Source organism: Novosphingobium sp., from assembly GCF_039595395.1.
Classification (GTDB): domain Bacteria; phylum Pseudomonadota; class Alphaproteobacteria; order Sphingomonadales; family Sphingomonadaceae; genus Novosphingobium.
In genome coordinates, this window is sequence record NZ_JBCNLP010000005.1 from 1 (window position 1) to 56,084 (window position 56,084).

The window sequence follows — 56,084 nt, forward strand, 5'->3', positions numbered from 1 at the left end:
AAAGCTGACCTTCAAGGTCAATGAACCGCTCCTCAATAGCAGTCGATTGTTCACCTCCTCCATACCGCACGGCTCCCGATGCTATGCCTCCATGGCCGGCGCCGTTCTGGCAGCGCGGGCGAACTCGAGCGCCCAATTGCCGATGAAGCGAGCCCACCTCAATTGTGGGATCCGACGCAGCGAAGGCGAGCGCGATGCGCAATTTCTCCACAATATCATTTTCATTGGGATCGAGTGGAATTGCAGACCCCAGCCTGCAACACTCGCGCCATCGCTTTCTGCCGGCGCGAGAGAGCAAGCGGACGGGAGAAGATGCGTTTTGCGCTGCCTCTAGAATGATGGATCGCAATATGTCTATTCACCCAGGTCGAGACTGTTGGCAGGCAAAGGGACTTCCATATCCTTGAGCATCTCCCTCATCGCCGCAGCTTCATCCGCCCCGTTCAGCACCTCGAACGCCTGCTGTGCCCGCTGCCAAAGCGGCATGGCGGCGGCCAGTCGCGCCCGGCCCGCAGCGGTCAGGCGGATGATCCGGGCCCGGCGGTCCTGCTCGCTCGGAATGATGTCCATCAGCCCATCGCGCTCCAGCAGCTTGATGTTTTGCCCCGCCGTGCTGCGATCGAGATCAAGCATCGCGGCCAGAGCGTTGACCGACAGCGGCTTGCCCGATGCCAGCGCCGCCAGCATTGAAAATTGCGTCGCCCGCAGCCCCACCGGCGCGAGGCAGGAGTCGTAATAGAGCGAGATGCGCCGCGCCGCCTTGCGCAGGCTGATGCAATGGCACTGGCCCACCGCCGGGAGCATCGCCTCATCTGGCACATCGGGGGAAGGATCAGGCATGAGGCTCCGGTTCAAAGATAGGTCATCCAATGGTGGCGCCTTGTGCGCTTGATCCGCGCATAGGCCTTGCACGCCGGATAGAGCAGCAGCAAGCCGCACACCCAGATCGCATAGACGCCGCCAAAGCCGATACCATAATCCGTCGAGGCCGACAGGGGCGTATGGCCGATGGTGATGGCATCCACGAACATCCAGCCCACCGGATAACCTCTGGCCCAGACCACCAGCACCGACAGGGCATGGTAAAGCGGCAGATGCAGCAGATAGAAGAACAGCGGCACTCGGCCCAGCAGGACAAGTCTGTCGGCGAGCACCAAAGGCAAGCGCTCTGCAAGCCCCAGCAACAGCAAGGCCGGCCCTAGCGTCATCAGGGTGTAAAGCAGCGAGGGCGGATATTTGGTGCAGTTGAGGAAGGACATCAGGGTGAACAGGCCATCACGCTGAAGATGCCACGGCTTGGGATCGCCATAGATCTGAGCCGCGCGCAAGGCGATGAACGCCGCGATCATCGTGAGGCCAAGATTGCGCAGGATCGGCCCACGCCGCTCAGCCGGAAGCTGGAACAGCCCGCCCATACCATAGCCAGTTGCCATGATGCCAAACCATGGCAACACCGGATAGATCGAGGCGATCACATGGCCCGGCCATGGCTTGAAGATTTGGAAATCGTCCAGCACAGCCCATGCCGGGGCCGTTGCACCGAAGATCTCCGCATGGGCGTTCAACCCGTCATGCAGCAGCACGATGGCCAGCCCTATGGCCAGCACAATCCGGGGCGCGGCAACACGCGCCGCCAGCGCCAGCAGGATCATCGAACCACCGATCGCCCAGATCACCTGCAACCGGACAAAGCCATAGTGAAGGTTGAAAGCCCAGCCCAGCGGCGTGACGAAAGCCACTTCCAGCAGCATCAGCCACAGCCCGCGTGAGATCAGCGTGCCTGTTCCCCGCCCTTCCCCGGCACTGGCGAGAAAGACGCTGACCCCGGCCAAGAACACGAAGGTGGGCGCACAGAGATGGGTGATCCAGCGCGTGAAGAAATAGGCTGGTGTGGTCTGGCTCATATCGGTGGGATCGAAGGGGGCATTCGACACGAATTCGCGAATGTGGTCCAGCGCCATGACAACCATGGCCAGCCCCCTGACGATGTCGATTGATGTCAGGCGGAGGTTCGTCGCCCGGCTGGCCGTCTGCTGATGCATTTGCTGTCCCCCTGCCGGTTCACCGCGAACCGCTCCTGGCCTATTTATGGGGATATCCCCATAAATCGATACGCGTTTTGGGACAGGCGATGGACGCGCACGATGCCAGGATCGGCCGGACATGCAGCTACGATGCGCCGAACCGTCACTCCTGCTCCACCCTTTCTGCCAATCAGGCCGCGATATCTGCCAATGATCCATCCGCATCTTGTCCGAGATCGGATCGAGGCATAGGTCTGCTTTCAGATAAAGGCATATGCTTCTATATTGAAAAAAGGATCAGAACGATGAGCCAGGCAGACTATCTTGTAAGCGGCGCGAGCGGCCGGACCGGTGGCGCTGCCATCGACGAATTGCTGAACATGGGTAAGACAGTCCGCGCCTTTATGCGCAGCGATGGCGAGGCAGCCGCCGCCCTTCGCGCGCGGCGCGTGGAGATCGCCCTGGGCGATTTCACCGATATCGATGCCATCCGCGCGGCGATGGAAGGGATCAAGGGCGCCTATTTCCTCCACCCCATCGCGCCGGGCATTCTGGGCGCCGCCGCCTATTTCGCCCAGGCGGCCAAGGAAGCCGGCGTGCGCTCGATCGTGAACATGTCGCAAATTTCCGCCCGCCGCAGAATCCACCAGCCATGCCGCGCAGGACCATTGGGTTTCCGAGCAGGTGTTCGACTGGTCGGGCGTACCCACCACCCACATCCGCCCGACCTTCTTTGCCGACTGGTTGTTCTACCCGCATTTCGCCAAGGAAATCGGGATCACCAAGATGATCCAGTTCCCCTTCGGCAACGGTCGCCATGCCCCCATCAGCTCGGAAGATCAGGGCCGCGTCATCGCCCATCTTCTGGCCAAGCCCAAGGGGCATGAAGGCAAGGTCTACACGCTGCACGGTCCGGTCGAGATGAACCATACAGAGATCGCCGCCGCCATGAGCGAGGTGCTGGGCACCACCATCACCTATGCGCCGCTCTCGATCCCGGCGTTCAAGGAGAAGATGGAAAACCTCTATGGCTTTCCGCCCTTCCTGGTGCAGCACCTCGAGGAAGTCGCCCAGCACTATCAGGATGGGGTTTTCGCAGGCACCAACGATATGGTCGAACGGATCACCGGAACCCCTGCCCAGTCGGTGCAGGAATTGACGATCAAAAACCTTGCAGCCTTTGCCTGAGGGACGGTGATTGGAGAAAGGATACTGTCATGTCGCAGAGGGTTGAAGCGCCAAAGGTCGATCACTGCAACTGCTTTGCCCTGCGCAAGGCCTCGCGCCAGATCTCCCGGTTCTACGACGCCCAGCTTCAACCCACCGGCCTGCGCATCACCCAGTTCCTGACGCTGGCCATCCTGAACGAGATTGGCGCCACCCCTATCATGGATCTTGCGGATCGCCTCGATATCGAGAAGACCGCGATGGGGAAAATGGTGAACACGCTGGAACGCGATGGGCTGGTTGGCATGCACCGCTCTCCCACGGATGGCCGAAGCCGGATTGTCACCCTGACCGATGCGGGCCGCGCCCTGTTCAATCAGGCCGTGCCGCTCTGGCATCAGGCCCAGAATGCCTTTGCCGCAGTCAACGATATCGGGGCGATTGCGGCGCTGCGGCCCGGCTTTGTGCTGAAAACCGCGCCGAAAACCACAGCGCCGCAACCGGCATAATCCGGCAATGACCTCAGCGCTTCGGGCCAAAGGCCTGAGCGCGGCGCCCCGTCGCGCGCATCGACGCCAACACCTGCACCATTCTTCATTGGAGACAGATCATGCATTATCGTGTTCTTGGCCAGACAGGCCTGCGTGTGTCCAGCCTGGCCCTGGGAACGGCGAATTTCGGCAAACGCTGGGACTATGGCGCCAGCGAGGACGAGGTTACCCCGATCTATCGCGCCTATCGTGAAGCGGGCGGCAACATCGTCGACACGGCCAACAACTATCAGGCCGGCGAATCCGAAGAGATCGTCGGAAGGCTGATCGCGGGCGAGCGGGACGATGTCGTCCTCTCGACCAAATTCACGCTGGGCTCATCACCCCAAGTCGGCCTGCTGGGCACTGGGAACAGCAGGCGCGCGCTTGTCCAGTCGGTGGAAGCAAGCCTTGCACGACTGGCGACCGACCATATCGATCTGCTCTGGGTTCATTATCCTGATGAGGTCACTCCGGTGGACGAGATCATGCGCGGTCTTGAGGATGTGATCCGCTCGGGCAAGGTCCTCTACACCGGCTTCTCGAATTTCCCGGCGTGGCGTGTGGCAGGGGCGGTGACACTGGCACAGGAACGTGGCTGGGTCGCGCCTTCTGCTGTCCAGTTCGAATATAATCTGATCGAGCGGACGGCGGACCGAGAAATTCTGCCCATGGCCAATGCTTATGGCCTCACCTCCTTTGGCTGGTCTCCTTTGGGCGGCGGCACACTGACCGGCAAATATCGTCGTGGCGAAGAGGGCCGCCTTCAGGCACTGGGAATCGTGGTGCAGAAAGAAGATGATGATCGGGCGGTCGCCACCGTGGATGAAGTCATCGCCGTGGCCCAGGACATCGGTACCAATCCGGGGCAGGTGGCATTGGCCTGGACACTTCATCGCGGGATCCTGCCGCTTGTGGGCCCGCGTACGGTCCGGCATCTGGCCGATAATCTGGGCGCCCTCGACGTGACCCTGTCGCCTGGGCAGATCGAACGCCTGGACCGCGCCAGTGCGATCCAGCTCGGCTTTCCGCACGACATGAACGCGAGCGCCTGGACACAGGACAATGTCGCCGGTGGCCAGAGCGCCCGGATCCTCCCCCCTTCCATCCCTCCCCCCTGACCGCATCGCCGGAGCCTGACATGACCCAAAACACGCAACGCCATCCTTTCCTTGATGATCTCAATGAGGACGTGACCCTTGTCTCCTCGGTACTGCGAGGGGAGCTGACGGGGCGCGATCAAGTCCTGAAGGTCGTCAAGGCAGCGGGAGGCCTTTATCGTAGCCAGACCCCCACCTTCCTCGGCCATGCCGATGATCGCATGTTCTTCCAGTATGAAGCCGATCTGGGTAATGGCCTAACCGCCAGCGGCATGGTGTCGATCATCCGCGATGACAATGGCGGCGTCTCCCGGCTTCACATTGCCTTCAGCCCGTTGGGCGCCGTTCTGAGCATCGCGGAAGGGCTCAAGGCGACTGTATCCGACGATCTGGACGCCGACCTGTTTCTTTAAACCTGCCCCCTCGGGCCATGCTTCTTTTCGGAGCATGGCCCAAGCGTTGTCTCAACTCTCGAAAGGCGCGCCCAGCAGCAAATCGCAGACATTGGGAATATCCAGGCCAGGAACCAGTCGGCGGCCGATATCCGCCAGCCCCGTGCCGATCGCCGTATGGGGTTTGGTCCTGGCAATCTCCGCCAGAGCGCTTGTGAAGGCTTCCTTGAAGCCCAGACGCGGATAAAGGCTGAGCGTATCATCGATCAGTTGAACCGGGATCTCCTCCATCCGCAGTCCCATGACATCGACATGGGCACCGAAATGCACCAAGGCCACCTCCGGCTCGCGCCGATCCGCAATATCGGCGGCGGAATGCAGCGCAATGGCATCCCAGACCAGCGCTGTCCTGTCCTCCGGATAGTCATGGGCGTGAAGGAAGCGCGCGGCGGCATCCGCGCCATCCACCTCAAAACGCTTGTCGGCGCCATGTTGATGAGACAGGCCCAGATCGTGAAGCAGCGAGGCGATATAAACCACCTCGCGGTCGAACCTCATCTCCCGCTTTCGGGCGAGGAATTCCGCGAACCAATAGGTACGGTGGACGTGATTGAGCAGGACCGGGGCATGGGCCTGTGCGGCGAGGGCAGCAGCCTTGCGGGCAAGGTCAGAATCCGGCGCGATGATACCACCAATCGTGACTGCAGATAAGCTCATGACGCGTTCCTCGGGCAATTGGATTTGCAAGATTCCGCCCAGATGGTTCGACCATGCTCTGGCAACAATGACAATCAGCCCTCGTTTTCAGACAGCCGATAGAGGGAGATCATGCTCCCTGATCACGCCCTCGCCCAAAGCGGCTGCGATAGTCTTGCGGCGATATGCCATGGGCCCGCACAAAGGCCCTCCGCAACCTTTCGTCATCGCCAAAGCCGGTGAGTCCAGCGATCCGCTGGACAGCTTCACCAGTGGCTTCCAGCAGACGCCGCGCCGCATCAACGCGCAGCTTTTCCACAGCGCGAGCCGGACTTTCACCAGTTTCCTCAAGATAAACACGGGCAAAATTGCGCGGGCTCATAACGGCAACCTTGGCCAGGGCTGGAACGGAGAGATCCTTGTCCAGATTGGCGCGGATCCAGTCATGAAGCCTATCGAAGCGTCCACGCACATCGCTGATCTGCCTGCGCAATTCGACGCTGAATTGGGATTGTCCTCCGGGACGCTTCAGGAACAGGACCAGCATCCGGGCCACATTCAAGGCCGTGCCATGCCCGAAATCCTCCTCGATCATGGCCAGAGCCATATCGATCCCCGCCGATACGCCGGCCGAAGTCCAGATGCGACCCGAGGTCACAAAGATCGCATCCGGCCGCACCGTCACGGCCGGATGATCACGCGCCAGTTGATCGCAGGCAGACCAATGCGTCGTCGCCTCATGCCCATCCAGCGCGCCAAGTTCAGCCAGAATGAGCGCCCCGGTACAAATGGATCCGAGCCGCCGGGGTCGCCCGAGGAACCTCGCTAGACCATCGCGCAGCTGCGCCCTGGCTTCTGCCGGAGCCGTCACCTCTCCACCGGCCACCAACAGCGTATCGGTTTCGCGCATCATGGCATCCTCGAGCCTCAGCGTCGGCAGCGCAATACCGACATCCGTATCTACCATCCCACCGCCGATGGAGGCCAAGAGCACCTGATAGGCAGCATGGCCATCCTCCGCCCGGACTTCCGCGAAAGCCTGCATCGGCCCCGTCACATCGAGCAACTTGGCACCTTCATAGGTCACGATCACGATCTTGCGCGCCGCCGCCTGGTCAGATGCATCCATTGCCATGCTTTGATTATGCTCCACTGGCATTATGGTGTTTTGCGATTACCCCTGATGACCCGTTGCCTGAGCCTTTCGGTGTCGCACAAAGCCATCTTCCGCAGGCGGTTGTGGCATTTGATACGATCCCGATAACGCATGGATCAATTTCATCAAGAGATAGGTTCAATCAGCCAAGGCCGCTGACATAGCGGCCGTTCAGGTGCATATTGCGGCTCCCTGACAGCGGCCCTTGGTTCATCTTGCCTCTACTCATATTTCGCTGGAGGCGAAAACTTCAAGGGCAACTATTCAATTTCGAGATGATCATGATTCCAATATTCAAGATGTTATGATATAAGTGAGCGGGGCGTGCGGCGTTATTACTTCGGGGGGCACTCGATGTCGGCATCGGCCGTTGCGGCGCCATCGGTAAGCACTGTTGCACTCTCATTGCGTCTCCTCACGGTCGCGACCGCGGCTGAAGCGCTCAAGCCGGACCATGGCCTTAGTCACATTGCCAGCACCGTGGGTGAGCTTTGGATTAGCCAGACGCCGCCGAATCCGCCGGGCTGGGTGACCTTCTTAGGTGGGGTGGCGCCGGACGTTGTCGGCATGCTGCGCACCCAATCCTGCTCAGCAGTGCTTTTCGTGGAGGTCGCCAAGCCCGCCAAGCATTTGTTCGCAATCTGCTTCGGACAGGGGCACCATTCCCTCGCCGACGGTGCGGTAGAGCGCGGGTTTGGGCTCAAGGTTACCCTGAGCCAGGTGGCGCGTGACCAGCTCCGGACGATCGACAGTGCGGCACTAGATTCGACGGTCATGCAACGCCGCACCCAAGCAAGCCGCAACGCTCACCTGGTCGCCTTTGAGATCGACACCAACCGTGAGCTGGTCCGTCTCGCCTCGGGCGTCCCCAAATCGGGTGACTTTGCGAAGGCTCTCTCGGGTCGCGACGCGCTCGCTACCCGCGCGCAGATTGCACCGGGCAGCATCATTGCGTACTGCGAGCGCGCCCTGGCGATCTACCAAACCAAGGCCTACCGCCGCGACTTTCCCTTCGTCGACCATGTTGAGCTGGTCACCGACCGGACCAGGTGCGCCGAGCTCGACGCCTTGGCTTATGCACAACTGGCAGCGTTGGTCGCGGGCGGAGCCTCGGACCTTCACCTTGCCATTCCCGATATCCTCTCCCCGGGCAAAGAAGTCGAGATCGGCTATTTCGGCGCAGGCTTTGCCAAGGGCCATAAGCGCGCCTTTGCGCAACTCGCCATTGAGGATTATGTCGCCGAGCTCCAGCGCGGCGACTTTGCCTCGATCACTGATATGGCTGAGATAAAAGGCTCACATGAGATCTGCGTGATGACAGACGGGCAGGCCGACCGCACCCGCCGGCGTAAGGTCTATTCGTGCATAGTCTATGAAGCACAGCACAAGGGTGAGGCCTACGTCCTGTTTGACGGGCAATGGTATCTGGTCGACCGCGGCTTCTATGGTGAAATCGACAGGTCGTACAAGGCGCTCCTCGCACGACCGTTCGAAATGCAGACCACCGCCGTGAATGAGCGTGATTTTATCGGGCAGCTCCAGAGCCGGCCCGATCTATTGTGCCTCGACCAGACCCGCACTAATCCATACACGAAATATTGGATTAAAAGATTGAATAAATTGTGATATTTTCAAAGACTGGTATTTTCCGCCACGTCATGTTAATGCTTCATTGCCGAGATGTATGTCAAACTGACACACCATTAATGAAGGGTGCTCTCGGCATGTCCCAATTGCCTATCGAAGAGTCTAGTCAGCCCGCTCAGCGCTCACCCCGGCAACATCGACTTTTACGCGCGCACATGGTGTCAGACGATGGAAAATCCCAAGAAATTACCATCCGGAACATATCGGCGAAGGGGATCGGCGGCGTTCTCAGCAAGAAAACAGAGAAAGTAGGAGACAAGGTAACTATTTTCCTGGCGCATGGTTCTAGTTTCACTGTGGTTCTTCGCTGGATTAAGGGGAAAGCCTTCGGGATGAAGCTTGATTTTGAGGTTAGTACGGCGACTCTTGACCATCTAGTTACAAGTAAAAGGACCAATCCAGCGCCCGAGGCTGGCAATGATTCTTGGGAAGTGAGCCGATTCTATCGTGCCTATGCATCACACATTCCCCGAGCCGACCCAAGCCGTCTGCGGCGCATCTAGACCACATGGCCGGCTGAGGCAGGAGAGTTAGCAGTACAGAGGTCGCATGTTGCCAACATGTGTTCTAGGTGCTTTCATCGCATATCGCCCCGCGATATTGGCGACTATCGCTCTGCAGACCATTATGCCTGGGAGGCTGACAAACATCGCTATCGGGCTTGGAGGGATACTGGCTACGCTGAACATGAGGAGCGTGCTACTCTTTGGGACGATTGGCATGGTTACTGAAAGATAGGGCTAGAACAGAACTGTCTCACCGCCGAACACATTGCCATTGCCGCTGAGGTCATGTCGGGTAGATCGCCCAGCATGCAGTGAGTGGCTCAGGTGCATTGCAAATATGATGCACCGAGCGGCGCAACCGATTGCCTTTCAATTTCAGCTCTTCTCAATTCACTCTAACGCTGTAATCAAAGGGGGGCAGGCTTCCTACTCCGGGTCTGTGCTATGCATCCGGGCGCTGCGACCTCTGTCCGGATGCATAGCTTCCGGTGACATCGGTTTTTCGACAGACCGCTGGTGATCCTGGGAGAGTTGGCTCAGTCTCGAAGGAGTTGCGGGGTTATTTCCGAGCCAACCTTATTCATTTAGAGCAGATCCTCTCGATGCGAAGGATGCACGATGAGCTCAAAGATGCTGATCATTCTTGAATTGGTGCTGCTTGCGACACTCGTGGCTCTGGTGACAGCGGTCAGCATCTGGCCTCCTATTTAGGGCGAGCAACCACTTGGCCAACCGCTATCAGGCTGACGCGTCGCTCAACATCGCAAACGGTAGGTCCTGCTGGCGCCGCGAAGCGCACGATGCCAACCGACGCGCCCCCGCTTGGATCGGTGGCCTGGGCGGGGAATTAGCGTTTAGCCGTGCAAGCCTGCCGATGGGCTGAACAGCTATGCGCTGGAACAGACATGCAATTTCTTCGCTTGTCCGATACTTGCGTATTTTAACGTATCTCGAACCCGAAAAAACACACGAGTAACACTATGAAAATGGACATCCTCCCAAACAGCAAGGCGGCGGCAACTCTTTTTACGGAGAGCAAAAAGGGCGTAATTTTACCCATTTTCGATGATGCTTTCGAGAGTTGCGCCAAGGTTCTCAAGAAAATGCCGCCACCAGAGGATGGCAGTAAATTGTGGATCGAGTGCATGGGGCAGAAATTCGATGCTGCCTGGGTTGAAGCCCATTTCAGGCCAGACCTCGATATTGAAACAGAGTGATCGGCGGGCTTCAGGCCCCTTCGCCCGCTCCGGGGGGAATTGCTGTTCCACCTGCTCAGCAAACTCTCTGAGAAGACCTCTGTAATCATCACCACTAGCCTGGCCTGTAAGGTTGACGATCTAGCGGGACATCTTTGATGCTGCTGATTGGCAGCCAGAAGGATAGATCCCTTGACCAAGGAAGAACGCGAGGCTCAGCGCTTTCTCAGCTGGCTGATGGAGGAAATCGGGGTGACCGGCCTGCCGAAACCGGTCTGACACCCCGCGCTTCACACTTCAGGCAAACGGGGCAGACTTGGCGCCCGGCCCCTTGCCCCGCCGCCTACTGCGCAGGCGCTTCAAGCACCGGATATTTGATGCCCAGCTGCTCCAGATAGCTGCCGTATTTGCTGGAGTCGTAATAATACTTCTCCATCTCCGGGCGGTATTCCTTCATGGTCTTGGCGTTGAGCCAGATCGCAGGCTTGTCAGCCGGAGTGATGATCGGATCGTAGTGATCCGTCTTCTGCTGCACATCGTGGAAATAGGCCTTGGCATCGGCGACCAGCTTGGGCGTGGTCATGATGTCCAGCACGGTCAGCGCCAGTGCCTTGGCCCCCGCCTCGGCGCCCTTGTGAGCAATCGGCGTGGCTTCTGCCATGGCCGACAGCACATTATGGCCGATCATGTTGGGGATGTTGGCCGGATAGCGGATGGTGATGGTCGGCACCGTCCACATGATATCGCCAATGTCATCCGAGCCACCGCCGATTGAGCGCGGGCGGTTTTCCGGCGTGGACAGCTCACCAATCGTTTCAGGCAGCGGCTGGACCTTGCGGTGGTTGATGGTCTGCACCGCCTTGGTGAACGCCTGATCGTCGGCGCTCCATTTGGGCATGCCCACCGCCTTGATGTTGGCATAGGCGGCTTCGGCCAGCGGCTTGTTGCCGAAATCGGGCGCGGCATAGCCCAGGGTCTGCTTGGTGACGGTGGTGCCGGTGGCCTTGGCGGCGGCCTCGGCTATCTCATTGCCGGTGTTGTAGAGGTCGCGGATGGCGGCGAAGTTGCGCTCGCGGAAATAGTACCACACGCTGGCCTTGTCGGGCACCACATTGGGCTGGCCCCCGCCATTGGTGATCACATAATGCGAGCGCTGGGTGACGGGCAGATGCTCGCGCCGGAAGTTCCAGGCCGAGTCCATGATCTCCACGCCATCGAGCGCGGAATGGCCATCCCACGGGTCACCGGCGGCATGGGCGGTCTTGCCGTGGAAGGTGTATTCCACCGAGACCATGCCGTTCATTCCCAGATCGCCATAGGCCGTGCCGAAATCGGAGCTGACATGGTTGAAGATGCAGACATCCACATCCTTGAACAGCCCTTCGCGCACGTAATAGGCCTTGGTGGCCAGCAGTTCCTCGGCCACGCCCGGCCAGATCATCAGGCGGCCGGGGATATGGTTCTTTTCCATCACAGTCTTGGCAGAGATCGCGGCGGCCACCACCAGCGGCATGCCGGTGTTATGTCCCTCGCCATGGCCGGGCGCGCCCTCCACCAGCGGCTTGATGTAGGGCAGGCCCGGCGTCTGCGAGGTGCCCAGCAGATTGTCGATGTCGCTGCCCAGCGCCACCACCGGGCCGCCCTCGCCCCAGGTGGCGGTGAAGGCGGTGGGGATGCCGGCCACGCCGCGCGTCACCTTGAAGCCGTTCTTCTCCAGGATATCGGCCAGATAGGCCGAGGTGCGGGTCTCCTGAAAGCCCGGCTCGGCAAAGCTGAAGACGGTGTCGACCATCACCTGGATGTTCTTGCGCTGCGCCTCGACCCCGGCAATCGCCTCGGCCTTTTCCTTGGCCGTGGCGGCGGCCTGAGCGGACATGGCCTGACCGGCGATGGCCAGCGAAAGCGCCAGAGCGGAAGCCTTGAATGTAATCATGCTCTTCATCGTTCTATCGTCCTTGCGGGGGATCAGAATTGCAGGCGCGCGGCCAGGCGGAAGGTGCGGCCGTTCACATCATAAAGGCTGCGGTTGGTCTGGGCATAGGCGGGCACGTTGTTGCCGCTGGGGCCGTTGCCCACCAGCACCGGCGCGGTGTTGGCCAGATTGTTGACCACCAACGTCACCGATCCCTCATGCCCGGCGGGCCTGATCTTCACGCTGACCGAGGCATCCAGATAGACCGCGCCGGGGATCTGGTTGTTGTTGATGGTGACATAGCGGTTGCGGTCATTGGCGCTGGCATAGGTCGGGCAGGCGGTGGTGCACTGCACATAGTCATTGCCATAGACACCGTCCGAGAAGCCGCGCACCACCAGATTGAAGGTGGTCTTGCCCAGATCGTAGAAGGTGCTGATGCGATAGACCCATTTGGGCTCATTGTAGGTGCCCGAGAGCGTGCCGCCATTGACCCCAGCGTAATCGACCGGGAAAATGCCATTGTCGACGACATTCTCGATATAATGGGTGGCCTGCGCCTTCATCGAGAAGACACCGGGCAGGATGGTTGAAATGTTGGAGAGCGGCAGGCGGTAGCCCGCCTCGATATCGAAGCCGCGTTCATGCTGGCTGGCGAAGTTGTAGGGCTGGATGACAATGCTGGAGAGCGTGCCGCCCGAATAGACGATGTTGTTGCAATAGGCCGTCAGCCCCGCATAACAGAAGTCCACCGTATTCTGCGAGGTGATCGAGCCGATGGCGTCCTTGATGCGGATGTCATAATAGTCGAAGCTGAGCGACAGGCCCGGGGCAAAGCTGGGCGTCAGCACCGCACCCGCCGTCCAGGTGTTGGCCTTTTCGGGCTTCAGATTGGGATTGCCGATGGTGTTTTCGACATAGGTCGGCGTGCTCACCCCCAGCGGCGAATTGCTGGGCAGGTTGACGGTGTTGGTGCGCGCCGTGCCCGCCGCGAACAGCTCCTGCAAATTGGGCGCGCGAATGTCATGACTGTAGGTGGCGCGGAACTTCACATCATGCGTGGGCGCCCAGGTGCCGCCGACCTTATAGGTGGTGACATAGCCCGAGGTCGAATAATCGGTGCCGCGCACCGCCGCATCGATGTTCAGCCCCTTGAACAGCGGAACGCTGAGTTCGGCGAAACCTTCCTTCACATAGTAATGGCCGACATTGGGCAGATAGTTGCCATAGAGCCAGACATTGCTGGTGGTGCCGGTGGTGGCATTGACCTGGGGCTGAAACTCTTGCGAGACATAGCCATTGATCCCCTCACGCCGCCATTCGCCGCCGAAGGCCAGGCTGACCGTGCCGCCCGGCAGCTTGAAGAGATCACCGTTGAAGCTGACCGAGCCGACATCCTCCTGCACTGTCTCGTTGCGATAGGGTTGGTTACCATAGATATAGGCCAGCGCCGCAGCGGACGGCCCCGTGGTGCCCAGGCGATCGATGGGCACGCAGCCATTGCCGGGATTGGTGATGGTGGAACGGCAGACGATCTGGCCGTTGTAATTTACCGCATCCTGGGCCAGCGCCATGCGCGTGGTGTTCCAGGTGTTGATCAGGCCCTCATGCGCCTTGGTCATGCCGTGCTGGAAATAGGCATCCCATGACCAGCTGCCGCTGCCCACGGTGAACCTGCCGCTGCCGCCCACCACAAGGCGCCCCACATCGCGGCTGTTGTGGCTGCCGGGCACCGGGAAGCCCGCATTGGAGGTGCCGATGCTCAGCGAATTGACCCCGGCGGCGGTCATGGCGCTGACCACGGCGGGATAATTGTTGACCAGATAGGCATTGTCCTTCTGGATCGTCACGCCGGTCGAAGGGGTCTGCTGGTAATAGCTCTCGCCGATGTAGCGGTTCCACGAGGCCTGCACATAGAGCGAGGTGTCGGGCGTGACATCATAGGCCGTGCGCAGGAAGGTCGAGAGGCGGCTTTCATCCGGGATCAGCGAGTTGGTGCCGACATGGCCCGCCAGCGTGTTCTGATAGTCCCCGCCGATCATATAGGGCGTGGAAACCGAATTATACGTGCCGTAGTTCAGCTTGCCGGTCTGGCCATTGCCCAGGAAATAGGTGCCCAGCAGCGGCCCGGAATTGACCAGACCACCCGCCGTATAGGTGCCCGGGCCATAGCCCGATCCCACCAGACGCAGCGGCTGGCCATTGGTGGTGGTGTAGGCCGGATTGGCGATCTGGAAATAGCCGGAGTTGTTCCACGACCGGTCGATGGTCGCCACGCCTTCCTGCTTGAAGAATTCGGCGCTGGCCAGAACATGCAGCCGGTCATCGAGCAGAGAGAAACCACCCGAGCCGCCGATCTTGTAGTTGGCACCATCGCCATAGGTGGTGATTCCGCTGTCTGCGGCGATGCGGAAACCCTTGAACTTCTTGTTGAGGATGAAGTTCACCACGCCACCCACAGCGTCAGAACCATAGGCCGCCGAGGCGCCGCCCGTAACGACTTCGACGCGCTCGACCAGATCTTGCGGGAAGGTGTTGATGTCAACGATGCCGCCCACCGAGGAGGCAACCGAACGCTGCCCGTCCAGCAGCACCAGCGTGCGCGAGGCGCCGAGACCACGCAAATTGACGCTGTTGATCCCAGCGATGCCGTTCGACAGGCTGCCGGAAGAATTGCCCGAGGTGGACCCCGTGGTCACCGCCGGCAACTGGTTGACGAAGTTGGAAAGATTGGCCGGGGCCTGCGCCTTGATGTCCGCCGAGGAGAGCACCGCCACCGGCGTCGGCGCGGAGAAGCCATCCTTCACGATGCGCGTGCCGGTGACGATGATATCGGTCTTGGTGTCATCCGCCGCCGGGGCCGGAGCCGGAGCCACATCGGGCACGGGCGCGGACAGCGCGGTGTCGGTCGCGGTGGGCGCGGTCAGGCGGCTGGTTTCGCTTGCCGCGATGCGCCCGGCGGACAGCAGGCCATCGGCACGGATCGGTTCGGGCCTTGCCGCCTCGATCGAATAGCTGTCGACGGCAGCATCACGGGCGTGAGCCGCGCTCGCGCCGCCGATCACCAGCGCCAGAGCCGCGCTATGGCCCAGCCAATGGCGGCGCGCCCGCATCCGGCGCATCCGCCCCGCACCCGGCATCATATCAGCGAAATTCACGGCATCATTGGCCGTATTTATTCCCAAATTTGCCATGCAATCCCCCTATCGACAATCACGTCAGGCCAAGGGCGATCCTCTCCCGCAAATTTTGAACGCAGATCTCCATCTCCCCGCTCGCAATGGGGAGGTTTTATTTTAATATCCAGACATTAATTCACCGAAAAAAGCCGAACATGGCATCGGATTGCGACCCGAAGCGCACGAACATTTTCTTTCTTATTCCCTCAAATTGATGACACAAATGTAACGCAAAGCGCGTGCAGCATCCAATTAAAGTTCCCCATAGTTGGGAGGGGCTGTGGTGGATTTCACCAAGAAGGCTTCCATTCTTCACGCATTCGATCACGTCCGCAGCGAAGCTGTTGCGGTTCCACGCAAGCCCACCGGGGTGATTCGTTGCATTGCGTAAAGGCGCAAGGCCGCCGTACCCGGCGATGGTCTGAAGCGGCTGAAAAAGAGAGAGGGGCCCATCCCTGCAGGGCACCGCGCATGGGCGCCGGGAAAGCCATCACAGGATCGGTACAGGATATGTCCATCACCAACACCCCTGTTGATGGAAGCCATCCCGCAGCAAGCCCCACTGCGAGATGGCCAGAGGACATCACCTTAACCTTTGGCTCAATACGCAATTTGTGCAGAGAGCAGGCAGCCTATCGACGATGCGCCCACCGAGGGACGACAGGAGGTGCACGATGACCTTTGATGAGATCGGCCCTCAGCATCTCGAGCGCAAAGCGATCCTGCATGCCCGGCAATCGTCCGCCCACCAAGTCCTTCACAACCGGGAGAGCAGCGCCCTGCAATACGCGATGCGGGATCGCCTGGGCATTCTGGGATGGTCTCGTGTCGAGACCATAGATGAAGACCTTGGCCGCTCAGTTGCAGGAGGTGTGACACGCGTCGGCTTCGACCGCAGGGCAACGATCGTCTGCTGCTCCGCCTGAAGGGCTGCCTCAATGAGTATGAGCTCGATCTTCTGCGCCAGCGTTCGCTCGCGGCCCGTTACGAGAAGGCCCGGCGCGGCGAATTGGTTGTTGCGTCTCATGTCGGCTTTATAAATGCTGGCGACCGGATCGAGAAGGATCCCGATCGCCGAATTCAGGAAGCCATCGCTCTGGTTTTTGACAAGGTGACGAAACGGGCCTTTTTCAGGCCGCGACGCTTGGCGATCTTCATGGCCCATGTCTTCAAGGCAAAGGTTTCCGGGCTGCGAGTGAGGATCGAGCTGGCGGCTTCGTAAAGTAGCTTGCGTACGGCCCCGTCGCCTTGCTTGATAATGCGCCCTGTCCAGTCGAGCTCGCCTGATTGATGGCGTTTGGGCACCAGGCCCCAGTAGGCGCCGGGATTGCGTGATTGCCGAAAGCGGCCAGCCTCATCCACTGCGACTGCGAAGGCTGCGGATGCCCGCCTCGGCCACGCCGATGATGATCGATTGGCCCCAGCCGCGGTGGCAGCATTCGGGTGCGGTCCGCATCACCTCGGTGTTGCCGGTCGCATCGAAACTGTAATCGGCACCGCCGTCGGTCAGCTCGACCACCTTGGCAACGACCTGCTCGCGCGTCTCACCTTTGAGTTGAGGAAATGGGTCATGCCAAGCTTGCGAGCCTAAGCCTCGCGGTCAGGGTTGATACCGATGCCGATGATCTGTCCCGCGCCGGCGAGCCGAGCTCCCTGAATGAGGTTGAGGCCGATGCCGCCTAGCGCCTCCTTCTGACAGATGAATGTTCCAATCAGCGCCAATACAGGAAGCCCCCCTTATGCACCGTCCATCGGCGGTAATCTCCGTCATGGAAAGGCGTATCATGAACAAGATTGGCATCACGATCACGGCCGCGCTTGTCGCAAGCCTGACCTTCGGAGCTACGGCAGCAAATGCCCAGTCGTGGGGCTATGATCAGTGGCAGGCGAGCCGAGCTTACAATGGTGCCCAGGTGCGCGCCGATCAGGCCCGCCGCGATCAATACGCAGCCCGCGTGGCAGCCTCCTACGGCGACTACCCTGCCGCGGACCATTATGCCCGTGAGGCTGACAAGCATCGTTATCAGGCGTGGAAGGATGCCCGCTATGCTCAACATGAGGAACATGCTGCTCGTTGGGACTATTGGCATGGCTACTGACAGATAGGGCTGACATAGAACTGTGGTGCCGCCTGACCACATTGCCATAGCGAATGAGCTCATGCTGGGTAGATCGCCCAGCATGTCGTGAATGGCTCAGGTGCGTAGAGAATGTGAACCGCTGACAAATCCGGCCTTGCCGGGGTTCATCGTGGCTCGCGCCTAACGCTACACCACGAAATGGGACACGATCAAAGCGGATGGCGACACCCAATGAAAAGCTGCGCATCGAGATCTCAGAAACAGATCACGCAGGGCAGGAAGATCGCGAGCCTCAGCGGGTCTAATAATCATAGGAAAATCTACCTCTGGAGGTCAGCTCAATTTCGGGTATCTTACCTTTAGGCGGTACAAGTGGCCTCGCCTCTGCTCAACCATGCGAACGCGCTCTGTGCGAAGGCGGACAAGCGCTTAGGCGGCATCAATATGATCGGTGTGCTTCGCATGCTTGAGGAGGTCACGCGCAACCGACGGACAGGATGATCAACTGGCGCGCAACAGGGCCGCCCCGGCGGCAATGAGCATGGCCGCGATGGTGCGACGGAGGCCGACCGGCTCCCTGAGGAAAACAATCGATATCAGAACACCGAACAGGATCGCTGTTTCACGCAACGCCGCTACGATGGCGACGGGGACCAGCGTCATGACCCACAGCGCGAGCCCATAGGATGCGGTGGTGCTTGCCCCTCCGACAATGCCCAAGCGCCAGTGCCGCCCCAAGTAGGCGCGGAACACCTGGCCGCGCCGCATGATAGCCCAGCTTGTCAGCGGAATGCCGGTCAGCAGGAAGATCCACAAGGTGTAGGCCGCTGCGGATCCTGATTGCCGCACACCAGCGCCATCGACCATCGTGTAGCCGGCAATGACAACCGCATTGAGCAGTGCGAGGCCCGCCCCCTTGTCCAGCGAGCGGAGCGGGTTTCCTGCCACGCCAAGGATACCGGCACAGACGACAGCGACACCGCACCAGGCTTGCCAGCGCAATGGTTCGTCCAGGATGGTGGTGCTCGCGATCGCGACCAGCAACGGCGCGGCACCCCGCATCAGCGGATAGGTGCGGCTCATCTCCGCGACCCGATATGTCCACGCGACCAGCCCATAATAGCTGATGGACAGGATTGCCGATCCGGCCAGGAAGGGCCAGCTTAGGCGCGCGGGCGCCGGCAGGAACGGCAGGCCGACCATGGCGATTGCTGCCGCAGCCCCTGTAACCAGGGCGGTCATCAAGCCCCTGTCCTCGCCGCCCCGGATGATCGCGTTCCAGGTCGCGTGCAGCGCCGCTGCGACCAGAATGACAGGGAAGACCGCGGCAATCACGAGGAGTCAGCGAAGATCGAGGTGGAGAAAACGACTAAAGCCGCCCTCCGTGTAGTGTGAGAAAGCCGGCCCCTCCTCAAACCCCCGACTACGATAGAGCGCAACCGCCGGGTCGAACGACGGCAGGCTTCCTGTTTCGAGGCTTAGCCGCCGAACGCCGCGAGCCTTGGCCACGGCAATGATCGTGTCGAGGATGGCCCGGGCCGCTCCCCGGCGGAGAAAGTCCGGGTGGGTGCGCATCGACTTCACCTCGGCCGTACCATCAGGCATCATTTTGAGGGCGCCGACGGCGGCGACACGGTGGCCGGACCAAGCCGTCCAAACCGAGACTTCGGGCATTGTAAGCCCGGTCAGATCGAGCGCGTGAACATTGTCCGGCGGGGAATCCGCCCGCATACCTGCCAGATGCAGCGCAAGCAGGGCGCGGGTCTCCTCACCGCTCAGATCATCTTCACGCACCTCAAAAGCCGGGCCTCCATCAGCTTTGAACGGGGAAAGGGATCGCTGCCAATCGTACGCATGCTCCACCGTCGCCACGATCACCTGATACCGATCATACCATACCGCCCGCCCCTGCTCGCGGATGAGCGAATGATCGGGATCGTCCTGCCACGCGTGCGCATCGGCATGGTTGCGCCACCAGCTGACGGTGATTCCGACGCCAGCAGCATCACGCGACGAAACGATCCCCAGATATCCGTCACGCGCTGCCGCGGCGGTTGCCATGGCCTCGGCCGCAGCAGCATAACCCTCGGCATCTGCCTGTGTGCGACCCGAGACGAAGATCACGGCGACCGCGCCGGGAGGAGGTGGACGATCCCTCATGCGGTGGGCGCCACCTGCTGTGCGGCCATACGGAAGTCCGGGTTCCAGCCGAGTGCCGAGATCGCCTTGTCGATGCGGACCTCGCCGCCCGGATTGGCGACGTTGTAGATGCCGGGCGCCCCGTGATCGATCGCGAGAACGGCGGCGTAGGCTGCGGCATCGACATGCAGCGGCGACGCGCCATCCGGCGCCTCGCTCCAGGTTCCGGGGCCGAAGAGCTGGCCGTAGCGCAGCACCACGCCTTCGATCCCCGGCGTCTCGAGCACGGCGCGCTCAAGCGGGACGATCCCTTCCCGAATCGTCGTGCCCCGCGCGCCGTCCGCATCGACTTCCAGCGGGTCCTCCTCTGCATAGGGCGGCGTGCCCGGCGCATAGGCCCAGGCAATGCTCTGCGCGATGATCCGCCGGGCGCCGGTTGCCACCGATGCCCTTACCAGGTTGGGCGTTCCTTCGCGGCGCAGCCGAGCATTGGCACGCCGGGCCGCTTCCGGATCCGTAGCCATGTCGCCGGAAAGATCGGTAAGCTGGTGGATGACGACCGTCGGCGCAGCATCTGCCACCGCGCGCGCCAGGGCCTCGGCATCGAACACATCGACGATCACCGGCCGAGCGCCCGCCGCCTCGAGATGAGCCGCACGCTCTGCCGAGCGCGTCGTACCGAAAACCGTGTGCCCTTGCTGCAGCAGCAATGGAACCAATCGCTGCCCGATAACGCCGGCGGCACCCGCCAGGAAGATAGTGTGAGGCATCGCGCCCTCCTTGATGATCTGCGCATCAGGTGCAGCGCAATGCTGCGCCTGGGAAGCACCAAGACCGCCAGCTTTGACTGTACCATCGTCGTGGTACCGACCTCCCTCAAGGCAATGGTACAGTCGAAATCGGATTTCTTGCGGCTGGCCGTCACGCGCCAAACCGCTACTCCTGCAATCTGCCATCGTCGCAAGGGAAAACGCCCATGACAGAAACAGTCACCACCATGCTCGGCGGATGTCATTGCGGATCGGTGCGGTTCGAAGCCACGTTGAGCGATGGCTTGAACACGATCCGTCGCTGCACCTGCTCCTATTGCCGGATGCGCGGCGCGATCGCCGTCTCGGCTGAACTGGGTGGCATCCGCCTGCTCCAGGGCGAAGAGATGCTCACCAGCTACCGCTTCAACACGCAAACAGCACAGCATTTCTTCTGCTCGCGCTGCGGGATCTACACCCACCATCAGCGCCGATCCAACCCGAACCAGTATGGCGTCAACGTTGCCTGTCTCGATGGGGTAAGCCCCTTTGACTTCGAAGAAGTGCCAGTCTTCGACGGCGTCCGCCACTCCCGCGACAATGACGGAGTTACCCTGCGCGCCGGGACACTGCGATACATCCCGAACGATCAGAGCGATCCGGCGTAAGCCGGTCCTACGATAAGATGATGTATATCCAAACATGATCACCCCATCATCCGTTCGCAGACCTGTGCCGGCCACGATTGCCGCCGTGATCCGGGATGGATCCGTCCTGCTGGTCCGTCGCGCCAATCCGCCGGACGTCGGCTTGTGGGGCTTTCCCGGCGGCAAAATCGACTATGGCGAGACGATCGCGCAAGCCGCCGTTCGCGAGCTGCTTGAGGAGACCGGCATCCAGGCCGAGGCAGGCCCGGTGTTCAACTGCGTCGATGTCCTCGATCGGGCCGAGGATGGGACGATCCGTCACCATTATATCCTCATCGCTGTGTGATCAACTATTCGGAGTGCACCTTCGTCTTCCCCGCTTCCACACCGGGCTGCGATTTCCAAGTGCGCTTCTTCGCGATGAACAGCGGCGCCGAAATTCCCATCGCCGGCCATCCCACCGTCGGCACCGTGTTTTCGCTGGCAGAGCGAAAGCTGATTGCGCCGGGTCGCCACTCGATCATGCTGCAACTGGGCGTCGGACCGACGCAGATCGATCTGGAATGGCATGAGGGTCGTCTTGCCTTTGCCTGGATGCAGCAGCAGCCGCCCAAGCTCGATGGCACCATTGGCGACCGCACCGCAGCCGCTGCGGCCATGGGGCTCAAAGCGGAAGATCTGGCCGATCTCCCGATCCAGCAGGTTTCCTGTGGCGCGCCCTTCCTCATGTTCCCGGTCAAAACTCGCGCGGCGGTGGACCGCGCGCAGCTCGATCGCGGTGCCATGGGGACTTTGCTCGACAAGGCTGGCTTGATCCGGCGCGGCGTGCTGATTTTCTCGCTGGAGGCGGCCAGTGATGATGCCACTGCTTACAGCCGCATGCTCGGCTTCGGCGTGACCGAAGACGCGGCGACCGGCAATGCCACCGGCCCGTTGGGAGCCTATCTCGTGACCCATGGTTTGGTGCCGCTCGCCCAGGCAGGTCGTCTGGTAATCCGTCAGGGCGTCAAAATGCACCGGCCAAGCAAGCTCTATATTTCTGCAACCGAGCTAGGTGGCGGACTGTCGGTCAAAATTGGAGGGCGCGCCGTCAAGGCGGCGGATAGGCGGATGCTTGTTTGACCGGTTTTGGACCGACTCCTTGGTGAACTTTATTCGCAGAGCAGCGCAATGCAGTCAGGCTATCATCAGCCAGATTAAGATCACCATGAACATATCCGCCTAACAGTTCCAAAAGGCTATTCGAGCGGCTTGTTGAGCGCGCTGATGTCGGCAGGCGACCAGCTTACGCCGTTCCGATGCATCTTATGTAACGTCGGTTTATACAAACATCTGCCATCAGGCGCGCTCATATACATTCCGTAGTGTCTGATATCTTTTTGTTCAAAAGATTATCTATTTCTCAACGGAGAAACGGCGCGCTGGCCAAGCCGTCAAAGACGAATTGTGCTGCAAGCCCTGCCAACAGCACGCCGGAAATCCGGCTGACGACGTCCGCGCCGGTTGCTCCCAGAACCGCGATCAAACGCTCGGCCACGCGCATGGCCCCAAAGGTTAGCAGCATACAGGCCAGAATCATGGCCAAAACGCTCAGGCCTTCGATCCATCCCGCCGTCCGGCCCATGACCAACACCGCGGCAGACAAACTCCCGGGTCCGGCGATAAGAGGAAACGCAAGTGGGAAGACGGCAATGTCACCCGGGCGTTCCGCATCCTCCCGTTCCTTGGAGTTGAGTGAGGAGAGACCGGGACTGGAGAAGGTGAGCGTCAGCGCCTGAAGAAACAGCAAGATGCCGCCAGCGAAGCGAAACGCAGACAAAGAGACATGCAGAAGCGAGAGCACAAAGGCTCCACCGGTCGCAAACAGCAACAGGACAAGCCCGGCGATCAGAACCGAGCGCCGGGCGAGGCTGCCACGCTGCTCGTGATGGACGCCGGCGGTAAGACTTGCAAAGACGACGGCGGTCTCGACCGGGCCGATCGTCACAAGCAGCGTCACGAAGGCGGACAGGATGTTGGGTGGGACGTGCATGAGTGCTTGTCGAAAGATATAGAGGCAGGGGTGCAGCCGGGCACGGAGCCCGGCTGCACGGGATTACGGCAAGTAAGCGTCGCTTGGCCTGATCAGATTGTGACCGCGGGTTTGTTGGATGCTGCCTTCTGATCGGGATTCGGCGCGGTCAAGCCATGCGGCGTGGCCGTCGGTGCCACCGTGCCCTCTGGCGCGCAATCGCCTGAGCTTGTCGAGACCAGTTTGGGCTGGGTCGCGCCACCCTGCGATGTGAGCTGCCACGAGCGACTGCAGGTGTGTCTACCATCCGAGGTGGAGACGAAGCTGTAGCTCACGGTTCCGGCCGGCATTTTTCCGAGCGCTGTCAGATCCACTTTGGCACCTTGAGTTAAACTTGCCAGTTGCAGCGCATCAACCTGACGCATCATCGCGGCGGCCTGCTGATCCATCTGTGCGAAGGCCCAATCCATGCCAAATGGTGTGAAAGCGACCGGATCGAACAGCGCTGGCGGGATCAAGCGCTTTGGCGGATCGATTTTCACCTGGGGCGCCACATCGCCCTGATATTCGATATGGGCGAGCGAGCCATCGGGGAGATTGACGGTCATGACCTTGCTGGCACCAGAGGCAGCCAGCGCGGTTCCCGCAACTGCAAGCATTGCGACGCCTAAAAGAGAGGCTGTACGAAACAACTTGTGCATCAGTCGTCCTTCCATGATTGGGGTGTTGAAGGGGCTAGCCCGTTCGCCTCAAAGGGCGCGGCCGAGGCGCCAGCAAAGTTCGGGCTTCGGATTCGAGGCAAGACCCGAGTGCAACGTCACGCGAGCGCGTCGGAGACGACGGTGGGCTTTGGACACATCCATGAACGAGGCAGGAGAGACCCTGCCGATGGCAATAATCGACAGCCGCCTGCTGATCGGAGAAGTGCAGTTCGATCTGCTCGAGCGGATCGCCGCCGCCCGTCCAGCCCATCAGCGGCTCGGCAACAGGGGCCCAGCGCGGCAGGAACCGTACACGCCATTGCCCTGCCCTGGCCTTTCCTCCCTGGCTTACCGCACCAGGCAAGGGTTCGATCAGTGCCTGCGCGTCGCGGGGAAGCGCACTTGCCGAACACGGCAGCGCCTGATTGTCATTGGCGATGGGCCCGGGACCAAAGTCCCGGACCATTTCATCACGCCGCCTTCCCATGGATCGGGATCCGACGAACATTCTCGTTCGTCGCCTCCGTCACGGGCAAGATGACGGTCAGCACGCCGTTCTCGAACGTCGCACTGACGTTATCGCCGACGATACCGCCGGGAAGGCCGATCCGGCGTTCGAAGCGGCCATAACTCCGCTCGGAATAGCCGCGATCCTTGTCCTCGACTTCGGCGCGCTTCTCACCGCTCAAGGTGAGCGCACCATCCTTGATGCCGATCTCGATGTCGTTCTCGTCGAGCCCAGGCAGTTCGGCGGTGATGCGCAGTTCCTTGTCGGTCTCGGCGAGTTCAACGCGCGGCCATGAGGAGCCGCGGTCGCCTCCGTCGAAGGCCGGCACGCCAAAACCGCGAAAGACATCGTCGAACAGGCGGTTTACCTCACGGTGGAAGTACAGCAGTGACAGCATCTGCGCATCCTGCTGCTGTTCAGCGCGCACTGGAACCGGCAGCCGGTTGTCCTGCCGGCTCCAGGGAATGAGATCACGAATAGCCATGATGGTCATCTCCTTTCTGGCTGGATGTAAGGCTGAACCTGCCGACGCCGCCGCCGGAAGGGCCGGCAGTGCGTCGGCAGGTCGGGGAGCAGGTCAGGCGGCCTGGCTGACCTGCTCCTTAACCTCGCTGAGACGCGGGGTCGCCAGCTCACCGCCACCGATCTCGATCCGGCGCGGCTTCATGGCTTCGGGTACGACCCGCTTGAGATCGATCGAGAGAAGGCCGTTCTCGAAGGCGGCGTTTCCAACCTCAACGAAGTCCGCCAGCTGGAATCGGCGCTCGAAGGCCCGCAGCGCGATACCGCGATGCAGATACTTGCCCTCACCATCGTCGCTCGCCCGCTTGCCGGTAACGGTGAGCAGGTTCTGCTGGGCGACCACCTCGATGTCTTCGGGCCGGAAGCCCGCGACAGCGAGCGTGATGCGGTAGCTGTCCTCACCGAGCTTGAGGATATCGAAGGGCGGAAACCCTTCTTCCTCGCGGGCGCTTGTTTCAAGCATGTTGAACAGGCGGTCGAAACCGACCGTGGTTCGCCGATAGGGCGTAAAGTCAAACGTGGTTCTCATCGTTCCAAATCCTCTGTTGAGCGATCTGGGCATGAGCTGCGCCGGTAACGCAAAGAGCCGGCGCCCTCCATGTCCCACCGGGCCCGACAGTGGCACCCGGCGCCCGCAATCTAATTTTGTCAAAATCGGCTTCAAGATGCCTGAGAAAAATTTTTCAAGACCAAGGCTCTTCGGCTGCCACGCTCAATCGCCGCGTGGGGAATCGCCTGTCATGGCAGCGGCAGAATGGGGTGCGCGGCGCGCCATTCGGTGGGGCGAACGAGCTTGTCATGCGCGATACGCACCGAATGGAGGGGGGCTTCGATCTCGCGCCGCCAGTGGTCGAGAAATCCGAACAGCACCGGGAAATCGGGCGCGAGATCATAGTCCTGCCAGACGAACAGCTGCAGAAGCGAAGGGGCGTCAAGACGGAAGAAATGGATTTCCGCCGTGGTCAGCCCGTAGCCCTTCAGCTGCGCCAGAAAGCCTCTGTCGGTCATTGCAGGGAGCGGTTCGCGTCCTGGCCTTGGTCGAGTTCTCGCATGGCGGCGAGAATATCATCGATCGGGAATGCCCGTTTCGCGCCAGGCGGTTTGCGCAGGGCCGGCTTGTTGCGCACGGCGGACCGATCAGATGCCCAGGAAGCAAGGATGGCACGCTTCACTTCGGGCTCCAGGCTCGGGTGATGCGCGACATCGAAGGGGTGAAGAAAACGTGAGAATGGCTGCGACATGGCCGTCTCTCCTTTCCATGTGTCGCTCTTTCGATGCGTCGGTCGATGCCGACGGCCCGGTATTTTGGTGCGTCATCGAGTCGCGTCAAGATGCGAAATCGGCGAGGGGGGCGTGCCCGAAGACGGTGATCTGGCACTCAGCGAATGTGACTGCCAAAATTTTTTCGGCCCCCTCTTGAACCCGAAAAAGGCTTTTCATAATTTACGCCCACCTGTCGCGCAGATGAACGACAGGGTCATCACATCTTGTTTTGCATCTGGAGGTTTTGCCATGCATTTCCGCCCCTTGCACGACCGTGTGGTCGTTCGCCGCATCGAAGCCGAGGAGAAAACCTCGGGCGGAATCATCATTCCCGATACAGCCAAGGAAAAGCCGCAGGAAGGCGAAGTCGTTGCTGTTGGCCCAGGCACGCGCGACGAGGCCGGTCGGCTCGTCGAGCTGTCGGTCAAGGCCGGGGACCGCGTCCTCTTCGGCAAGTGGTCGGGGACCGAGGTCAAGATCGGTGGCGAGGATCTGCTCATCATGAAGGAGAGCGACATCCTCGGCGTCGTCGAGACCCAGGCTGAGCTGAAACAGGCCGCCTGAGAGCGCTTGTCATCCTCTAACATTCAGGAAGGAAAAATAGGAAAGGAGTTTGGCCATGGCTGCCAAGGAAGTGAAGTTTGCGTCCGACGCGCGTGATCGCATGCTGCGCGGCGTCGATACGCTGGCCAACGCAGTGAAGGTGACGCTGGGCCCCAAGGGGCGCAATGTCGTTATCGAAAAGTCGTTCGGCGCGCCGCGCATCACCAAAGATGGCGTGAGCGTCGCCAAGGAAATCGAACTGAAGGACAAGTTCGAGAACATGGGCGCGCAGATGCTGCGCGAGGTTGCCAACAAACAGAACGACAAAGCCGGGGACGGCACGACCACCGCGACGGTTCTGGCTCAGGCGATCGTGCGCGAGGGTTCGAAGGCGGTTGCCGCAGGCATGAACCCGATGGACGTCAAGCGCGGTATCGACCTTGCGTGACGACCGTCGTCAAGGATCTTGAGGCACATTCCAAGCAGGTCAGCGCCAACAGCGAGATCGCGCAGGTCGCGACCATCTCCGCCAATGGCGACGAGGAAGTCGGTCGCATTCTTGCCGAGGCGATGGAAAAGGTGGGCAACGAGGGCGTCATCACCGTCGAGGAGGCCAAGAGCCTGGCAACCGAACTCGAGACGGTTGAGGGCATGCAGTTCGACCGTGGCTATCTCTCGCCCTACTTCGTGACCGACACCGAGAAGCTGAAGGTCGAGCTCGACGATCCCTATATCCTCATTCACGAGAAAAAGCTCTCGAACCTGCAGCCGATGGTGCCGCTGCTGGAGAAGGTGGTGCAGTCGGGACGGCCCCTGCTCATCATCGCCGAGGACGTCGAGGGCGAGGCGCTCGCGACGCTTGTGGTCAACAGGCTGCGGGGCGGCCTCAAGGTTGCGGCGGTCAAGGCTCCCGGATTTGGTGACCGCCGCAAGGCCATGCTCGAAGACATCGCCATTCTCACTGGCGGCAATGTCGTCAGTGAGGAGCTTGGCACCAAACTGGAGAGCGTCACCATTGATATGCTTGGCCGTGCCAAGCGGATCATCATCGACAAGGACAATACGACCGTCGTCGATGGCGCCGGAGTCGGCTCCGACATCGAGGCCCGCGTCGCCCAGATCCGGGCGCAGATTGAAGCCACGACCAGCGACTACGACCGCGAGAAGCTCCAGGAACGCGTCGCCAAGCTTGCGGGCGGCGTCGCGGTGATCCGCGTCGGCGGAGCCACCGAAGTCGAGGTTAAGGAGCGCAAGGACCGCGTCGATGATGCGCTTCATGCGACGCGCGCCGCTGTCGAGGAAGGGATCCTGCCGGGTGGTGGTATCGCTCTGCTGCGCTCCACCAAGGCTCTGGACGGCCTCAAGGTGGCCAATGACGATCAGCAGTCGGGCATCGACATCGTGCGGCGCGCCTTGCGGGCGCCCGTTCGGCAGATCGTCGACAATGCCGGCGAAGACGGCGCCTTCATCGTGGGCAAGCTTCTCGAAAGCGACGACTACAATTGGGGCTTCAATGCCGCGACCGGAGACTATGAGGATCTCGTGAAATCGGGCGTCATCGATCCGGCCAAGGTGGTGCGCACCGCTCTCCAGGATGCGGCATCGGTTGCTTCGCTCCTGATTACAACCGAGGCCCTTGTTGCCGAATTACCCAAGGAGGAGAAAGCCACGCCCATGCCGGCGATGGATTTCTAATAAGACAGGCGGGCCCTTGCCTGGGCAGGGGCCCGCCCCATCAGGATTGCCAGCTCCGCCCCGGATAGGCGCGTTGGCACACTATAAGGTGATGCGGTCAGTCATGCCGATCCGCAGTTTGGGCATAGGCGGCTGACCTCAACGAGAAGTGCATCGATCTCATAGGGCTTTTCAAAGACGGCCTCGAACAGGTCCGGTCGCCCCCGGCCAATTGCGCCCTGCGCGCCGCTCACGAGAATGATCGGGGTGTTGCCCAGGTCTGGCAGAGCCCGCAAAGCCGTGGCGAGCTCAAGCCCGGTCAGACGAGGCATCATGAAATCGGTGATCACAAGATCGGGCCTGAAAGTTGAAACGTGGGCGAGCGCTTCCTGACCATCCGACGCGGTCTGCACCAGATAGCCAACGTCCTCCAACGCCTCTGCAAGCCACGTCGCTAGAAGCCATTCGTCATCGACGACCAGTATCCGACGCGGATTTTTAGCATCTGCAGCCATTTGCACCGCCTGGGTCGGCTGATTGGCGCGGTGGAAAGGGCTGCAAATTCATTCGATTTCCACCTTGCTCGACAGCGATTCGTCGGGCCCAATGAGGGGATTGCCGGCGAGAACGGATGTTGGCCGCAGGGTATAATACTTACCTGTGATCAAAGATCCTTTCCCTTTGGGGCATGGCGGGTGGCGTAACGAAATTCCTTTCGTCACACAGGTGGCTCAGTTGGTCGACCGCGTGGTTCCATAGTGGGGATTTGTCATGCGGCTCGCAGGGCTCGCTGTTGCGTTCGCCTCCAGCAGATGCAAAATCGCGCTCATGAATACCGATGACCTCTATCGTCTTCTGCGCGTCAATCATGTGCAGGCGCAGGGGATTGTCGGCACGGTTTCGGATCCGCTGGTGGTGCTGGATAGCAGCCTCAGCGTCCAGGCCGCGAGCCGCGCGTTCTTCGATACCTTCGGGGTTGATAGCGATGAAACCATCGGGCAGCCTTTTTATGGACTGGGCAATGGACAATGGGACATCCCTGAACTTCGGCGCTTGCTGGAGGATGTGATCCCGAGAAGCGCGGCTGTCATCAACTACCAAGTCGAACATAACTTCCCGCGCCTGGGCCAACGAACAATGCTGCTCACCGCTGATCCAATGTCTGATATGCCCACCTTTATCATGGACAGCGGACCTTCCGAACGCCACAACCCTTCGGTCAACCCAGCATTAGCCGGGATAGCAGGGGTGCCCCTGCCCTCCCCCGCTGACAAAGGCGACCTTCAGGTGGCCCTTTGACCTCCTCGAAAGCGGCCATTGGTTCATGACACTTTCTCTGGGTTCGTTTTGAAGAAAATTCGTTTAGACTGGAAGCCCTTCTCAGTCAGCCAGGGCACTGCGGCGATATGTGGTGAACGCGTTCCGCGATCCGCTGGCAAAACTGGGGCAAAATCCATCGTGGACAACTGAATTGCATCACTTGAGATAGTCTGTCAGTCCGCCGTTGAGCAGTGCACCTTGCTTAATTAGAACAATACTCCTACTTCTGATATGCACGCCAGCGAGCGAGCACCAGAGGGAGGGTATATTGTGAAGCCGATCCTGCGCGACCTGTTGCTGGCCATTGCCGCCATGCCGCTCATGCCTGTGGCGCATGCCAATGACCTGCCGACCATCAAGAACCGCCAACTGCTGGTAGATGGCAAGCCCTATCTGGCTCTGGGCGGGGAACTGCACAACTCCAGCGCCTCCAGTCCGGAATATATGGGACCGATATGGGCCAGGCTCCAGGCAATGCATGTCCGCACTGCTCTCAGCACTGTCAGCTGGGAGGATTTCGAGCCATCCGAAGGGCATTACGACTATCACCTTATCGACGCCCAGGTCGCGCAGGCCCGCCAGCATGGTATGAGGCTGGTGCTAATCTGGTTTGGCGCCTTCAAGAATGCCAGCTCGACCTATGCCCCCAGTTGGGTGCGTGCCGATTCCGCCCGCTTCCCGCGTGCAGTGGTCCAAGGCCAGTTCAAGGAGGCCTTCACCTATCCCGATGCGATGCCCAAGCCGGTGCTGTCGGTCTTCTCGCCCGAATTGCTCAAGGCTGATCGAGCAGCCTTCAACGCCTTTATGAAGCACTTGGCCCAGGCCGATCCCGATCATCGCGTCATCATGGTGCAGGTGAACAATGAAACCGGCATGCTGCATGACAGTAGGGATCGCTCGCCTCTGGCTAATGCCGCATGGGCGCAACCGGTGCCGCCCGCCTTGCTGAACTATCTCGCCGTGCATCGCGATAGCTTGCGGCCCGAACTGGCGGAGGTCTGGGCACGGCAGGGCCGTCGCACCAGCGGCACATGGGCTCAGGTCTTCGGCAACGACTGGCAGGCCGAAGAAATCTTCATGGCTTGGCGCTTTGCCAGCTATATGGAAGCGCTCGCCGCCGAGGGCAAAAAGACGCTCCCTCTGCCGATGTATGTCAACGGTTGGCTAGGCCCTCAGGAGGGCCAGTCGGTGGCTGGCCAATATCCCAGCGGCGGCCCTGCCAAGCGGGTGCTGGATGTCTGGAAGGCAGCAGCGCCTTCGCTCGATATGCTCTCGCCCGATATCTATGTGCCCGATGCCAAAGTGCCGCTGGCCGATTACGACCATGCGGGCAATCCGCTCTTCGTGCCGGAGGCGCAGTTCCGCACCGGCAATCTGTTCTGGGCTCTGGGCCAGCATGGCGCACTGGGCTATTCGATCTTTGGTATCGAGGACGGAAAGCCCGACAGTCAGCTGGCTCAAGCGTATGGCATGCTGGCTCATATGGATGGCGTGATCGCCCGCGCGCAGGCTGAAAAGCGCATCGCGGGCATTCTGATGGATGATGGCAAGCCGGTCCAGGTCCACCTGGGCGGCTATACGATCACTTTGCGCGAGACGCAGGCGCTGCTCAAGCAAATGCTGCTCGACGTGGGGTTGCAGGCCCCGCCGCCCCCGCCGCCACTACCCAGCGAGACCGACTCAGGTGTGCCTGCACCCGGTGACAGCCGCCCCTATGGCCTGATTATCGATGAAGGGCATGGCAGCTTCCTGCTGATGGGCAAGGGCTTTACAGCTGATTTCGCGGACAAGTCGGGGCTGGCCGAAATCGACCGCGTCGAGGAAGGTCGGTTCGAGGAAAATGGTTGGAAAACAGGCCGCGTAATCAATGGTGATGAACGACTGACGATCATTCCCATGGATCGCATGGGGATGGTCCGCGTCCAACTGCTACAAAAGCAACGCCAATGACAGTATTCAGTTGCAAAGGGGCGAAGTGACCACCCACTGTCCAGACACGCTGACTAAGGCGACGTCCGCGGACTAATTCGCGATTGCCCAAATCGGGCTTTCGTTCATCGACAGATCAATGGGTGACCCACCGGCAAATCTGGAGCTTCAAAACTACCGCGATCGAAAGCCGGATTGTCGGAAGTCATTTGAATCTGCCTTTTGAGTTTGTCTAGGGTGGGTCAGCGCAACCGATCGAGAAGCTGCCTGATGGCGGCGATGACAGCATCGGGCTGATCGAGTTGGATGAAGTGGCCCGAACGGGGCACGATGGTGTTGCTGCCTGCCGTCGAGAGGGCCGCCAGCCGGTCATGCCCCTCCCGCCATACCGCATCGGCCTTCGCGTTTTCCTGCGCCGACAAGCCAGGCAAATCGGAGCCATTGCCCCGCGTCAGAATGACCAAGGGCAAAGCCCCCAGGTCACGGCTCCCTACGGCGCTTTGACGATCGTCGATGGTTCCGTGATGCGCGTCGGTGATGTTGGCCGACAGAAACTCGGAGCGGACCGCGCGTTCAAAGTCATAGGTCTTCTCTTCCCTGTCCCTTTCGCGATGGACCTCGCCATCGGGATCAGGCGGATTGTCGAGACAGTCTGACTTTGCCTCGGCAGGCGTTGACAGGCGCCCGCTTTTCGCCAGGGCGACGCATCGGTCCAGCATCGTCAAAGTGCGTCCGTCTGATGCCGCCATTCGCCCCGCCGCCTGCGGACCGATGGCCAGAGCGATGGCCCGCTGCTGGCCGGCAAAGGCAGGGTCGACAAGCACCATGCCGGCAAGGTCCGCCCGATAGCGCCTGGCATAGACCGTTGCGTAAAGGCCGCCCAGCGAATGCCCCACCAGCACGACAGGCGTACTGATTGTCTTGGAATGCAGCAGGGCATGAAGGTCGAGAATCGTGTTGTCGAGATCGACCGGCGCGGAGCCGGACGTGCTGAAACCATAGCCCGCCCGATCATAGGCGCATGCCCGGGCGACCTTGCCGATGGCCGGCTGGACCTTGCGCCAATCGAAGGTTCCCCCACCAAGGCCCGATAGGAAGATTACAGTTGGCTTGCCAGTCCCGATGCACACCATGTTCAGGTGCCGCCCACCTCGGATCGCCACAAGCATCCGCGGGCGACCGTAATGTTTCGTGACGAAACCATCGTCCTGTGCATGAGCCATCAGGGGCGACAATATACCGATCACCGGTAGGATCATCTTGAAAATTTTGACTATTACCCTCTCGAATTCGACAGCCATCTCATACGAGCTGCGTTTTCGAGCCCGAAACCGAACGCAAACTGACAGAACCGTTGCAGGTTGAAAAGGGTCGGCTGCCAGCCCTCAGTCGACCCGCCAAATTTGACCGGCGGGCAGTCTTGTCAGATCCCGCTGGCATTCCGGTCGTTCAGCGTTTCTGAGCCGGCCGTCGGAACCGGTCGCCTGTTCATTGTATGCTGACAATGCACCTATCTCGGCCGGTGACGGCTAAATCTTATGGGGTGCGACGATACATTTCTGAACGGTCCTCAGCTCACGCCAAGCCCGGCGAGCGTTTCGCGCACTGCCTCGCCGAACGGCGTATGCGGCTCGACACCAAGGAAACCGGTTAGCCGGTGATTGTCGAGGCGGACCGGCTGCTGCCAGAGGTAGCGCATCTTTACGATCTCACGCGGCGTTTCCTGAAACCAGCCCGCCACGCGCAGCAGGAACCAAGGCAGCGGCTTGACCGGTATGTCTCGCCCAAGGGCCGCAGCGATCGCCCTGGTCATCTGCGTGCCGTCGGCGTCCCAATGGCCCGCGAAATGGAAGCGCGCGAAGGGCTCCAGTGCCTCGGCACGGTCGAGCAGAAGCGCGATCGTCTCCGCGGCATCAGGCAGATAGGCCCAGGCATGACCGAGGCCTTTATGTCCCGGATAGGTGATGGCCTTGAGCCGCGTGCCTGGCTTGACCAACCCTTGCGCGAACCAGTTGTTGCCACCGCCCGGCCCGAAGAAATCGCCGAGGCGCAGGATCAGCACCGCAACCCCGTCCTTGGCTGCCGCCGCGAGCCGGTTTTCAAGTTCGACGCGGATCGCCCCCTTTGCCGTCACCGGGTGTTGCGGCGCATCCTCGACAAGATCGGGAAAGGCGTCGGGCCCGTAATTGTAAATCGTACCAGGCAGCACGATACGCGCCCCGACCGCCCGCGCAGCCGCGATGCTGTTGTCGATCATCGGCAACACCAGCCGGCCCCAGTCGCGATAGCCCTTCGGGTTCACGGCATGCACGATGACCTGCGCACCCTGCGCCGCGCGCAAAACGTCTACCGCCTGCATCGCATCGCCTTCGATCCACCTCATGCCATCCAGGTGATCACCTGTGGTTGCAGCTCCGCCGCGCCGCATCGCCGTGACCGACCAGCCATGCGCCAGCAGCGCCTTGGCCACCGCGCGCCCGATGCCACCCGTTGCGCCCAGAACCAGCGCTGTCCTTGGATTTTCCATCGTCTTGCTCCTTTTGCTGCAGGGAGTGTGGACCGACGGCATCTGAATAATAATTGTCGAAAATCTTCGATCTGCTAGTGGATAAACCATGAACCGAATGATGGACTGGGAAGATCAACGCGCCTTTCTCGCCGTGCTTGAGGAAGGGAGCCTGTCCGCTGCGGCGCGGCGCCTGCGGGTCACCCAGCCCACCGTGCGGGCACGGCTCGAGGCGCTTGAAGCTGCGTTGGGCAGCAAGCTGTTCACCCGCTCGGTGCGCGGCCTCGTGCCCACCGCGCAGGCCAGGGCACTTGGCGAGGCAGCGCGCGCCATGGCCCGTGCCTCGCAGGCTTTCGAGCGCAGTGCCAGCGCGCCACCCGGCGAAATTGCCGGCGTGGTGCGCCTGAGCGTCTCGGACTTCATCGGCGTCGCAGTGCTGCCGGCAATGCTGGCCCGCTTGCGCCAGCGCCATCCTGCACTGATCCTCGAGATCGAGACCAGCAACCGCGCCGCCAACCTGCTCGAACAGGAGGTTGATCTGGCGGTGAGGATGACGCCGCCACGTCAGGCCGCGCTCGTCGCGCGTAAGGTGCCGTCGATCGCGCTCGGCTTCTACGCGCATGTCGATTATCTGGCAGCGCGCGGCATGCCCGGCGCGGCGGAGGAGCTGAACCGGCACGATCTGATCGGGCCGGACAGATCCGCGATGGACCTAGAGGCGATCACCCACGTACTTCCCGATCTCGACAGGCAGCGTTTCACCCTGCGGATGGACAGCCATCCCGCGCAGCTTGCAGCGGTGCAGGCCGGGCTCGGCATTGGCGTCATCCAGCGCGCAATCGGCGACCGTGATCCCACGCTGCGCGCCGTTCTGCCGGATTTCGCCATCGGCGCGCTTGAAACATGGATCGTCATGCACGAGGATCTGCGCGACATGCCCCGCGTCCGTGCGGTCTTCGATCATCTGGCCGCCGAGTTCGATGCTTATGGGAAAGGGTGAAACCGCTGACAGAGCCGCCGTTCGAGGCTCAAGCTGGAGCCTTCAAATCCTGCCTTACGTTCATCATCTTTGCTCGAACGGGCGCCACACACCACCTTAATAAATGTAATGGCTTATCGGGGAATTTGCTTTGCACATCCCCAGCAAGCTTCAATAAGGTTGGCCATCCTTATGGGTGAAACGCCAGCTTGTGCCCTCTCTCACGGCTTCCAGATCATCGCGTGGATAGGACACGCTGTCACCCGACTGCCGGTCGCCGACTTCGAGATAGGTCGCTTCCACGTTGGAACGGTTGACCAGATGATGCGCGGTGCCCTCACGAGGAAACCCCGCGCACATGCCCGGCGTCATAACCAGTTCACCATCATCATGGACCAGCGTGATCTCGCCTGTCAGCACCATCACGAACTCATCCTGAACGGAATGCCGGTGGTGAAGGGCTGACACCGCCCCGGGCGGCAGCGTAACATGGTTCGCACCAAAGCTCTGGATTCCGAACAGGTCACCGAGCGGACGTTTGATACGCCCGCTCATCATGGAGGCGAAGGGTTCAGGATAGTTGGACGGCCTGGTTCTTGCAGGCGCTTCGGCTGCACGCACTGCAAGCAGATTGCGCTGTGGATGAGACATGTCCGCTTCCTTGCTGGCCTGGTGAAGCTAAAGTCAGCGCGCGGCCCTGACAATCAGAGAAAGGGTGACCTCGTGAATTTTCGCCACCAAACCCGACCTTCAGAGGCCAGGCTGCGGCGTCGGAACCTGTTGTACGTTTACCACCATCGGAGCGCAGGGCAATGTCGGGGCCCGGGACAGAGCCGCCGGTCGACGCCGCGATTGAGATCGTCCGGTTAAGCCCAGGAGTTGCCATTTCCGGGGTCAATTGAGCCCGTCAAAAGCCGCCGGTCCCACACCTCCTGTGCAGAGACCGTGATTGTGAGCGCTTGGTACATTGCCGTCATGCCCTTGCAACGTTCGTAAGGGCAGGCTCTTTCCCGCTTGCCGCCGATCTCGCACGCAGGGGAGTTACAAGGCGCTCGTTTCCGGTATTAGCTTATCAAGCTTTTGTGTTTCAAAGTCACACATGACGCTTCAATTGCAGGCCAGCTCGGCGCACAGGGACTAGCTGGAAGGGCGAAGTTTTCTCGCGAATCACGACGTGTTCAGTCCTTTTGACCAGGTACGACCTAATGACCTCTCCGATGCCCATGAACTGCGAATTACTCGATCTGCGCGCGCTCATCGCCGTGGCCGACGAACGCAGCTTCATGCGAGCGGCACAGCAACTCCATTTGTCTCAGCCGGCGCTGAGTCGGCGGATCCAGAAGCTTGAGCAGGCGGTGGGGACGGTTCTGGTTGAACGCACGACCCGTACCGTCCGCCTCACGTCCGCGGGCCAACAGGTCGTACCGCTGATCCGCCGAATGCTACAGGAGATGGACGGCTCACTGGTGGGGTTGATGGCCCAGGGGGAAAAGGCCGCCGGACGCATCACACTTGCAAGCGTCCCCAGCGCAACCGTCCAGTTCCTGCCGCAGGTGCTGCAGAATTTTGCCAATGACTATCGTCACACCAGGGTCCGCATCCTTGATCTGTCCGCCACGGAATGCGCGGAGGCGGTCCGCACCGGCGAAGCCGAGTTTGGCCTGTCCCTTCCGGTGGGCCCAGATTCGGACCTTTCCTACACGCCGCTGCATCAGGATCCCTATGGGCTTGTGTGCCGCCGAGACGATACCTTGGCTACCGCTCCGTCGCTTGGCTGGCGCGATCTTGAGGATCAAAGACTGGTGACGGTTCACCGCGCCAGCGGCAACCGTACCACCCTGGAGGGCGGTCTCGCCGCGCAAGGCATCAACTTGACGTGGTTTTACGAGGTAACACGCCTGACATCGGCCTTGGCCCTGGTTAGCGCAGGCCTTGGCCCCTCGGTGTTGCCCCGCCTCGCCTGCACAGGGCCAGAGTCCGGTGAACTGGTATGGCGACCTTTGTGCGACCCCACGATAAGACGCACAATCGGCGTGCTCCAGCGTCCAGGCGCTCACCTCTCCCCCGCGGCAACGCGGCTGATCGACCTTCTCTCTAAAGCCTGGGAACAGGCCCAGCCATCGTGAGCTTCCCCCCGTTCCAGCAAGCCACCAGCAGGGTCGCACTGATGTTGGCAATGCCGCTGGTCAGGGCGCGCATGGTGGAGAGCAGGCGATCAACCGCGATGAGCATGGCGGCCGCCCCCACCGGCACATCGGGCAACAGCGACAAGGTGAGCAACAGCGCGGAAAATCCGCTGCCGATCACGCCAGCCGAAGCCTTGGACGTGACCAGCATCACCGCGAGATACAGTGCGATCCGTTCCGGCGGTAGGGGGATGTGTAAAGCCTCAGCCAGAAACAGCGTCGCCACGATCAGGTAGACGCCCGTTCCCGCGAGGTTGAGCGTGTAGCCCAGCGGCACCACCAGACCAACAACAGCCGGTTCGGCACCCAGACCTTCCAGCTTGGTCATCAATCTGGGCAGCACCACCTCGCTGGATGACGTGCCCGCAACGATGAGAAATTCGTCGCGGAAATGACGCAACAGGCCGAGCGGCGACAGGCCCGTCCGCGCGCGAACGACAACCAACAAAGCCACCGACAGCCCCACGCAGGCAAGTGCGAACGTAGCAACCAGCATTCCGAGCGAAGAGATGAAGCCGATGCCATAAGCCCCCACCGTATAGGCCACGGCACCAAAAGCACCCAGCGGCGCGATGCGCAGCAGGAAACCCACGATGGCGAACTGCAGTTTAGCCAGCGCGCGAATACCCTGCGTAATGGGTGCGCCCGCCTCACCCAAGTGCAAAAGACCGAAGCCGACGAGCCCGGCAATAAACAGGACCGGCAGTATATCGCCCGCCGTAAAGGCCGAAAAGAAGGTGTCTGGCACCATGCGGAGGAGGAAGTCACCAGCGCCATGAATCGGAACCCCTGCCAGTTGTTGATGCGCATCCACAACGCCCGGTAGCACCGGCGGCAGCGTCAGCCCGGCGCCGGGATGAAGCACGCTGGCCGAGATCAGCCCTGCCAACAAGGCCGTCACGGTGATCGCCAGAAAAACGACAAGGGCGCGTATCACGGTGGTACCGGTGCGCAGGGCGCCACCATGCAGCACGATGCCGTCGACAATGGTGCAGAACATGATGGGTGGCACCATCATGCGCATTGTCTTGATGAAGCCGATGCCTAACGGCGCCAGCTCGACGCCAAAGTGTGGCCAGAAATGGCCAACCAAAATGCCGGCCAACGCGCCAACGATGACCTGCCCATAAAGATGCCGCAGCAACCCTCGCCCCCTATTCATGCGTGCTGCGCATAACATGCGCCGATCATTGCATTGGATAAAATATTGGGAGTTGCTCAAATAGTCAAATCACAAGGGCCACGAGGGTCCAATGACAATCAAAAACGGGCGCCCAAATCCGGCCCCGGGGAGCAGGTCTGGCATGTTTCGACTGATCGACAGTCTTGCTTTTGCCGTGGGCGCACGGCGCCCGAAGCGGGTGAGACGGTACGCAGGGCTGGCGATGCTGGCCTTGCCCTTGGTGGCAGGCTGTGCCGGGCATCAGCCACCCTCGCCCCGTGCCGCTCAGGCACCGCTGCATGTGCTGACCTCTGGCGGCTTCACCTCCGCCTTGAATGTGCTGGCCGCGCAGTACACTGCCGCCAGCGGCGACCCGATCGTCATCGAGCACGGGCCGTCGATGGGCACCACTGTCAATGCCATCCCGGCCCGGCTTGCCCGCGGCGAGGACGCCGATGTCGTCATTCTTGCCCGTTCCGCGCTCGACGATCTGGTGGCACAAGGCAAGGTCGCTCCCGGCACGCCGGTTGATCTCGCCCTGTCCAAGATCGCCGTCGCCGTGAAGGAAGGCGCGCCCGCGCCTGACATCTCCTCGCCCGAGGCTGTCCGCAAGGCCCTGCTGGCAGCCCGCTCGGTGGCATGGTCCGACAGTGCCAGCGGGGTCTATATCCAGACCACCATGCTCGACAGACTAGGCGTCGCGAAGGAAGTGCGGGCCAAGGGGCGCATGATCCCGGCCACACCCGTGGGCCAGATCGTGGCGCAGGGCGATGCCGAGATCGGCTTCCAGCAACTTTCCGAACTGCTGCCCGTCAAGGGTATCCGCATTGTCGGCCTTCTGCCGTCCTCGCTGCAGAAAGTGACGGCCTTCTCAGGCGGGGTGGTCACTGCCTCGCACCACCCCGCACAGGCCCGGGCGCTGCTCGATTTCCTCTCATCCGCCAAGGCTGAAAAGGCCATCCGCGCCAGCGGCATGGAACCGGCGCCGCACAAGGTGAAGCCATGACTGTTTCCTCCCCTTCCGTCGCAGATAAACGCCAGGCCATGGCGCCTGCGCGCCAGCGCTCGGCCTTCAAATCGATTTTCATTGTTGCGAGCGGCAACTTCCTCGAAATGTTCGATTTCATGGTCTTCGGCTACTACGCCACCTATATCGCCCACGCCTTCTTCCCGACAGGCAGCGATTTCATCTCACTGCTGCTGACATTGATGACCTTTGGCGCGGGCTTTCTGATGCGACCGGTGGGGGCGCTGGTGCTGGGCGCCTATGTCGATCACCATGGCCGCCGCAAGGGACTGTTGCTGACCCTTGGCCTGATGGCCTTGGGCACGCTGGCCATCGCCATCACGCCCGGTTACGCGCAGATCGGTCTTGCCGCACCCATCATCATCGTGGTCGGCCGGCTGGTCCAGGGCCTGTCGGCCGGTGTCGAGGTGGGCGGTGTGTCGGTCTATTTGAACGAAATTGCGCCGCCCAACCGCAGGGGCTTCTTCACGGCATGGCAATCGGCCAGCCAGCAGGCGGCGGTGGTGTTCGCCGCGCTGATTGGCCTGCTGATCTCATCCTATTTGCCCGCTGCCGAGATGCACGCCTGGGGCTGGCGCCTGCCCTTCATCATCGGCTGCTTGATGATCCCCTTCCTCTTCATGATCCGCCGCCATGTCGAGGAAACCGAGGTTTTCCTGGCCCGCAAGGAGCATCCATCGGTCGGCCAGATCCTGGCCACCATCGGCAGCAATTGGGCCGTGGTGCTGCAAGGCGCGCTGATGGCGGTGATGACCACCGTGTTCTTCTACATGATCACCGCCTACACGCCGACCTATGGCAACAAGGTGCTCAATCTGGGGCCGATCGACAGCCTGCTGGTCACCGCTTGCGTTGGCATCACCAATTTCATCCTGCTGCCGGTCAGCGGCGCCCTGTCTGACCGCATCGGGCGGCGGCCGCTCCTGCTGGGCGCAACCGCTCTGGCCGTGGTGGTGACCTATCCGCTCATGCGCTGGCTGGTGGCTGCCCCCAGCTTTGGCGGCTTGCTGGCGGCCGAACTGACAATGGCGGCAATCTATGCAGCCTACAATGGCGCCTTCATCGTCTACCTCACCGAGATCATTCCACCGCACGTTCGCACCGTAGGCTTCAGCCTGGCCTACAGCATGGCAACGGCCATTTTCGGCGGCTTCACGCCCGCGATCAGCACGGCGCTCATCGGCGCAACCGGCGACAAGGCCATCCCCGGGGCATGGTGCGCCGCAGCCGCGCTGCTCTCCTTGCTGGCACTGATGATCCGCGGCCACGCAAAGGCTGCGCCTCGCACCGGCTGACGAGGCAAATCGGGGCAATCAACGATAAAACAGGGAGTTGGATAACATGACGACATATAGCAAAGGACACTTTGCGCGCAGCACCGCGGTCACAGCGGTGGCGATTGCTTTGCTGGTGCCGATGAGCGCCTCAGCTCAGGACGGTGCCGCCGCCGCACCAGGCACCCCTTCGAAGGCCGCCCAGGACACTGTGGCTGCACCCAGCGAACCACCTTCTGTTCCGACAAGCGCGCCAGCGCCTAGCGATGAGGGCATTGTGGTGACGGGCAGCCGCGTAGCCAGCGGATTCAAGACCCCCACACCGGTAGCGATCAGCACGGCGGAGCAATTGCGTGCGCAGGCGCCCACCAACCTAGCCGACGGGCTCAACCAATTGCCCGTGTTCAACGGCAGCACCAAGACTTCGAGCCCCTCGACCACCAACAGCCGGGGCGGCAACAGTGGGCAGAACCTGCTGAATCTGCGCGGCCTTGGCGCCCAGCGCACGCTGGTGCTGCTGGATGGGCGCCGCATGCCCGCCACCAACAGCGGTGGTTCGGTCGACATCAACATCCTGCCCCAAAGCCTTATTAGCCGGGTGGATGTGGTGACCGGCGGCGCCTCGGCAGCCTATGGGTCGGATGCTGTGGCTGGTGTGGTCAACTTCGTGCTCGACACCAAGTTCAAAGGGTTCAAGGCCGAGGCGCTGGGCGGCATCTCCAACCATGGCGACTTGCCCTCGGCGGGGGGATCGCTGGCCTATGGCACCTCGCGCCTGGATGACCGCCTTCACCTCGTTGTAGGTGGGGATTATTTCTATCAGCGTGGCCTGCGGGCCGATGAAAAGACCGGTCGCGCCTGGTTCGATGACAATGCCGGCCTCATCGCCAATCCGGCGACCGGCAGCCTGCCGCGCAGCATCATCATCCCCTCGATCCGCAGTTCGGCGGGCACCTATGGCGGCCTCATCACATCGGGCCCGCTCAAGGGCACGCAATTCCTGCCTGGAGGCGTATCGGCGCCCTTCAACTATGGCACCAACACCGGCACGGCCTTTCAAAGCGGCGGCGATGGCGCGCGCGCCAACATCGGGCTGATGCCAACCCAAGAGCGTTATAACGCCTTTGCCCGCGCCGAATATGATATCTCGGACAGGACCTCGGTGTTTGTCGAAGGTCTCTATGCCAACAGCCATACCGTGCAGGGTGCCTTTGTCAGCCAGAACACCGGGTCCAGCGCGGCTTACACCATCTTTCGCGACAACGCCTATCTGCCGCCCGACATTCTGGCGCGCATGGTGGCTGCCAATGTCCAATCCTTCCAGCTTGGCCGCTTCGAAGGCGAACTGCCGCTCGCGCAGAATGAATCGAAGATCAAGGTTTACCATGGTTCGGTCGGTGTGCGCGGCGCACTGGGCGGCGCTTGGAAGTATGATGCCAGCTATACTTTCGGGCAAACCGATCAGGAGTTGCGCTCGAACAATCTGACCATCGCGCGCAACCTCTATGCCTCGGCCGACGCTGTGCGCGACCCGGCCACGGGCAGGATCGTCTGTCGCTCCACGCTGGCCGGGCTGGACCCGGGCTGCACGCCGCGCAACCTTTTCGGACCCCAGCAGCCCAATCAGGCAATCACCGATTATGTCACGGGCGACAATGTGCTGAACCTGCGCCTGCGCCAGCAGGTGGTGTCGGTCAACATCCGTGGCGATCTGGGCGAGCATATCCGTTTGGCGGGCCCAATCGCGGTGGCGGCAGGCTTTGAATATCGCAAGGAGACCGCCAACCAGACCACCGACGCTCTCTCGCCCACCAGGATCGATTTCACTGGCATCCGTGGCGGCCCGGCTTCGCTCAACGGCCGCCAGGGGCCCTATCGTTTCTTCAACCCGCTGCCTTTCTCGGGCGCTTACGACATCCGCGAGGGCTATCTCGAGGTCGCGGTACCGGTGCTCAAGGATGTGCGCTTTGCTCGCTCGCTCGATCTCAACGGCGCGGTGCGGTATGCCGATTACAGCACCTCGGGCGGAGTCACGACGTGGAAAGTGGGCGCAAGTTGGCAGATCGACCAGGCTTTGCGCCTGCGCGGCACGGTCTCGCGCGATATTCGCGCACCCAATCTGCTGGAACTCTACAATCCCGCCACCCAGCTCAACGGCAATGTCGTTTACAAGGGCGTGCAGACAGCGGAAGTCAATTTTGCCACCGGCAACCCAAACCTCAAGCCCGAGCGGGCCTTGACCACGACCTTTGGCGGCGTGTTCCAGCCCGATTTCCTGCCCGGCTTCTCGGCGTCGATCGACTATTACCGGATCAAGCTGAGCGATGCGATCACCACCCTGACCGAGCAGCGCGTGGTGGACGAATGCGCGGAGGGTAACCAGGTGCAATGCGCCAACATCACCGTGCTGCCATCGGGCTCGCTGAGTATCCTGCGGCCCAATTTGAACCTGGCCTCGCAAACCGTGGCAGGTATCGACTTTGAACTGGGATACAAGACGGGGCTTGCGGGCGGCAAGCTGGCCCTTCGTGTGGTGGGCAACCATGCAACGGAAAACAATTCCCAATCACCTGGTTCGCCCGTTCTGCAGGCATTGGGCGAAACCACCACGCCTCGTTGGAGCGGCATAGCCCAGGCTACCTGGACCAAAGGCGACTTCTCGCTCTTCGTGCAGGAGCGCTACATCGGCCCTGCCCTACTGAATGCGGCATGGGTTGAAGGGGTAGATGTGAACATCAACCACACGCCCGCCGTGTTTTACACCAATCTTACCGCAACCCGCGATCTGCATCTGGGCGGGGGCAAGCAGCAGGTTTATCTCTCGGTCGCCAATCTGTTCGACCGCGATCCGCCGCTTTCACCCCCGCCAGTCACCACCTTCACCACGGCCGCCAGCAGTGCCTATGACCCCATCGGCCGCTACATCACAATGGGTGTTCGGGTCAGCTTCTGACCCCACGTGAGCGGGAGCCGGCTCGTGCCGGCCCCGCCTCCTCGTCACTGAAGGAAGGATATGATGGAGCAACCCTCTCGGATCAGGACTTATGTCATTCCCTCGGAGCTGGTCGAGCGGGTGGCAATCGAATTGCGGCGCCAATCTCGCGGCGAACTGATGGAACGCTATGGCATCAGCTACAACACATGGCGCAAGTTGCGTGAGGGCGCGCCGATCCGCGCGTCCCTTGCGGAGCGGCTTGAGCAAAGGATGACACAGGTTACGACCTGAGGGTTGACGCGAGCCACCTGGCGCTACAGGCGGAAGGCGTGGATATGACGCATGGGGCGGCATAATCGCAAGGATGCAAGATGGACCTGCGCGACCACGAGCCACGCAATTTCCGCTTGATCGCGTTGGTGATTGCCTCGGCGCTGTTGATGCAACAGCTCGATGCCACAGTGCTAGCGATCGCCATGCCGGCGATGGCACGCGATCTCCACGTGCCTGCCCCGTGGCTCAGCATGGGTCTCACGTCCTATCTGGTGGCGCTCGCGATTTTTATCCCGGCCAGCGGCTTTCTGGCTGACCGCTGGGGAAGCCGAAGGGTCTATTGCGGCGCCATCGTCGTGTTTCTGGCAGGATCGGTGGGCTGTGCCCAGGTTCATGGGCTGGGCATGCTCATCGCTGCACGTGTGGTACAGGGTCTGGGCGGCGCGCTGATGATGCCGGTGGGGCGCCTTATTCTCATTCGTTGCACCCCCCGCGAGAAGTTGATGGCCGCGCTTTCGTGGCTGGTCGTGCCCGCGCTGATCGGGCCTATCCTGGGACCGCCGCTCGGCGGCCTCATCATCACCTGGCTCGACTGGCGGTGGATCTTCTACATCAACCTGCCGGTGGGCATACTGGGGTTGGCGTTAGCCTTGTGGTTGATACCACCCACGCCAGGCGGTGCGCCGGAAACCTTCGACGGCAAAGGCTTCATGCTTTCAGGCATGGCATTGGGTTGCGGGGTTTTTGGACTGGAACTGGCGAGCCGTTCCTGGGCTGTTCCCATAGCCTGGGGGCTGTTGGGGCTCGCGGTCGTATTGGGCGCTGTCTATGTTCGCCATGCGCGCCGGACGCAAGGCGCCATTCTTGATCTGTCGTTGCTGCGCATTCCCACCTTCGGCCTGTCGGTGATCGCCGGCAATCTGACGCGGATCGCGCAAGGGGCTCAGCCCTTCCTGCTGGCGTTGATGCTGCAAAGCGGGTTCCACCAATCGGCCGCTACCGCTGGCATCGTCGCTATGGCGGGGGCACTGGGCGCAGTGATGATGAAGCCCTTGGCCCCCCTGATCATTGGTCGCTTTGGCTATCGTTGGGGACTGAGCATAGCAGGCCTTACCGCCAGTATCGGCTATGCCTCTCTTGTTCTGTGGAGCGCGGGCTGGCCCATAAGCGGGATGATGGCCGTTCTGGGGACTACCGGCTTTTTCACCTCGCTTTCATTTACGGGCTACAACACGGCGGCCTTCTTGGACGTTCCCGCAAGCAGGATGAGCGCAGCCACAAGCCTTTATGCCACTGTGCAACAATTGTGCTTCTCACTGGGCATCTGTATCGCGAGCGGTGTGCTCGATCTGGCAAGCAAACTTGCTCCGGCAGATGCACTGGGCATGGCTGGTTATCGCGCCGCTTTCCTCACCGTAGCCGCGATATCGGCTTGCGGGATCCTGTTCAATGTGAGGTTCCCCAAAAAGACTTGAGCGCGGCGAGGAAGGCGACCAGGGCCGGGGTGGAAAATTGCTTCAGCGCGATCTGGCTTTCGCTACGTACGGTATGCGTGGGCAGGGCGCCTGCGAAATCGGTCAGGCGGGCACGCGCCGTGATCGGGCCCAGCGGTAGGGGTGCGCGCGCGAGGTACTGGACCTGCCTTGAACACGTCCTAGGCATCCGCAGAGCCCACGTGCCGTCGGCGGCAGTGGAACCACAGGTGTGCTCCATAAAGCGCAGCAGGGTGGGTCGATCCAGCGGGCGTGCCTGCTCAAGGAACGCATAGATGGCGTGCGGCGAGGATGGCCGGATCGGTGAAATCCAGCTGGAGGGCTGCGGAAGTGGGCATCGAGGGTCTCCGTGTTGTCGCCCGGTGCTCATCACCCGATCAACAGGCCGGAGGGCCACCTCTCTTCTATTTGGCTCCTTATCGGCACCACCAAGCCGAGCCGCGGGGGTCCCACACTTGCCGATCCGGGTCTCATCTTCCGGGCGTGTCACCACTCAGTGGCCAATCCTCTACCGCGCTTGAGCGCTGTCTGTCCGATCTGCAGGCCACCGGCGCGGTCATCAGAAACGATTGCTCCATCGGGCATCATGCAATGAGAAATGCCAGTAAAGCATCAGCTTCCCGGGTCTTCGCGCCGCAAACCATCCCTCACAGCCGCGCCGTCACCGCCTTCGTCTCCAGATAGGCGTCAAGTCCCTCTTGCCCGAACTCTCTGCCCCAGCCAGACTGGCCAAAGCCGCCAAAGGGAATGTTCGTGCCCACCGCCCCGTGGCAGTTGATCGAGACATGGCCTGCGCGAATGCGGCGGACCATGCGGTGGGCGGTCGACAGATCGCTAGTCCACACGCTGCCCGACAGGCCAAAGGGTGTATCGTTGGCCAGAGCCGCGATCCCGTCCAGATCGGTGGTGGCGAACTTCTGCACGGCCATCACCGGCCCGAAAATCTCCTCCCGCACAATGGGCATGTCGGCCCGGCAGTCGGCAAAAATCGCGGGCGTGATGAAATGGCCCGGGCGATCCAGCTTCTGCCCTCCGCACACCAGCCTGGCCCCCGAAGCCGCGCCCGCCTCGATGTAACCCATCACTTTGGCGCTGTGGGCGGCCGAGATCATCGGGCCCTGAAAGGTGGCCGGATCGAGTCCATGGCCCAGCGTCATCGAGGCGGCAAAGGCCGAGACTCCCTCGACCAACGCATCATGAATGGCCTCATGGGCGAAAATGCGCGTGCCGGCCATGCAGTTCTGCCCTTGCAGGAAGAAGGTGGCCAGCGCCACGCCCGGCACCGCCAGTGTCAGATCGGCATCGGGCATCACCACCACGGGCGATTTGCCACCCAGTTCAAGACTCACCTTTTTCAGATTACCCAGCGCCGCTTCAACGATCTTGCGACCCGTGGCGGTGGAGCCGGTGAAGCTGATCTTGTCGACTTGCGGGTGAGCCGCCAAGGCCGCGCCGGCATCGGCGCCAAAGCCGTTAACGATGTTGACCACGCCCGCCGGAAAACCGGCATCGATAATCATCTGCCCCAGCGCCAGCACGGAAAGCGGCGTTTCCTCCGACGGCTTCATCACCACCGTGCAGCCTGCCGCCAGAGCCGGGGCCAGCTTGAGAATGGCGGTCGAGAGCGGCACGTTCCACGGCACGATGAGGCCCGCTACGCCGATCGGTTCGCGCAGCGTATAGGTCAGCGCCTCTGTCTCGGCAGCAATATGGCGCGGGGGCGCGGTGGTGGTGCCCTCGATCCGCATGACCGCGCCCGCGTAATAATCCACCATTTCGACGCAATTGGCGGTGGTCAGCTTGGCAATGAAACCGGGCATGCCATTGTCGATGATGTCAAGCTCGGTGAGCAGCCGCGCGTTGCTTTCCATCACACGCGCCAGGCGGAAGAGGATTGCGGTGCGATCGGCAGCGGTCATCCGGCCCCAGGCCCCGTCAAAGGCCCGGCGCGCCGCCTTGACCGCCGCGTCGATCTCGGCGGCGCCGCCCGTGGCGAAGCGGGCCAGTTCAAGCCCGGTCGCCGGATCGCGGGTGACATGCTCGCCACTGCCGTCAACCCACGCGCCGTCGATCAGCAGGCGATGGTGCTGGGCAAGGAAAGCTGCCGTTTCGGGCGCGATGGCATGGCCGTCGAAGGGCAGGATGTTCATACCGGCACCACGCGGCAATCATAGGTGAACAGGCCCAGGGATTCCTCGTCCTTCATCTGGGTCAGGCCGAAGAGATCGGTGTCCTGCCCCTGCATGCGGTCGGCATTGGCGTTGGATTCAGCCTGAATGAAGCTGGCCCGCTCATGGCGCGCGGCCTCGTAACGCCTCAGCCCCTCGCCAAGGTCGGGCGTGGCGGCCAGCGCCCGGGCCAGCACCACCGCATCCTCGATAGCGCAGGCCGCGCCATGGCCGAGAAAGGGCGTCATCGCATGGGCAGCATCGCCCAGCAGCGTCACGCGGCCCTCCAGCACCCAGCCTGGAAGGGCGGTCCGGGCATTGATCGCCCATTTGTACATCGGATTGCGGCAGGCCGCCTCGATCATTATCTGAGCATCCTCACACCATCCGTCATAGGTGGCGCGCAGTTCCTGCGGGTCGGCCAGCGTCGTCCAGCCTTCCTGTGTCCAACCGCTTTGCCTTGCAAAGAAGACCAGATTCATCGCCGTGGAGCCACGAATGTTATAGCGCGTGATCATCCGGCCCGGGCCGATGATGATGCCCGGCAGGTCGGACAGGCCCTGCAGCTCGGGCGTCACCGGCACCAGGCAGCGCCAGGCGACATGGCCGGTGAAATGCGGCGGCGTGGTTTCAAACCTTTCGCGGATCACCGATTTGACGCCATCAGCCCCCACCAGCACATCCCCGGTGACCGTGCTGCCATCGGCCAGTGTCACGGTGGTGCCCTCACTGCTCACCACACCCGCCCCGCAGCGCAGATCGACCCCGGCCTTGCGCGCGGCCTTCGTCAGCAGTTCGTGCAGATCGGCGCGGTGGATGGTGACGTAGGGCGCACCATATTTGGCCCGCTGGGTCGAGCGGTCCATCTCGACCAGCGTGCGCCCATCGGACCAGTGCTGCAGGCGCTGGCGCACCGGCTCAACCCCGGCGGCGGCAACCTCCTCGCAGACACCAATGAAATCGAGGCCCTTCATGGCATTGGGCGAGAGCGTCACCCCTGCCCCAATCTCACCAAATTGCGGGGCGCTTTCCAGCAAGGTCACTTTGAAACCTTGCCGGGCGGTGGCAGCCGCGGCGGTCATCCCGCCGATGCCGCCACCCACGATAAGGATATGCTCGGATCGGCTCATTTCAACTGACCGGGAATGTGGCTCTCATGATTGGCGAGATACCACTCAGCGATTTCCTCGCGGGTGGCCCACCACACGCCGGGCAGGCTCTTGGCATGCTCGATGAACTCACGCAGGGCACGCACGCGATGCGCCCGGCCCGAAACATGGGGGTGGAGGCCCACGTTCATGATCCGCCCGGTCTTCGCGCCCTCGGCATAGAGGACGTCCAGCTCCTCGATCAGCGCATCGCGGAACTGGTCGGTGGTGAAATTCTTGCGGGTAATGAAAGTGAAGTCGTTGATCTCGTTGGAATAGGGCACCGAGACGATGGGGCCGTTGGGCGTGCGCAGCATGAAGGGTTGATCATCATTCATGATGTCGCAGTAGAAGGTGCAGCCATATTCAGCGAGAATATCGGCAGTCTGCATCGTGCCGCGCAGCGAGGAGGAGAGCCATCCCTTGGACTTGCGCCCGGTGAACTTTTCAAACTGGTCAAGGCTGCGCAGGATGATGTCGCGCTCTTTCTCGGGCTGATGGGCAAAGCTGGTCAGCAGCTCGCCCTGCTCCCAATTGTGGGTCAGCAGTTCCCAGCCGCGCTCCAGCACGGCGTCGGTCATTGCCTTGCGCCGCTCGAAGGTCACGGCATTGGTGGTGCAGCTCGCCTTGACGCCCAGCTCATCGAACAGATCGAACAGGCGCCAGATGCCCACGCGCTGACCATATTCGCGCCAGGTGAAATTGGGGAAGTCGGGCGTGTTGCCGGGCAACACGTCGGGCAGGATCGCCGGGCCGCCTGCGTAATAGGGCTTGTCGGTGTCCTTGGTCAGGTCCCAGGTTTCCAGATTGAAGGTGAGGATCAGGGCCACGCGGGCGCCATTGGGCCACACGAGCGGCTGACGCTGGGGCAGAGGAACGTAATCATAGTCCATAAGACATCTCTCACTTTAAAATCACGAATATCATCCGGTTTCGATCCCTGGCATGCAAGGGTCATCCACCGGGGATCACGCCGAGAGCACCTCGAGCGCAACCCTTTCCGAAGACTCGAGCGCTCCCTCCAGCCCCCTGGCGCCGGTTGCCGTATGTTCCCCGCAAAAGTGCAGACGACCCACCGGTTTGGCAATCTCGCCCATCACGCCCGCCACCTGGCCGGGGCTGAAATAGGCCCAGTCGCCAAGGTTGAAACGCTCGCCCACCCAGCTGAAATAGGCAACGCCGCGCAGCTTGCCTCTGGCCGCCGGGCGCATCGCCTCGATACCCGCGATGACATAGGCCAACGCCCCATCCTTGCCCATCGCATCCCAGTAATGCGCCAGCGCACCGCGCGCCTGTACGGTAAAGCCAGTGATCGCCTGGTCGGTCGCGCCAAAACGCTGCGGCATGACGGTGCCCACGGTGCCGTCAGTCCACATGCCCGGCGCGATGCCATCCTCTTCCCAGAAGGGGGCGGTGGCAGTGAGGAAAGCGATGGACAGCGGCTGATAGGGCATGGTCGTCACCCCGCGGGCCTGCACACCTGTCAGGCCGGGCGTGATCGACACCAGCCGCAACGTGGAAAACGGCAGCGAACACACCACCCGCCCGGCCGAGAAACTCGCCCCATCCGCGCAGGTCACCGTCGCTCCCGTGGCGGTGGTGTCGATGGCCACCACCTCGCGGCCCAGCATGACATCGCCCTTGAGCTGGCGCGCCATTGCCTGGGGCAGCAGCAGATTGCCACCCTTGACCGCCAGTGACTGCGGCCCTGCCGTGGCCTGCGCCTTCACAAAGCCATCGTTAAATTCCAGCATCAGGGCCGAAACGTCATGGGCATTGGTGCCGTAATAGGGCGAAACGTCATTGGCCAGACGGATCGCCGCCTCCGACAGCCCCTGGGCCGAGAGGAAAGCATGCAACGAGACGTCAAGCGGCGCATTGGCGGCATCAGCCCATTGCGTCCAGTCCTTGAGCGGAGTGTTGCGCGCGACCAGCACGCTCACCACCTCGGCGGGCATCATGGATTTCATGGCCTCGGGGAAAGGATTGGCCGGATGGCGCGCCCATTCCTCCCGGTTGAGCGGTTTGCCATTGATGTAGAGCGCAGGCGGCGGGCCGATCCGGTAGCGCGGAGCCACATCGACCAGTTCGACCCCGGCGCGCTTTGCCGCGTCGATACCCCGGCCATAGCCGGCCGCCATCGAATTGAAGCCCATCTCCGGATAGCCCGGCTGGTCAAGCAGGGTCATGATACGGCCGCCGACACGCTGGCGCCCTTCTATCACCGCCACCCTGAGGCCCTGCTGTTCCAGCAGACAAGCGGTGTTAAGGCCCGAGATCCCTGCTCCCAGCACGATCACATCGAGCCCGCGCGCAGGCTTTGCCGAGCGGACACCGCGCGCCAGGGCGGGCGAGCCCGCCAGCAGCCCCGCAGCCCCCAGCCCCAATGTGAATCCGCGCCGGTCGAGCCCCATCGTCAAACTCCCTTAGCCTCGTCAGCAATCGACACGTCTCCACGCGCGGTGTCGATGAAGCCGGGATATCGTCACCACCAGTCGGATAGGTGCGGCTCGGTTTCAAGACTTCACCGCCAAAACCACCATGATGGCGCTGTATTCGTGTTACGGCAGGGCTAAGGCTGGCAGCCCCCGCACAGGGGGAAAGGGAGACATCGATGAGCAAACTGCGCCTTGCGCTGATGAATCTGGCAGCTGGCACCATGCTGGGTGTCCTGGCCCCGCATGTCTGCGCGGCGCAGACGGCCAATGCCCAGCCTGCGACCCACCCCTATCTCACGATCGAGCAGTTGCGCGCCCGCTATCGCGATCCGGCCAGCCACTTCATCACCGTCAAGGGCGCGGACATCCATTACAAGGACGAGGGGCCGCGCGGCGCGCCGGTGCTTTTCATGGTCCACGGCTCGGTTTCGACCCTTGGCACCTGGGATGTGGTGGCCGAGCGGCTCAAGAGCCGCTATCGCATCATCCGTTATGACATTCCTGGCTATGGCCTGTCGGGCGCGGTGTCCGATGCAGTGGCCAAATCGGTAGAGCCGGTCGATCTGGCCATCGGGCTGCTCGAAGCGCTCCATGTCAATAAGGTCACCTTCATCGGCGTGTCGAGCGGGGGCACGATGGGCATGTATCTGGCCGCCAAACGCCCCGACATGGTAGAGCGGCTGATCCTCTCGAACACGCCGTCCGACCCGGTCACCTACGATCATCTGGTGATGCCCAAGGCCTTTCTCGATGCGCAGGCGCGGGCCAAGGCCGCTCATGGTTTTCAGGACCGCGATTTCTGGGATCAGTATCTGACCTATTTCGCGGGCGATCCCAAGCGGATCAGCAAAGCGACGCGTGACAAATATTACGACTACAATCGCCGCACGCCTGAAAAATATCCCGTCGCCATGGTGGCGCGCATCGGTGACGGCAAACAGGCCGCCATCGACATGGCCAAGGTGACCGCGCCCACCTTCCTCATCTGGGGCGGCGCCGACCCGCTGCTGCCCGAAGCCGCGGCCAATGCCATCACGCGCTATCTTTCGCATGCCACCATCAGCCGGGTCATCATGCCCGAGGTCGGCCATTACCCGCCGCTCGAAGTGGGCGACCGCTTTGCCCAGCTCGTTGCCGCCTACATCGAGGCGGCGACCCCCAAGCTCTGAGACCTGTGCCATGACCGCCCACACCCTCTACGAAAAGCTGTGGAACGCCCATGCCGTGGCCGAACTGCCCGGCGGCGAGACACTGCTTTATATCGACCGCCAGATCCTGCACGAGGTGTCGAGCCCGCAGGCCTTTGTCGCCATGCGAGAAGCGGGGCGCCAGCTTCGCCGCCCGGAAACGCATCTGGCCGTGGCAGACCATGCCGTGCCCACCCGCTCACCCCGCGCCGATGGCATCCGCCGCGGCACCATTGCGGACCCGCAGGCCGCCGCCCAGATCGCCGAGCTGGAAAGCAATGTGGCCGAGTTTTCCGTGCCCTATGCCCAGCTTGACGGCAGCGAACAGGGCATCGTCCATGTGATCGGGCCCGAAAGCGGGTTTACCCTGCCCGGCACCACCATCGTCTGCGGTGACAGCCACACCACCACCCATGGCGCCTTCGGCGCGCTGGCCTTTGGCATCGGGGCCTCGGAACAGGGCACGGTGATGGCCACGCAATGCCTGCGCCAGAAGCGGGCGCGCACCATGCGCATCGAGCTGACCGGCCAGCGTTCGCCCATGGTCTATGCCAAGGACATCGCGCTGGCGATTATCGCGCGCATCGGCGCCGATGGCGCGGCCGGCCATGCGGTGGAGTTTACCGGCGAGGTACTGGCCACCATGAGCATGGCCGAGCGCATGACCCTGTGCAACATGATGATCGAGGCAGGCAGCCGCGTGGGCCTCGTCGCGCCCGACGAGGTGACGTTTGAGTATCTGAAAGGCCGCCGCCTGGCGCCCAGGGGCGCGACGTGGAGAAAGGCCGTGGCCGCCTGGCGCGAGTTGCGCAGCGATCCCGGCGCCCGGCATGACCGCGTGCTGGCGATCGATGTCTCGACCCTGGCCCCGCAGGTGAGCTGGGGCACCACGCCCGACCAGACGCTGCCCATCGGCGGCCACCTGCCCGACCCGGCCGCCCTGCCCGAAGGCCCAGCCCGCCGGCAGGTGGAAAAGGCGCTGGCCTATATGGGGCTGGAGGCCAGGCAGAGCATCACCGGCGTGCCCATCACCCACGCCTTCATCGGCAGTTGCACCAACGGACGGATCGAGGACATCCGCGCCGCCGCCGCCATAGCCAGGGGCCGCAAGGTGGCGCCGGGGGTCAAGGCCATCGTCGTGCCGGGGTCTGCCGCCACCCGCGCCCGCGCGCAGGCCGAGGGACTGGACGCCGTGCTCATCGAGGCGGGCTTTGAATGGCGGCTGGCGGGCTGCTCGATGTGCGTGGCCATGAACGATGACCGGCTGCAACCGGGCGAGCGCTGCGCCAGCACCAGCAACCGCAACTTCGAGGGACGTCAGGGGCCGGGCGGGCGCACCCATCTGATGAGCCCGGCGATGGCCGCCGCCGCTGCCATTGCCGGCCATATCGCCGATGCGCGGGAGTATGCCGCATGACTGAGCCTTTCACCACGCTCTCGGGCCCGGCAGCGCCCATGCCCGAAGAGAACATCGACACCGATATCATCTTCCCTGCCCGCTTCCTGCTGATTACCGCCAAGGCTGGCCTTGGCGGTTATGCCTTCCACGACCGGCGTTATGACGCCAACGGCGTGCCACTGCCCGATTACGTGCTCAACAAGGCTCCCTTCCACAGCGCGCCCTTCATTGTGGCGGGGGCCAATTTCGGCTCGGGCTCCAGCCGGGAACAGGCGGTCTGGGCGATCGCGGGGCTGGGCGTGCGCTGCATCATCGCGCCCGGTTTCGGCGAGATCTTCAACGCCAATTGCCAGCGCAACGGCGTGCTGCCCATCACCCTGCCCGCCGATAAGGTGGAGGAGCTGATGGCCTCGGCGCAGGCCGGGCAGACTTTCAGCGTCGATCTCGAAGCGCAGACGCTGACTGTGGGCAACCGCCACCTCTCCTTCGACATCGCGCCCGAACGCAAGCTGGCCCTGCTCAATGGCTGGGACGAAACCGCCGTGCTGCTGCACCAGTTTGCGGGCGACATTGCCGAGTTTGAAACACGCCAGAAGGCCAGTGCGCCCTGGCTCTATGCCAAGGACGATGCATCATGAGCGACGACCTGCTCGAAAACTACCGCCGCGCCTACAACACCAAGGTGGGGTTTGGCGCGAAACCGGCACTGGTGATGATCGATTTCTGTCGCGCCTATTACGAGCCGGATTGCGATCTTTACTGCGGCCAGCCAGTGTTCGACGCGATTGAAAGCGCGCTGCGCGTGCGCGAAGTGGCCCGCGCCAAGGGCGTGCCGGTGATCCTGACTTGTGTGCAGTATCATGCCAGCGGGTTGGACGGCGGACGCTTCTTCGAGAAAGCGGCGCCCCTACGCTATTTCGTGAAAGGGCACCCGATGGCCGAATGGGGCCCGGGCCTCACGCCTCATGATGACGAGCTGGTCATCCCCAAGCAATATCCCAGCGCCTTTTTCGCCACCTCGCTGGCCAGCACGCTGACTGCCATGGGGGTGGACAGCGTGATGCTCACCGGCCTCTCGACCTCGGGCTGTGTGCGCGCCTCCTGTGTCGATGCGATGAGCCATGGGTTCAGGACCAGCGTCATCGCCGATGCCTGCGGCGATCGTCACGCGGGACCGCATGAGGCCAATCTGTTCGACATGAACGCCAAATATGCCGATGTGGTGAGCGAAGCGGATGCCATCGCCTACCTTGAGACACTCTGAGTCGGCACAAGGCTGGGCTGAGGCCATGAAACAATCAAGGCTTTCGGGCAGGACGGCCCTCGTCACCGGCGCGGGGCTTGGCATCGGCCGAGCAACAGCGCTGCGCCTGGCGCAGGAAGGCGCGAGCCTGATCCTGGCCGACCGCAACGAGGAAGAGATGGCCCGCACCGGCACGATGCTGGATGCGATGGGGGCCGACCATCTGGCGATCGCCTGCGATGTCACCGATCCGGCGGCAGTGACGCCGCTGTTTGACCGCGCCGGGCAGTGGCGCCCGCTCGACATTCTGGTCAACAATGTGGGTGGCGGACGTTCGGGCAAGATCACCGATCTCTCGCCGGATGACTGGGACCATACGATGACGCTCTCGCTACGCTCGATGTTCCTGTGCACGCAGGCTGCCGTGCGCCAGATGACGCCGCGCAGCTATGGGCGCATCGTCTGCCTCTCCTCGGGCGCGCGCAACGGCACTGTGTGGAATGCGTTTTACACGGGCGCGGCGCCCTATTCGACGGCCAAGGCTGGGGTGATAGGTTTCGTGCGCGCCCTCGCCATCGAACTGGGCGACAGTGGCATCACCATCAACGCCGTTGCGCCCGGCCCCATCGACACCGAACTGGCCGGCCCTTATCTGCGCGCGATGGACGAGAAGGGGCTGGACTATGCCCCCAGCCGCATGGTGCCCATGCATCGCCTCGGCACACCGCGCGAGGTGGCCGATGCCATCCTGTTCCTGGCCAGCGACGAGGCGAGCTACATCACCGGCATCACGCTCGACGTGGCGGGGGGCCGTTAGGGCAGGTCGCGCGCCACGCGGAAGCCGAGATGGTTGTTGCGCTGCTGCGCCGGGTCGCCGATGCGCTGGGCCGCGTGCAGTGTCCAGTCCGCAAGGCTCCACCCGCCGCCGCGCACGTTCCGCTTGCTGCAATCGCCCCCCGCGATCCACGCCGAACCATCGGAGGGTGCTCCCTTGAAATCAGGGTGATAGCAATCGGCCACCCATTGCGCGGTGTTGCCTGCCATGTCGTAGAGGCCGAAAAGGTTGGGTCGATA

54 protein-coding genes and 3 pseudogenes (1 of these 57 running past the window's edge) are annotated in these 56,084 nt (G+C 62.0%); 29 read left to right on the forward strand and 28 right to left on the reverse strand.

Annotated elements, in window-relative coordinates; genetic code table 11:
- Positions 1-334, forward strand: a 334-nt coding sequence (locus tag ABDW49_RS19400) for a hypothetical protein (protein WP_343614426.1), incomplete at its 5' end; no start/stop codon positions are given.
- Positions 335-354: 20 nt separating this feature from the next.
- Here ABDW49_RS19400 and ABDW49_RS19405 read toward each other — a convergent pair.
- Both ABDW49_RS19405 and ABDW49_RS19410 read right to left on the reverse strand, forming a co-directional pair.
- Entirely contained in the window at positions 355-840 is a 486-nt protein-coding gene (locus ABDW49_RS19405; protein WP_343614427.1) for a MarR family winged helix-turn-helix transcriptional regulator, read from the reverse strand.
- An 11-nt stretch (positions 841-851) separates the two neighbouring features.
- The gene (locus ABDW49_RS19410) at positions 852-2,042 is read right to left on the reverse strand and encodes a heparan-alpha-glucosaminide N-acetyltransferase domain-containing protein (RefSeq protein ID WP_343614428.1); all 1,191 of its coding nucleotides are present in this window, start codon (positions 2,040-2,042) and stop codon (positions 852-854) included.
- A gap of 362 nt (positions 2,043-2,404) precedes the next feature.
- Here ABDW49_RS19410 and ABDW49_RS19415 point away from each other — a divergent pair.
- The 5 genes and pseudogenes from ABDW49_RS19415 to ABDW49_RS19435 all read left to right on the forward strand — a co-directional run.
- Positions 2,405-2,614 (forward strand): annotated as a pseudogene (locus ABDW49_RS19415) (NmrA family transcriptional regulator); the annotation flags it as partial.
- A 94-nt stretch (positions 2,615-2,708) separates the two neighbouring features.
- Positions 2,709-3,212, forward strand: a complete 504-nt coding sequence (locus tag ABDW49_RS19420) for a hypothetical protein (protein ID WP_343614715.1) — start codon at positions 2,709-2,711, stop codon at positions 3,210-3,212.
- 29 nt (positions 3,213-3,241) lie between these two features.
- Positions 3,242-3,700 (forward strand): MarR family transcriptional regulator, encoded by a 459-nt coding sequence (locus ABDW49_RS19425; RefSeq protein WP_343614430.1) that lies wholly within the window; start codon positions 3,242-3,244, stop codon positions 3,698-3,700.
- A gap of 101 nt (positions 3,701-3,801) precedes the next feature.
- Entirely contained in the window at positions 3,802-4,842 is a 1,041-nt protein-coding gene (locus ABDW49_RS19430; protein ID WP_343614431.1) for an aldo/keto reductase, read from the forward strand.
- Between the two features lie 20 nt (positions 4,843-4,862).
- On the forward strand, positions 4,863-5,234 hold the full coding sequence (locus ABDW49_RS19435) for a hypothetical protein (protein ID WP_343614433.1): 372 nt from the start codon (positions 4,863-4,865) through the stop codon (positions 5,232-5,234).
- 51 nt (positions 5,235-5,285) lie between these two features.
- Here ABDW49_RS19435 and ABDW49_RS19440 read toward each other — a convergent pair whose 3' ends face one another.
- Both ABDW49_RS19440 and ABDW49_RS19445 read right to left on the reverse strand, forming a co-directional pair.
- Entirely contained in the window at positions 5,286-5,930 is a 645-nt protein-coding gene (locus tag ABDW49_RS19440) for an HD domain-containing protein (RefSeq protein ID WP_343614435.1), read from the reverse strand.
- Positions 5,931-6,039: 109 nt separating this feature from the next.
- Positions 6,040-7,062 (reverse strand): DJ-1/PfpI family protein, encoded by a 1,023-nt coding sequence (locus tag ABDW49_RS19445; RefSeq protein ID WP_343614437.1) that lies wholly within the window; start codon positions 7,060-7,062, stop codon positions 6,040-6,042.
- 357 nt (positions 7,063-7,419) lie between these two features.
- On the opposite strand from ABDW49_RS19445, the gene ABDW49_RS19450 reads away from it, so the two are divergent.
- On the forward strand, positions 7,420-8,691 hold the full coding sequence (locus ABDW49_RS19450) for a DUF6119 family protein (protein WP_343614439.1): 1,272 nt from the start codon (positions 7,420-7,422) through the stop codon (positions 8,689-8,691).
- 1,507 nt (positions 8,692-10,198) lie between these two features.
- On the forward strand, positions 10,199-10,435 hold the full coding sequence (locus tag ABDW49_RS19455; protein ID WP_343614441.1) for a hypothetical protein: 237 nt from the start codon (positions 10,199-10,201) through the stop codon (positions 10,433-10,435).
- Positions 10,436-10,757: 322 nt separating this feature from the next.
- Here ABDW49_RS19455 and ABDW49_RS19460 read toward each other — a convergent pair whose 3' ends face one another.
- Both ABDW49_RS19460 and ABDW49_RS19465 read right to left on the reverse strand, forming a co-directional pair.
- On the reverse strand, positions 10,758-12,347 hold the full coding sequence (locus ABDW49_RS19460; protein ID WP_343614443.1) for an amidohydrolase: 1,590 nt from the start codon (positions 12,345-12,347) through the stop codon (positions 10,758-10,760).
- Positions 12,348-12,379: 32 nt separating this feature from the next.
- Positions 12,380-15,484: a TonB-dependent receptor gene (locus tag ABDW49_RS19465; protein WP_343614445.1), complete on the reverse strand. Its 3,105-nt coding sequence runs from the start codon at positions 15,482-15,484 to the stop codon at positions 12,380-12,382.
- A 695-nt stretch (positions 15,485-16,179) separates the two neighbouring features.
- Here ABDW49_RS19465 and ABDW49_RS19470 point away from each other — a divergent pair.
- Positions 16,180-16,431: a hypothetical protein gene (locus ABDW49_RS19470; RefSeq protein ID WP_343614446.1), complete on the forward strand. Its 252-nt coding sequence runs from the start codon at positions 16,180-16,182 to the stop codon at positions 16,429-16,431.
- 154 nt (positions 16,432-16,585) lie between these two features.
- On the opposite strand, the gene ABDW49_RS19475 is transcribed toward ABDW49_RS19470, so the two are convergent.
- Both ABDW49_RS19475 and ABDW49_RS19480 read right to left on the reverse strand, forming a co-directional pair.
- Positions 16,586-16,867: a transposase gene (locus ABDW49_RS19475; RefSeq protein ID WP_343614448.1), complete on the reverse strand. Its 282-nt coding sequence runs from the start codon at positions 16,865-16,867 to the stop codon at positions 16,586-16,588.
- Positions 16,868-16,889: 22 nt separating this feature from the next.
- Positions 16,890-17,188, reverse strand: a pseudogene (locus ABDW49_RS19480) (zinc-binding dehydrogenase); the annotation flags it as partial.
- A 101-nt stretch (positions 17,189-17,289) separates the two neighbouring features.
- Here ABDW49_RS19480 and ABDW49_RS19485 point away from each other — a divergent pair.
- The gene (locus ABDW49_RS19485; protein ID WP_343614449.1) at positions 17,290-17,604 is read left to right on the forward strand and encodes a hypothetical protein; all 315 of its coding nucleotides are present in this window, start codon (positions 17,290-17,292) and stop codon (positions 17,602-17,604) included.
- Between the two features lie 483 nt (positions 17,605-18,087).
- Here ABDW49_RS19485 and ABDW49_RS19490 read toward each other — a convergent pair whose 3' ends face one another.
- From ABDW49_RS19490 to ABDW49_RS19500, 3 genes are read right to left on the reverse strand one after another with little or no spacing between them, the layout of a single operon-like run.
- The gene (locus ABDW49_RS19490) at positions 18,088-18,921 is read right to left on the reverse strand and encodes an EamA family transporter (protein ID WP_343614451.1); all 834 of its coding nucleotides are present in this window, start codon (positions 18,919-18,921) and stop codon (positions 18,088-18,090) included.
- A gap of 6 nt (positions 18,922-18,927) precedes the next feature.
- A complete protein-coding gene (locus ABDW49_RS19495) occupies positions 18,928-19,710 on the reverse strand; it encodes a GNAT family N-acetyltransferase (RefSeq protein WP_343611712.1) in 783 nt (260 codons plus the stop codon).
- Between the two features lie 32 nt (positions 19,711-19,742).
- Entirely contained in the window at positions 19,743-20,495 is a 753-nt protein-coding gene (locus ABDW49_RS19500; protein WP_343611710.1) for an NAD(P)-dependent oxidoreductase, read from the reverse strand.
- Between the two features lie 206 nt (positions 20,496-20,701).
- Here ABDW49_RS19500 and ABDW49_RS19505 point away from each other — a divergent pair, with 206 nt between their 5' ends.
- From ABDW49_RS19505 to ABDW49_RS19515, 3 genes are read left to right on the forward strand one after another with little or no spacing between them, the layout of a single operon-like run.
- Positions 20,702-21,142 carry a GFA family protein gene (locus ABDW49_RS19505; protein ID WP_343611708.1) on the forward strand — a complete coding sequence of 147 codons (441 nt, stop codon included), beginning with the start codon at positions 20,702-20,704 and terminating at the stop codon, positions 21,140-21,142.
- A 34-nt stretch (positions 21,143-21,176) separates the two neighbouring features.
- A complete protein-coding gene (locus tag ABDW49_RS19510) occupies positions 21,177-21,467 on the forward strand; it encodes an NUDIX hydrolase (RefSeq protein WP_343614452.1) in 291 nt (96 codons plus the stop codon).
- Positions 21,464-22,243: a PhzF family phenazine biosynthesis protein gene (locus ABDW49_RS19515; RefSeq protein ID WP_343614454.1), complete on the forward strand. Its 780-nt coding sequence runs from the start codon at positions 21,464-21,466 to the stop codon at positions 22,241-22,243. The genes ABDW49_RS19510 and ABDW49_RS19515 overlap by 4 nt, the downstream gene beginning before the upstream one ends.
- A gap of 280 nt (positions 22,244-22,523) precedes the next feature.
- Here ABDW49_RS19515 and ABDW49_RS19520 read toward each other — a convergent pair whose 3' ends face one another.
- The 7 genes from ABDW49_RS19520 to ABDW49_RS19550 all read right to left on the reverse strand — a co-directional run bounded on the left by ABDW49_RS19520 (position 22,524) and on the right by ABDW49_RS19550 (position 26,104).
- Positions 22,524-23,153, reverse strand: coding sequence for a MarC family protein (locus ABDW49_RS19520; protein WP_343614456.1), 630 nt, complete (start codon positions 23,151-23,153; stop codon positions 22,524-22,526).
- A 92-nt stretch (positions 23,154-23,245) separates the two neighbouring features.
- Entirely contained in the window at positions 23,246-23,833 is a 588-nt protein-coding gene (locus ABDW49_RS19525) for a hypothetical protein (RefSeq protein WP_343614458.1), read from the reverse strand.
- Positions 23,834-23,867: 34 nt separating this feature from the next.
- Positions 23,868-24,341, reverse strand: coding sequence for an NADH dehydrogenase ubiquinone Fe-S protein 4 (locus ABDW49_RS19530; RefSeq protein ID WP_343614459.1), 474 nt, complete (start codon positions 24,339-24,341; stop codon positions 23,868-23,870).
- On the reverse strand, positions 24,304-24,825 hold the full coding sequence (locus tag ABDW49_RS19535) for an Hsp20/alpha crystallin family protein (protein WP_343614461.1): 522 nt from the start codon (positions 24,823-24,825) through the stop codon (positions 24,304-24,306). Before ABDW49_RS19535 ends, ABDW49_RS19530 begins: the two co-directional genes overlap by 38 nt.
- Positions 24,826-24,918: 93 nt before the next feature.
- The gene (locus tag ABDW49_RS19540) at positions 24,919-25,392 is read right to left on the reverse strand and encodes an Hsp20 family protein (protein WP_343614462.1); all 474 of its coding nucleotides are present in this window, start codon (positions 25,390-25,392) and stop codon (positions 24,919-24,921) included.
- Positions 25,393-25,601: 209 nt separating this feature from the next.
- Positions 25,602-25,871, reverse strand: a complete 270-nt coding sequence (locus ABDW49_RS19545) for a protein usg (RefSeq protein WP_343611701.1) — start codon at positions 25,869-25,871, stop codon at positions 25,602-25,604.
- A complete protein-coding gene (locus ABDW49_RS19550; protein ID WP_343614464.1) occupies positions 25,868-26,104 on the reverse strand; it encodes a hypothetical protein in 237 nt (78 codons plus the stop codon). The genes ABDW49_RS19545 and ABDW49_RS19550 overlap by 4 nt, the downstream gene beginning before the upstream one ends.
- Before the next feature lie 271 nt (positions 26,105-26,375).
- Here ABDW49_RS19550 and groES point away from each other — a divergent pair, with 271 nt between their 5' ends.
- Together groES and groL are read left to right on the forward strand one after the other, a co-directional pair.
- Positions 26,376-26,690: a co-chaperone GroES gene (groES, locus tag ABDW49_RS19555; RefSeq protein ID WP_068081727.1), complete on the forward strand. Its 315-nt coding sequence runs from the start codon at positions 26,376-26,378 to the stop codon at positions 26,688-26,690.
- 55 nt (positions 26,691-26,745) lie between these two features.
- Positions 26,746-28,364: pseudogene (gene groL, locus ABDW49_RS19560) on the forward strand (chaperonin GroEL).
- Positions 28,365-28,465: 101 nt separating this feature from the next.
- On the opposite strand, the gene ABDW49_RS19565 reads toward groL, so the two are convergent.
- On the reverse strand, positions 28,466-28,858 hold the full coding sequence (locus ABDW49_RS19565) for a response regulator (protein WP_343611695.1): 393 nt from the start codon (positions 28,856-28,858) through the stop codon (positions 28,466-28,468).
- 313 nt (positions 28,859-29,171) lie between these two features.
- Between ABDW49_RS19565 and ABDW49_RS19570 the strand changes: the two genes are divergently transcribed.
- Positions 29,172-29,642 carry a hypothetical protein gene (locus tag ABDW49_RS19570; RefSeq protein WP_343614466.1) on the forward strand — a complete coding sequence of 157 codons (471 nt, stop codon included), beginning with the start codon at positions 29,172-29,174 and terminating at the stop codon, positions 29,640-29,642.
- Positions 29,643-29,933: 291 nt separating this feature from the next.
- Positions 29,934-31,613 (forward strand): DUF5597 domain-containing protein, encoded by a 1,680-nt coding sequence (locus tag ABDW49_RS19575; RefSeq protein ID WP_343614468.1) that lies wholly within the window; start codon positions 29,934-29,936, stop codon positions 31,611-31,613.
- Positions 31,614-31,834: 221 nt separating this feature from the next.
- Here the strand turns inward: ABDW49_RS19575 and ABDW49_RS19580 are convergent, their stop codons facing one another.
- Complete coding sequence (locus ABDW49_RS19580; RefSeq protein ID WP_343614470.1) at positions 31,835-32,893, reverse strand: alpha/beta hydrolase; 1,059 nt, start codon at positions 32,891-32,893, stop codon at positions 31,835-31,837.
- 269 nt (positions 32,894-33,162) lie between these two features.
- Complete coding sequence (locus ABDW49_RS19585) at positions 33,163-34,161, reverse strand: NAD-dependent epimerase/dehydratase family protein (protein ID WP_343614710.1); 999 nt, start codon at positions 34,159-34,161, stop codon at positions 33,163-33,165.
- A 46-nt stretch (positions 34,162-34,207) separates the two neighbouring features.
- Here ABDW49_RS19585 and ABDW49_RS19590 point away from each other — a divergent pair, with 46 nt between their 5' ends.
- Positions 34,208-35,098: a LysR family transcriptional regulator gene (locus ABDW49_RS19590; RefSeq protein WP_343614472.1), complete on the forward strand. Its 891-nt coding sequence runs from the start codon at positions 34,208-34,210 to the stop codon at positions 35,096-35,098.
- 150 nt (positions 35,099-35,248) lie between these two features.
- On the opposite strand, the gene ABDW49_RS19595 is transcribed toward ABDW49_RS19590, so the two are convergent.
- Complete coding sequence (locus ABDW49_RS19595; protein ID WP_343614474.1) at positions 35,249-35,728, reverse strand: cupin domain-containing protein; 480 nt, start codon at positions 35,726-35,728, stop codon at positions 35,249-35,251.
- Between the two features lie 566 nt (positions 35,729-36,294).
- Between ABDW49_RS19595 and ABDW49_RS19600 the strand changes: the two genes are divergently transcribed.
- Positions 36,295-37,203, forward strand: a complete 909-nt coding sequence (locus tag ABDW49_RS19600) for a LysR family transcriptional regulator (RefSeq protein WP_343614476.1) — start codon at positions 36,295-36,297, stop codon at positions 37,201-37,203.
- Here the strand turns inward: ABDW49_RS19600 and ABDW49_RS19605 are convergent.
- Positions 37,172-38,407 carry a cation:dicarboxylase symporter family transporter gene (locus tag ABDW49_RS19605; protein WP_343614478.1) on the reverse strand — a complete coding sequence of 412 codons (1,236 nt, stop codon included), beginning with the start codon at positions 38,405-38,407 and terminating at the stop codon, positions 37,172-37,174. The two genes, ABDW49_RS19600 and ABDW49_RS19605, sit on opposite strands and share 32 nt — an antisense overlap.
- A 160-nt stretch (positions 38,408-38,567) precedes the next feature.
- Here ABDW49_RS19605 and ABDW49_RS19610 point away from each other — a divergent pair, with 160 nt between their 5' ends.
- The 5 genes from ABDW49_RS19610 to ABDW49_RS19630 all read left to right on the forward strand — a co-directional run bounded on the left by ABDW49_RS19610 (position 38,568) and on the right by ABDW49_RS19630 (position 45,409).
- On the forward strand, positions 38,568-39,431 hold the full coding sequence (locus tag ABDW49_RS19610; protein WP_343614479.1) for a substrate-binding domain-containing protein: 864 nt from the start codon (positions 38,568-38,570) through the stop codon (positions 39,429-39,431).
- Entirely contained in the window at positions 39,428-40,747 is a 1,320-nt protein-coding gene (locus tag ABDW49_RS19615; RefSeq protein ID WP_343614481.1) for an MFS transporter, read from the forward strand. The genes ABDW49_RS19610 and ABDW49_RS19615 overlap by 4 nt, the downstream gene beginning before the upstream one ends.
- A gap of 259 nt (positions 40,748-41,006) precedes the next feature.
- A complete protein-coding gene (locus ABDW49_RS19620) occupies positions 41,007-43,679 on the forward strand; it encodes a TonB-dependent receptor (RefSeq protein WP_343614482.1) in 2,673 nt (890 codons plus the stop codon).
- Between the two features lie 60 nt (positions 43,680-43,739).
- Positions 43,740-43,952 (forward strand): hypothetical protein, encoded by a 213-nt coding sequence (locus tag ABDW49_RS19625; protein WP_343614483.1) that lies wholly within the window; start codon positions 43,740-43,742, stop codon positions 43,950-43,952.
- Between the two features lie 80 nt (positions 43,953-44,032).
- Positions 44,033-45,409, forward strand: a complete 1,377-nt coding sequence (locus ABDW49_RS19630) for an MFS transporter (RefSeq protein ID WP_343614484.1) — start codon at positions 44,033-44,035, stop codon at positions 45,407-45,409.
- A 665-nt stretch (positions 45,410-46,074) separates the two neighbouring features.
- Here the strand turns inward: ABDW49_RS19630 and ABDW49_RS19635 are convergent.
- The 4 genes from ABDW49_RS19635 to ABDW49_RS19650 all read right to left on the reverse strand — a co-directional run bounded on the left by ABDW49_RS19635 (position 46,075) and on the right by ABDW49_RS19650 (position 51,157).
- Positions 46,075-47,577, reverse strand: a complete 1,503-nt coding sequence (locus ABDW49_RS19635) for an aldehyde dehydrogenase family protein (RefSeq protein ID WP_343614485.1) — start codon at positions 47,575-47,577, stop codon at positions 46,075-46,077.
- Positions 47,574-48,725, reverse strand: a complete 1,152-nt coding sequence (locus ABDW49_RS19640) for an FAD-dependent monooxygenase (RefSeq protein ID WP_343614487.1) — start codon at positions 48,723-48,725, stop codon at positions 47,574-47,576. The genes ABDW49_RS19635 and ABDW49_RS19640 overlap by 4 nt, the downstream gene beginning before the upstream one ends.
- Positions 48,722-49,636, reverse strand: coding sequence for a polysaccharide deacetylase (locus tag ABDW49_RS19645; RefSeq protein ID WP_343614489.1), 915 nt, complete (start codon positions 49,634-49,636; stop codon positions 48,722-48,724). The genes ABDW49_RS19640 and ABDW49_RS19645 overlap by 4 nt, the downstream gene beginning before the upstream one ends.
- 75 nt (positions 49,637-49,711) lie before the next feature.
- A complete protein-coding gene (locus tag ABDW49_RS19650; RefSeq protein ID WP_343614491.1) occupies positions 49,712-51,157 on the reverse strand; it encodes an FAD-dependent oxidoreductase in 1,446 nt (481 codons plus the stop codon).
- A gap of 200 nt (positions 51,158-51,357) precedes the next feature.
- Between ABDW49_RS19650 and ABDW49_RS19655 the strand changes: the two genes are divergently transcribed.
- The 5 genes from ABDW49_RS19655 to ABDW49_RS19675 are packed head-to-tail and all read left to right on the forward strand — an operon-like array spanning position 51,358 to position 55,827.
- Positions 51,358-52,350: an alpha/beta hydrolase gene (locus ABDW49_RS19655; RefSeq protein WP_343614493.1), complete on the forward strand. Its 993-nt coding sequence runs from the start codon at positions 51,358-51,360 to the stop codon at positions 52,348-52,350.
- Between the two features lie 10 nt (positions 52,351-52,360).
- Positions 52,361-53,785: a 3-isopropylmalate dehydratase large subunit gene (leuC, locus tag ABDW49_RS19660; protein WP_343614494.1), complete on the forward strand. Its 1,425-nt coding sequence runs from the start codon at positions 52,361-52,363 to the stop codon at positions 53,783-53,785.
- Positions 53,782-54,405, forward strand: a complete 624-nt coding sequence (gene leuD, locus ABDW49_RS19665) for a 3-isopropylmalate dehydratase small subunit (protein WP_343614495.1) — start codon at positions 53,782-53,784, stop codon at positions 54,403-54,405. Before leuC ends, leuD begins: the two co-directional genes overlap by 4 nt.
- A complete protein-coding gene (locus ABDW49_RS19670; protein WP_343614496.1) occupies positions 54,402-55,031 on the forward strand; it encodes an isochorismatase family protein in 630 nt (209 codons plus the stop codon). The genes leuD and ABDW49_RS19670 overlap by 4 nt, the downstream gene beginning before the upstream one ends.
- Positions 55,032-55,056: 25 nt before the next feature.
- On the forward strand, positions 55,057-55,827 hold the full coding sequence (locus ABDW49_RS19675; RefSeq protein WP_343614497.1) for an SDR family NAD(P)-dependent oxidoreductase: 771 nt from the start codon (positions 55,057-55,059) through the stop codon (positions 55,825-55,827).
- Here the strand turns inward: ABDW49_RS19675 and ABDW49_RS19680 are convergent.
- A protein-coding gene (locus ABDW49_RS19680) for a formylglycine-generating enzyme family protein (RefSeq protein ID WP_343614498.1) crosses the window boundary here: on the reverse strand, positions 55,824-56,084 show its end. It continues 627 nt past the right edge of the window; only the last 261 of its 888 coding nucleotides appear in the window; its start codon lies off the right edge, out of view — the gene reads right to left on this strand; it ends in the stop codon at positions 55,824-55,826. The two genes, ABDW49_RS19675 and ABDW49_RS19680, sit on opposite strands and share 4 nt — an antisense overlap.

Bases quoted from the DNA above. Each gene is read 5' to 3' on its own strand.
- ABDW49_RS19405 (WP_343614427.1), bottom strand. From the start codon at position 840: ATGCCTGATCCTTCCCCCGATGTGCCAGATGAGGCGATGCTCCCGGCG.
- ABDW49_RS19410 (WP_343614428.1), bottom strand. From the start codon at position 2,042: ATGCATCAGCAGACGGCCAGCCGGGCGACGAACCTCCGCCTGACATCA.
- ABDW49_RS19425 (WP_343614430.1), top strand. From the start codon at position 3,242: ATGTCGCAGAGGGTTGAAGCGCCAAAGGTCGATCACTGCAACTGCTTT.
- ABDW49_RS19430 (WP_343614431.1), top strand. From the start codon at position 3,802: ATGCATTATCGTGTTCTTGGCCAGACAGGCCTGCGTGTGTCCAGCCTG.
- ABDW49_RS19435 (WP_343614433.1), top strand. From the start codon at position 4,863: ATGACCCAAAACACGCAACGCCATCCTTTCCTTGATGATCTCAATGAG.
- ABDW49_RS19440 (WP_343614435.1), bottom strand. From the start codon at position 5,930: ATGAGCTTATCTGCAGTCACGATTGGTGGTATCATCGCGCCGGATTCT.
- ABDW49_RS19450 (WP_343614439.1), top strand. From the start codon at position 7,420: ATGTCGGCATCGGCCGTTGCGGCGCCATCGGTAAGCACTGTTGCACTC.
- ABDW49_RS19455 (WP_343614441.1), top strand. From the start codon at position 10,199: ATGAAAATGGACATCCTCCCAAACAGCAAGGCGGCGGCAACTCTTTTT.
- ABDW49_RS19460 (WP_343614443.1), bottom strand. From the start codon at position 12,347: ATGATTACATTCAAGGCTTCCGCTCTGGCGCTTTCGCTGGCCATCGCC.
- ABDW49_RS19470 (WP_343614446.1), top strand. From the start codon at position 16,180: ATGACCTTTGATGAGATCGGCCCTCAGCATCTCGAGCGCAAAGCGATC.
- ABDW49_RS19485 (WP_343614449.1), top strand. From the start codon at position 17,290: ATGAACAAGATTGGCATCACGATCACGGCCGCGCTTGTCGCAAGCCTG.
- ABDW49_RS19500 (WP_343611710.1), bottom strand. From the start codon at position 20,495: ATGCCTCACACTATCTTCCTGGCGGGTGCCGCCGGCGTTATCGGGCAG.
- ABDW49_RS19505 (WP_343611708.1), top strand. From the start codon at position 20,702: ATGACAGAAACAGTCACCACCATGCTCGGCGGATGTCATTGCGGATCG.
- ABDW49_RS19510 (WP_343614452.1), top strand. From the start codon at position 21,177: ATGATCACCCCATCATCCGTTCGCAGACCTGTGCCGGCCACGATTGCC.
- ABDW49_RS19520 (WP_343614456.1), bottom strand. From the start codon at position 23,153: ATGCACGTCCCACCCAACATCCTGTCCGCCTTCGTGACGCTGCTTGTG.
- ABDW49_RS19525 (WP_343614458.1), bottom strand. From the start codon at position 23,833: ATGCACAAGTTGTTTCGTACAGCCTCTCTTTTAGGCGTCGCAATGCTT.
- ABDW49_RS19530 (WP_343614459.1), bottom strand. From the start codon at position 24,341: ATGTTCGTCGGATCCCGATCCATGGGAAGGCGGCGTGATGAAATGGTC.
- ABDW49_RS19535 (WP_343614461.1), bottom strand. From the start codon at position 24,825: ATGGCTATTCGTGATCTCATTCCCTGGAGCCGGCAGGACAACCGGCTG.
- ABDW49_RS19540 (WP_343614462.1), bottom strand. From the start codon at position 25,392: ATGAGAACCACGTTTGACTTTACGCCCTATCGGCGAACCACGGTCGGT.
- ABDW49_RS19545 (WP_343611701.1), bottom strand. From the start codon at position 25,871: ATGACCGACAGAGGCTTTCTGGCGCAGCTGAAGGGCTACGGGCTGACC.
- ABDW49_RS19550 (WP_343614464.1), bottom strand. From the start codon at position 26,104: ATGTCGCAGCCATTCTCACGTTTTCTTCACCCCTTCGATGTCGCGCAT.
- groES (WP_068081727.1), top strand. From the start codon at position 26,376: ATGCATTTCCGCCCCTTGCACGACCGTGTGGTCGTTCGCCGCATCGAA.
- ABDW49_RS19565 (WP_343611695.1), bottom strand. From the start codon at position 28,858: ATGGCTGCAGATGCTAAAAATCCGCGTCGGATACTGGTCGTCGATGAC.
- ABDW49_RS19570 (WP_343614466.1), top strand. From the start codon at position 29,172: ATGAATACCGATGACCTCTATCGTCTTCTGCGCGTCAATCATGTGCAG.
- ABDW49_RS19580 (WP_343614470.1), bottom strand. From the start codon at position 32,893: ATGGCTGTCGAATTCGAGAGGGTAATAGTCAAAATTTTCAAGATGATC.
- ABDW49_RS19585 (WP_343614710.1), bottom strand. From the start codon at position 34,161: ATGCCGTCGGTCCACACTCCCTGCAGCAAAAGGAGCAAGACGATGGAA.
- ABDW49_RS19590 (WP_343614472.1), top strand. From the start codon at position 34,208: ATGAACCGAATGATGGACTGGGAAGATCAACGCGCCTTTCTCGCCGTG.
- ABDW49_RS19595 (WP_343614474.1), bottom strand. From the start codon at position 35,728: ATGTCTCATCCACAGCGCAATCTGCTTGCAGTGCGTGCAGCCGAAGCG.
- ABDW49_RS19600 (WP_343614476.1), top strand. From the start codon at position 36,295: ATGCCCATGAACTGCGAATTACTCGATCTGCGCGCGCTCATCGCCGTG.
- ABDW49_RS19610 (WP_343614479.1), top strand. From the start codon at position 38,568: ATGTTTCGACTGATCGACAGTCTTGCTTTTGCCGTGGGCGCACGGCGC.
- ABDW49_RS19615 (WP_343614481.1), top strand. From the start codon at position 39,428: ATGACTGTTTCCTCCCCTTCCGTCGCAGATAAACGCCAGGCCATGGCG.
- ABDW49_RS19625 (WP_343614483.1), top strand. From the start codon at position 43,740: ATGATGGAGCAACCCTCTCGGATCAGGACTTATGTCATTCCCTCGGAG.
- ABDW49_RS19630 (WP_343614484.1), top strand. From the start codon at position 44,033: ATGGACCTGCGCGACCACGAGCCACGCAATTTCCGCTTGATCGCGTTG.
- ABDW49_RS19635 (WP_343614485.1), bottom strand. From the start codon at position 47,577: ATGAACATCCTGCCCTTCGACGGCCATGCCATCGCGCCCGAAACGGCA.
- ABDW49_RS19640 (WP_343614487.1), bottom strand. From the start codon at position 48,725: ATGAGCCGATCCGAGCATATCCTTATCGTGGGTGGCGGCATCGGCGGG.
- ABDW49_RS19645 (WP_343614489.1), bottom strand. From the start codon at position 49,636: ATGGACTATGATTACGTTCCTCTGCCCCAGCGTCAGCCGCTCGTGTGG.
- ABDW49_RS19650 (WP_343614491.1), bottom strand. From the start codon at position 51,157: ATGGGGCTCGACCGGCGCGGATTCACATTGGGGCTGGGGGCTGCGGGG.
- ABDW49_RS19655 (WP_343614493.1), top strand. From the start codon at position 51,358: ATGAGCAAACTGCGCCTTGCGCTGATGAATCTGGCAGCTGGCACCATG.
- leuC (WP_343614494.1), top strand. From the start codon at position 52,361: ATGACCGCCCACACCCTCTACGAAAAGCTGTGGAACGCCCATGCCGTG.
- leuD (WP_343614495.1), top strand. From the start codon at position 53,782: ATGACTGAGCCTTTCACCACGCTCTCGGGCCCGGCAGCGCCCATGCCC.
- ABDW49_RS19670 (WP_343614496.1), top strand. From the start codon at position 54,402: ATGAGCGACGACCTGCTCGAAAACTACCGCCGCGCCTACAACACCAAG.
- ABDW49_RS19675 (WP_343614497.1), top strand. From the start codon at position 55,057: ATGAAACAATCAAGGCTTTCGGGCAGGACGGCCCTCGTCACCGGCGCG.